Raw genomic sequence first — 57,671 nt, forward strand, 5'->3', positions numbered from 1 at the left:
AATTCCATTGTTCCCTCGCATTCTCAAGGCTCCATTTGGGTCGGTATGGATGAACCCGATAAGAACCGATGGCAAACACGGCTGCAGAGAGCAGGCTTCCCAGAACGATGGCCCAATAACTCTGGTATAGCCAGGCGATGGTGATCACAGCAATAAACGATAGTCCCTTTTGCCAGAGGGTGAGCCTAAATAGAGGGCGGTAATCTATCTCTCTGACGGCTTTCATCATTCCGGGGGTACGAAGAGCCCGGAGGGGGAGGGCAAGGGTGGCTATGGCCAGAGCAAGCGCCAATTCCGGCGTTTCGAAAAAAACAGACAAGAGCGGTGCTGAACAAATTACGGCGAGAGCAACGAAAGACTTGATCAGAATGTCCATTGTCCAGGCAGTATTAAGATCGCTGTCGTGGAGTGTTTCTTTCTGGACAATGTACTGTTGGTTCCCGATCTCCGCCAGCAGCTCAAAAAACTGGAGGACGATGGTGATCAACGCGATAATCCCGAAATCATCAGGCGTCAATAGTCGAGCGAGGATCAGCGTGCTGATGATACCCAGTCCTCGCTGAACGACCTGCATGCCCAGCAGCAAAGCAGCACTTTTGATGACTTTCAGGCTGGCGGACATAAAGGTTATGCAATTTGGTAGAGGGTTTGGCGTTTACTATAGGCAGAAAAAAAGCCAGCGCAAGCTGGCTTTTTTCTACCTGAGAACTAGGAGTAATCAGGCTTTACGGCGGCGGGCAGCGCCCAGACCGGCGAGACCAAGACCCAACAGGGCAAGTGTGCCTGGCTCGGGAACAGCTTCAGTCACTACAGAGAGAACTGACTTGCCTACGTAGAAGTCACCGCTAAGAGACTTAACCGTAACGTCGAGGTAGCCATCAGCATTCAGTGCACCCAAAGCCTCTGCTTCGAGATTGCTGCCGAAATCAGCTGTGCCAAACTGGATGGTCCCGGTGTCGAAATCGAAATCTTCGATCTGGAACAGGATGGTCTCGAACAGGGAGAACCAGCCATCACGATCGTCTGCGACGTCGATTTCCAGGGTGCCACTTATTGCGCTACCCAATACGAATCCATCATCGTTGATGTTGTGGGTGTAGGAGTGGCTGTCCCACATATTCAATTTCACTGCCTGGTTAACCGTGTCAGTGATCATGCCTGCCTGCGCGGTCGCAAAAGTCATGAATACGCCTGCAGCGACTCCTCCAATCAATTTGTTCATAGCATCACCTTCCTGTGTTTAGTGTCGTGTTGCAGTGATTAACTAAGCAATGGCGGGGCCAACATGAGTAAAGCTATATAAAACAGTAAGTAAGGAATTTATGAATGAGGTAGTAGCCGGTCAGGTGTAAAACGGGTCGACAAGCCAGGGCTGGGTTCAGATATCAGTCTCGGCCTCAAAGGCAGCAATGCGGTCCAAAGCCTCCTCACAGGTTGAGGTTTTGCACGCGGCCTGCAGCGAAATCAGTGCGAACCGCGTTCTTCCGCTGTAGATCGCGGGCAGTTGCAATAACTTGGCTTTAACGTAGGTGTCTGTGCGGAAGGCGCCAACAGCGTAAATATGTGAGACAACTACCCTCCGAGGTGTGCTGATGCGCCTCCATATTTCCTTGCCTGGGGCTGGTGTCGCTTCCCTGAACCACATATCGCGATCCACGAGTGGCGGTAGGTAGGGGACGATCTTTTCATCCGCAGAATGACGTTGGATCTGTGCCAGAGCTACGAAAACCTCCGTGCCTTCCTCCATGAAGAATTTTTGTTCAAGTTGATCAGGCACCTGGAGATATAAGGGAAGGGCCGGCGCACTTATTTCGCGGAAGTCAGCGCCTGTGATCGAGAGTGGAGGCTCCTCTATCTCCCTCGCCTGAACCATGAAAACCGCCCCTGTCCCAGCCACCAGTGCGATAAAAATAAAACCAAAGGCGGGGTAGCTGATCACGTGATCATTACCGATCTGTAAAGTTTTTCGGCGCCTCACTGGAGCCAGAGCAAGCGCTGGTAGTATAAAAGCCGCAAACACTATCCACCCGAACAACTCGTGTTCACGAACCAGGGAACTTTCCATATTTGTCCAGTCTGCTATCAGCACCAATGCAATGATGCGGACCCAGTTAATAACCAGGGCCAGGACGACAGAGCAGGACATTATCATTGCCCAGCCTCGCCACCGATAGTCGTTCAGGATTGCCGTGAATGCTCCAAGCACCATTGCTATCGCGAGGAAGCCGATGCCTGAACAACCGTCTGCAATAACGAGTCTGCCGTAGGCGAGCGTAATGTTGCTGCCTTCAATCAGTGCGGTTATTCCCATGGCGCTGACTGCGCTCCCGACGACGACGGTGGCCACGTCCACCAGTATCGGAATGAGGTCAGCCCATATAGGCAGGGATAGGCTGAGCAGGAGAAGGTAGGGAATGAGCTTCAGCGCGCCCCCGAGCCCTAGTAGAGTCCACGTGATTGCGAAAAGGCTGACTGGCAAGGTGAGATAGGCCAGCGTATCGATTCGAACCAATTCAAGTGCTGCCCACGCGAAAGTGATAAGAATGAGCAGTATTCCTCCAACGAGACGACTACAGAACCTTTTTTCAGGCCAGCTGCTATCCAGAGGTGGGTGAACAATAAGGAGGGCCAAATAGGCAATAGCTGTGGGTAGGCCGTGTGACATGGTCTGCTCCCACTTAAGCCAGATTTCACCGAGCCTGGCCCATGAGGGATAGAAAACCACAACGGATGCGAAGGTGGCCAAGAGAAAGGGCCAAGCACGAGAAAGCCGGGGAGCCAAAGTCATCCGTAACCTGAGAATCCTGTTATTGATTTACTGCAAAGAGTATCGCCTTATTCTTCTCTCGTCATCAGATCTGGCCCGGAAAATGCCCCACCGCATGGGCGGTGGGGTTTCTGGATAGTGCTAGCGGGCCTTAGGCTTTGCGGCGCCGAATGACACCGAGGCCGAAAAGGCCCATGCCAAGAAGTGCAAGCGTTCCAGGTTCTGGAACCGCGACGATGTCCTCCACATAGACCAGCATGTCGTTGTAGTCCATATCTGATCCGTCCTCGAAACCGAGGATATAGTCATCGCTCTCCCAGAGTACGCATTTCTCAGGAGTATCTTCACTGCAGCCGTAGGTTATTTCGCTGCCAAGATTGATCTGCTGCCCCTTTCCTTTAATGGCAACAAAACGCTCTACGCCGCCATTACGTTCGGCATCGGAATAGATCACCGGAGCGCCACCGCGACCCAGGTAGAAACCGAATTCCTCACTGGCGAAGCTACCCTTTTTCTGGTTGTTGACGTAAACGCTGTAGCTCCCACCGGAGATGTCGAAACTGACTTGGGCGCGGTTAGCGTTGTCAGTTACGGGCCCGTTGAAGCCGCCACTGGTTGTGAAGCTGCCTTCGTCTGCACCGTTAAACAACTCGACGTAGTCGTCGCCGTTGTAGATGCCGAAAGACTGCTTGGACAGCATAGACGTGATTTCAATCAGAAAGGTTGCTGTGCTGTTGCTTCCGTCTGGGGAAGAGGTAAAAAATGGTTCAGTGCTTACGTCGTTGTTTTTGGTATCGCCGAGCACATTAACGCTGCTTCCCGAGACAATAAGATTGTCGTTGATAATCTCACTGAGATTCGCCTCAGAACCGTTGTTAATGAATGCTGCTTGAGCAGACATGGCGCTCAGACACGCTACAGCTAAAGTCGTTCTGGCCAATTTCATTGTAATGATACTCCGTCAAGGTGTAGTGCGTTCCGTGCAACCCGGCCATCTCAGAGAGATCCGTGGCTTTCCGTCCCACTCTCGCGAGAGGTTTGGCGTCGGGGAAATGTCCCCACTCTTCCTGATAAGCGAAATCCGCGCCACAAAATAAAAACAACCATAAAACAGTTAGATGGAGAGCCCATCAATAGGATTGTGTAAAGCTGCTTTGCATGAGATGTAAAAAAACCAGACACGCTTTCGAGTCTGGTTTTTATCGGTAACACTAGACAGCTAGGGTTACAACGCCCTGCGAACCTCGTCGAGGTGCTTTTTGAATTCTTCGTTATCTGGGGCCATTGCGAGCGCTCGTTGTAATTGATCCATTGCTGCACGGTGTTGACCGTCGAGGTGAAGAATCCAGCCATAGGTATCGAGAATCGCTGGGTTCTCCGGCTCAATCTCGGCAGCACGAGCTGCGAATTCAAGTGCACGGGGGGTGTCTGTATCCCTCAGTGCCCAGGCAAGATTGTTCAGGGCCGTTGTATGTGATGGGTCCTGCTGTAATACCTTTTGGTAGTGATTGGCGGCAGCCATGATGTTTCCTTCGGTCATCAACTGATTTCCGCGGGAAAGGTTCGCTGGAACGCTATCAGGGGCGAGATCGACCCATTCGGCCGTAAGTTCGCTGGCTTTCTCTTTTGCGACCAGATTGGATAGCTGAACGAGGGCCGGGAGTACCGTAGGGTCACTGTTCTCGCCCCAAAATTCATAAAGGGTTTGAAAAGCTTCTTCAGCGCGATTATCCGCCTCCAGGAAAGCAGCCCGTGCAATGGCCACCCCGGCCGTTGTTCCGAAAACTTGCTCGACTTCCAGTACAGCAGCCTGAGCTGCGTCGATATTACCCTGTTGGGTGCGGATTCGTGCTGGTAGCAGAGCAAACGCCTGATTTTCGGGGTTCAGTGCAAAAGCCTGCTGAGCCTTTTTGGCCGCTGCATCCCATTGTTCTGAGAGTGTTAGTTGTTGTGCTTCCGCAGCAAGCAGATTGGCTTCAGCGGTCTTGAGAGACGCTGATTCGATTCCTTTGCCGGCTTCCGCTAGCCGGGAACGGGCTGTCTCCAGTTGCTCTTCGGATACCAGCCAAAGAATCTCCGTAGCGACCAGCGCATTGGCTAATTCGGGCTCAGCCTGACCGACCGACTTGGTCCAATCGGATACGGCGGACTCGCTCTGATTATTGGCGGCGTGGAGCCGGGCTGCCCTGAATAACAGAGGTAGTTTTGGCTCGGTTTGTTTGGCTGCCGCGACAAAGCTACTGACGGCTTTCGCTGGTTGACCCGTCTCCTGATAAAGCTGGGCCAGCGTAATGTTTACTTCAATGCTTTCAGGGTTGGTGGCACGAAGGTCTTCCAGCTTATTGATTGCGTCTTCGGTATTGCCAGTTCCTGCTGATGAGATCGCTGCAAGAAGCTGCGCAGAGGGGGCCTGGGGATAGCCGTTCTCAAGGGATTGTTGCAACTCTCTAAGTTCACCGGTTTGGCCCTGGCGGATTAGTAAACGCACGTAGGCCGCTGTGGTGGGCCAGTCGTCCGGTTTGTTTGCGAAGGCAATCCGGAGTTGTCCAAGAGCTTGCTCGGGCATTCCTTGACGTTCGTAATAATTGGCTAGGGCCAGTCGAAGACGAACGTTCTCGGGATTGAGGCTTAAGGCCCGGCTCAGACTGGCGACACCCTCGGACTGAGTGTCTTCGAGACTCAGCGCCACCATGCCGTGCATGGCCAGCAGTTCCGTGTCGTCGGGGCGGGCCTCGATTGCTCGAGCCAATGTTGTATAGGCTTCCCTGCGCTCACCCTTGTCGATTCGAGCCATTGTTGTAAGCCGAATGAAGCGGGTGGGAGACGTTTCCGGATCAATATTCTGAGAAAGCAGATCCAGGCCCTCTTGAAGCCTGCCTTGTTGCAGATTTAGCGCGCCAAGAGTAAGAGCGATTCTTTCGTTATCCGGGTTTAATTGGAGCAGGTCCTGGAGGGTTTCAGAGGCTTCGTCGAAGCGACCCTCCTTAATCGCAGAAATCGCTGACTTTGCCTGATTCTCAAGATCTGAATCGGTATTCTCTGCAAGAACCCGGTTATATACCTGTGCCTCGGTAATACGGCCCTGTTCCGTGAGCACTCGAGAAAGCAGTGTCAGTGTTTGTCTTCGCACTGGCAGAAAAAAGTCAGAGGTGGGTAGGGCGCCCACAGCTGCCGTTAGAGCCTCCACAGCCGGCTCAAGGCGGTTCAGCGTATACAGTGCGCGCCCCTTTAACATCAGGACCTCGGAGCTTTCAGGGTATTCTGCGAGATAGGAATCGGCCTCGGATACTGCTTTCTGAGGATTGTTCAGATGCAGATAGGTTTTCAGGATGCCGGCGGTGGCCGTTTCCACTTGCCAGCCCTCAGCAACTGCCTTTTCGAATTGCTCAATGGCTGCCTGGTAGTTCCCGGACAGTCTCAGCGCTTCACCTCGCACAATGGCGGCACGCCCTTTTTCTTCAGGAGTATCAACGTCGGCCAGTTGCAATGTCTCACGCGCGGATAAGTGTTTGCCTTGCCCAATGTAAGATTCTGAGAGGGCAAGGGCGACCTCGCCAGGCTGTTCATTCAGCCGTGGAACCAGAAGAGTCTCGACTTCCGGATAGGCACCTACACGCAGATAGAGATCGGAAAGGCGTAGGACGTAATTCAGATTGTCAGGTTCCTGCTGGATGGCATTTTTTATTTCCAGCATGGCGGATCTGTACTGTCCTTGCTCTGCGTAGGTTTCACTTCGATTAATGTGAGTGAGACCTTCGGGCTCTGTTGAGCCCCCGCCGCATCCGGCCAAAACTAGCGCTGCCACCAGGCTGGTGCAGATATACAGACCCTTGAAAAAGGTAATCACGCGTTCATTCTGGCGGTGTCGCTCGAACATGGGGACTCTTGTTACGTTATCCATAGTATTCCTGCCTGGCTCTTTAGCTCTCTGGTGAAGCTTCGGAGGTTTCGATGTTGTATTTATCGGTAAGGCTGTAAATGGTGGGGCGTGTTATGCCAAGTAATCGGGCCGCCCTCGCCATATTGAATCCGCTGACCTGAAGTGCCTGGTTAAGCGCACGCCGCTCTGCGGTTTCACGAATTTGGCGAAGGTTCAGGCATTTCTCATCTTGCGTTGACGTAGCTTGAAGGGACAGGTCTTCGGCCGTGACTCTTTTACCTTCGGCCATTATGATCGCGCGCTTGACCTTGTTGATCATCTCCCGCACATTCCCGGGCCAAGGATAGTTATTGACGGCGCTTATGGCGTCCTCGGCGAAGGACAGGTTGGGGCGGTCGAGCTCTTTCCCGATACTTTTCAGGAGTGATTGGGCGAGAACCAGGGCATCGCCATCACGATCCCTCAGAGCAGGGACGTCAAGCGTGATTTCGCTAATGCGGTAGTACAGATCCTCCCGGAATTCGCCGCCTTCAATAAGCTGGTTCAGATTCCGGTGGGTCGCGCAGATAACCCGTACATCAACTGAAATCGGTTCGATCGCGCCAACGCGATCAATCATCCGTTCCTGAAGAAATCTGAGCAGTTTCGCCTGCAGCGCGAAAGGCATGTCCCCAATCTCGTCCAGGAAAAGCGTGCCACCGTTGGCAGATTCGATTTTGCCCTTTTTGTTCTGTGTTGCGCCGGTAAAAGCGCCTTTTTCGTAGCCGAAGAGCTCGCTTTCTAAAAGGGCTTCTGGGATTGCCGCGCAGTTAATGGCCGCGAAGGGCTTGGAGGCTCTAGGGCTGAGGTCGTGGAGTGCACGCGCAACCAGCTCCTTGCCGGTTCCGGTTTCACCGTTGATCAGCGTGGTCACGTCAGTCGGCGCAATCTTTTCTAGCGTTCGGCAAACCTGAAGCATTTGTGGGCTGGCCGCGACAATGCCTTTAATATTGGTGGCGTTCTGCTGGTTCGCCAGTTCACGATTCTCGCGCTCAAGTTCATACAGCCGAAAAGCTCTATCAACGACAAAGGTCAGGATATCTGCATCCAGAGGCTTTTGGTAAAAGTCCGATGCGCCCATTCCAACGGCTTTGACAGCATTCTCCTTGTCTTCGCGGCCGGTAACGACGATGACTTTGGTTAGTGGTGCGAGCCTGAGAATTTCTTCCAGAAGACTGAAACCCTCAGAGGCTCCCCCTGGGTCGGGGGGGAGGCCTAAATCCAAGGTCACTACTTGGGGCTCTTCTCGTCGCAGGAGTGCCAATGCGGATTCACGATCCGACGCGAGGCTTACTTCCAGATCATCGCTGAAGCACCAGCGCATTTGGCTTTGGAGTCCCGGGTCGTCTTCTACGATCAAGAGTCGTCTAGTCACAACAGCATTAAATCCTTTTTGAGAGTTTCCCTTGCAAAGATTCTTAACCGAACGTTGACACTTTGCAATGCTCGATGGAATTTATTGGAGTGAGCGCCGACTAATTGACGCTCTCTTTTGGGTGGTCCGCGTCATGATCTGGTCGATATGTTAGTGCAGTCAGTGGTGCCGTCTTTTCGAATGCAAGGGGAATCCACACAGAGAAACATGACCCAATCCCGGGCTCGCTTGTAACATCGATACTACCCCCAATTTTCCGTATGTATTCCCGTGCCTGATAAGCACCAATACCCATGCCCGTCAGGCCTTTGGTGCTTTCAAAAGGTTTGAACAATTGGTCGCTGATGAATTCTTCTGTCATTCCTGAGCCCGTGTCTTGAATGAACAGAACTACGGAGCCTTTGGAGGTCTTGATTGTAAGAGTGACTTCCCCTGTGGGCGGTGTCGCGTCCTGTGCGTTCTGAATCAGATGGCCCAATACGCTGCGGAGATGTTCTGTGTCAGCCTTAATGATCGATTCTGGTGGAGAGCCGACTACATGCGGTGTTGGCGTCCGGTGCTGATAATGCGTCACCAACTGCTGAACCAATTGTGTCAGGTTGATCGGCTCAAGATTGACCGTTTCTTCGGTGTGAGGTTTTCGAATGTGATCTACCAGATTCGACATTTTCCTCACAGCGTGTTCAGTCGTATTGATCATGTCGTCAATGAACGCAGGGTTATTGCGATGCTTTGGCGCATTTTTCACCAATAGTGACAACTGGGCAATAACGGTTTTCAGGTCATGAACCATAAAAGAGGACGCCTTGCTCACGGCTTCAAACTGCATCGCACGGGATAATCTGTATTGAGCATCGGCTTGGGCGAGCAGGTTGCAGGTCTGCCGAGCCACGACCTTAATAAGGTCAAAGTTTTCCCAATTGAGTTCCACGCGGGCGTATGGGTTGCCGACAAGAGCCATCCCATAGAGTTCATTACCCAGATAGAGTGGAATGATCAGCCAGCAGTCAGGAGTTTTTGCTATTGCGTCAGGAATTTCCAAAAGGTTGTAGCTGACCGGATCTGCCTTGTATTCATGTAGGTCGACAATCCACTCACGATCCCGAAAAAAGCGAACCAGTTCGGAGTTGCCCTCGATCATGGTGTATTTGGGTGTTGAGAGATTGACCGAAGCTTTGAGAACGTAAGCATCCTGCTCGCCAATGAGCCAAATCGCCCCTGCGTTACTTTCAACCAGTCCCGCGAGAATCCTTATGACGCGCTGGGGTAGAGGAGGGTCGTTACTGAGATCGGCAAGCTCCCGCGTCATTTTCAGCCATTCTTCGCGGTAGTCGTACTTGTAGTCAAAAAAGTTTTGGCTGATCAATACCATCAGTTTGGAACGGATGCGCCTCGAGAGGAGGAGCGTAGTTAGGAAAACAAGCGAAATCGTGAAAAATAGAACCTGAAGCGCGTCGCCCCATTGCCCACCCAGGGTTCGAACATAATAGCCACCGAGAGCAAGAAACAGCAGATAGCCACCGGCAAATATCAGTGTTCCACCATGAAAAACTGCCGATCGGGACAAATGAAAATCAACAGGCTGCCTGCGGGTGTTGATAACATTGACCGCGAATAGCGGTGTCAGGAGAGCATTTACAAAACCGCGGGCGTTCCAGAAGGAGTCTGCAACATGCCCAAAGAGAAGGGCATCGGAGTACATAAAGAAATCGAAGGCGAATATAGTCCCCGCGCCAATGCACATGTATTTTATACTTGACCTTCCGAAACTGGGAGAATTGCGCCAGATTTGCTCGACGAGAGACAGGCCCAGCAGGGAAAGTCCGATTTGGCCGAGAAGTTTGATTTTCCCGCTAGCCAAAGCCAGATCGGTAAAATTCTCGATGAGCCCGATTGCGAGCAGAACCAGAAGTAGAACGCCTGCGCTTGCGCCCAGGATCTGCTTCACTTTTCCGGTAAGCTTGTTTTGCCTTAGTCCGTCTTTCAGCAACGCAAATAGCAGGTAAATCCAGGCGGCATCCCGAAGCAGTTCAATCAGATATCTAAGGTTAAAGCCCGGATAGCCCCAGATGCTCTGACTTACGAGCGAACAGGCCCAAACGGCCGTTACGGTTGAGGCAAGCGCAAGGGCACGGTCGACTCCGCGGCGAAGGTATCGTGCCGCCACCAAAATCGCCAGAAGTCCGAACGTAATCGCAGCAAGTGAATAGCTGAGTACGTCCATGTTGCTGAACATGCCAGAGTGCCCCGCAAAGTAAGTCCTTTAAAAAGAATAGCTCTTTTTAGATGAGAATAACTTATGTAGCCAATGTTTACTAAACCGGCCTCTTATTCTCCCGATAAAACCGGAAAATCTCCTTCAGCGGACGCTTCGGCTCAAACCCGAATTCCTTCACAAAAGCCCGCCCATCAATCACAACAGGATACTTGAAGAACGCCATCAGGTAGGACGGAAAGCTCTTTAGCTTCAACGTTCCGAGTATCAACTTCGGAACCATCGGCGGAATAGAAGGCACCTGGATTCGCTTGCAGCCACATAGTTTGAGCGCGTGCTGATAGGCCACCCAATCCTGAGGGGCGACGTTGTACACGCCACGTGTCGGTTTTTTATACGCCAGTACAATGGCATCGGCCATGTCATCAATATGGATAAATTGCATCATGGGTGAAAACCCCGCTAACACGGGTGCGCGTTCGCTGGCCAACAGGGTGCTGATGGTGTTGCGCACGCCCGGGCCCACGATATTGCAGGGGCGCAGGATGGTGATGTTCAGTTCCGGATAGCGCCACAGGTAGATGTTGGCCAGGTTCTCCAGCTCCACGGAGTCGATGAGGTCGGCACTGAGTCCTGCGCTCTTGAGGGGGGCTGCTTCGTCGATAAGTGCGGGATTGTAGGCCACCGCTCCGTACACGTGGAACGTTGAAAGCACGACCACTCGTCTGATGCCGTACTTGTGGCTCAGGTCCAGAAGCTTCTGGGTGCCGAGCACGTTGGCGTTGTAGCGCCGCATGCGGGTGAGCTGGCTGGACATAATCCGGCCCATGTGGATCACGCCATCAAACTCATAGCGCCGGAACAGATCCTCGAACACCCTCTTGTTGAAATCGATGCAGTAGCTGGGGATGTCGTCGCCCAGGTAGACCTGTTCACGGAAATCCACGGCGACCAGGTCGCAGGTATCCCGAAGCTGTTCGATAACTTTCTGGGCGAGGGCGCCGGCGGCACCGGTGATCAGAATGTGCGGTCTGCGTTGTTCGCTCATCAGAAAAGCCTTTTCCTTTCGCTCAGTCCCTTGTCGATCAGCCGGCTGATTTCCGCCTTGACCTTCTCTACGCGTTCTGTGACCTGTTCTTCGGGAATTTCAAGGTCGTCGAAGTACATCGGGGCTCCGAAGTTCAGGTGAACTTTTGCCGGCAGCACCACGGGCATGGCGACCGGGGCATAGGGAATGCCCAGGGCTTTTGCGAGGGGCTTTATGTTGGCGATAGCCGGGATGGTTTCCTCGCAACCCACCACGCCAACGGGCACGATCGGCGCCTTGTACTTCATGGCCAAGTGCATGAAGCCGTTGCCAAATCGTTTGAGCTGGTAGCGGTCGTGGTAAAGCTTGCCCGAACCTCGAATGCCCTCGGGGAAAACAATCACGGCTTCATCATTGGCGAGCATCTTGGCGCAGTTGACCGGGTCTCCAAGTACAGCGCCAACTTCATTCAGCAAATTGCCCAGCCAGGGCACGGTTGGAAAAAAGCGTTCAATCATGGCCCTTGGAATGCGGGCGTCTTTTTCCCGGGAGGCGAGGGCATAGCCAATCAGCAGGCCGTCGATAGGCAGCTGTCCGCTGTGGTTGGCGATGATCAGTACTGGGCCATCCGCGGGAATGTTTTCCACCCCGTGCGCCTGAACCCTGAAGTACTTTTCGTAAATCTGTTTGGTGAGCGAAAGCCCGTATTTCATAGCTTCGTTGTTGTAGCCCCAGGGGTCGTAGCCCAGGCTCCCGATGGGCTTGCGGATCCGGTTGATATGTTGATCCAGTTCCGCGGGAACCAGTCGGGATTTCAGAAACGATGCCAGGCTCATGATTTCCTTCCAATGAATACGCCTAATGTGTGGCTTTGCCCGCTATTTAGCACCCGATAATCGCTGGCTGCATTGGCGGTTTCGACGCACAGCATGGACTGCCAGGCCGTATCGGGAAAATCCGAGAGCTTGGCCGACTTGGCCGGGCCGGGGTTCCACACCACGGTTGAGTCACTGCCCACGGCTGAGAGCTTGCGGCCAGTTCGGGGTGTTACGATCGTCAGTGGCTCGCCGCTCTCATAGATGCGGTCCGTTTCGCCCTCGAAATACACCGGGCCTTCCTGGTTGCGGTATTCCCAGTTATCCAGGGTGTCGATGTACTGGCTGTTTCCGAGGCCCAGCACTCGAGTCCGGATTATGTCGCTGGTCGGCAAATAAGTATGGAGCGCCTGGGTAAAGGCCAGGGGATCGTTCCCCAGGTTGGTGGTTGTCAAAGCCAGTTGGCAGCCGCGGATGGAAAAGCTGAAGGTGAGCAGGGCGAGCGCATGCCCGATCCAGACATCACTGAAATCTTCATTGGCATCCAGGGACAGGCTGATTTCCACTTCGTGGGCGTTCTCCCGGACATCTTCCAGTTTCCAGAGCGCGGTACGGGCAAATCCGTGGGCTTGGTCGGTCTGGATGCGTTTCCGCACTTCCGGCGCGTTGCGGGCCGGATCGCCAAACCAGGGCCAGCACACGGGGATGCCGCCGCGGATGGCTCGACCGGGTTCGTACCGGGCCGCTGGGCTCATCCAGAGCCAGTCAGATTCGTCCTGAGGTTTGAAGCTTGCCAGATGAGCGCCCTGAATAAACACGGTGGCCTGGAACAAAGGATGGTGGACCTCAAGAGCTTCCAGTTGTCCGATCGTTTTCCAGCGCGTGAAGGACCACTGGCCCGGCGAAAGTGAGAGCGGTGGCCTGTTACTGCTTTCTGACATGGTTAGCTACTGAGTGAAACCGGTTAAGTGTATTTGCCTACACAGAGAGTAAATTAAAACTGCCGCTGCGGCGAGAATTGCGCCTAAAATATGCTCAAATTCAGTACGAGGCCTGCCGATGGAAACGCCGGTAATCATTCCGATCCATGATCCCCTTATCACACCTTTGCACAGCGCCCGGGATGCGGTGGTGGGCAGTGATGTCCAGTCGATGGATCTCACGCCGGAGCAACAGGAGCCGGTGTCTGAGGACTGGCTGGATGAACTGGCTTTGGGGCTGAGCGAGCACGGCTGGATGTCGCTGGATATGAGGGCGCGGCTGGGCGCCAACCTGTTGGCTGCGCTGAAACAGGAAGTGCAGATTCTGGATCGTACCGATGCCATGAAAAAAGCCGGCATCGGGCGCGGCAGTGATCTGGTGCGAGACCGGTCGGTGCGGCGTGACAAGATTGCCTGGCTGCAAGGCATTACAGCACCTCAGGCCGCACTGTTCGAGTTTTTCGAGTCAATTCGCCAGGGTCTGAATCAGAGACTGTTTCTGGGACTGAAGCGATTCGAGACTCATTATGCTACCTACCACGCAGGTGATTTCTACAAACAGCATCTGGACAGTTTTAAGGGCAGGGCATCCCGGGTGGTGAGTTTGGTGCTTTATCTGAACGAAGATTGGCAAGCAGCTGACGGTGGAGAGCTTCAGGTGTTCAATCGCGACAACGACAATGAAGTGTGCGGAACCGTGTTGCCAGAGTCGGGTCGAATTGCTGTGTTCATGAGCGAAGAGGTTCCTCACGAAGTGTTGCCGGCAAACCGCACCCGTTACAGTCTGGCCTGCTGGTTCCGTCTGGATGAGGTGCCGCTGCCTTTGTAAGACGGATGCTGGCGGACGTGCTGATTTGTCATTGTAGTGTGCAAACCCTTTTGCTAATATGCGCGCCGCTTTCAGGGAATTGTCCTGAAACGCCGTTATGGTGGCTCCATTGGTGCCTCCGCAACATGAAACCGTGAACCCGGTCAGGCCCGGAAGGGAGCAGCCGAAGCGGTGGAATTGTGTGCCGGGGTGTCGCTGATGGAGTCACCCCCAGTTTTTCCCTCCGTAATACTATTGCCCTGATTTTTCTCTGATATCTCTGGTGAAGTCTCTCTGCTTTTGCCGCCTTTTCCTTCGGTTTTCGAAACCAACTCTGCTTCTTATAGATCTGTGTCCATGCTAAGGTTAACCCAGTTTTTCACTGCAGTTGGCGGAACATGAGCTACCAGGTACTTGCCCGTAAATGGCGCCCACGCACCTTCGAGGATATGGTGGGCCAGGAACACGTGCTCCAGGCGTTGATTCACGCCCTGGAAAGCCAGCGTCTTCATCACGCTTACCTGTTCACGGGGACCCGTGGGGTAGGCAAGACCACCATTGGCCGTCTGCTTGCCCGCTGCCTGAACTGCGAAACCGGCGTTACTCCGAATCCCTGCGGTGAATGCTCAAGCTGCCTGGAGATTCAGGAAGGCCGGTTTGTGGATCTGATCGAGATTGACGCCGCGTCCCGGACGGGCGTTGATGACATGCGTGAGCTGACCGATAACGTCCAGTATTCGCCCACCCGTGGCCGCTATAAGGTGTACCTCATTGACGAGGTGCACATGCTGACGAACCAGTCGTTCAATGCCTTCCTGAAGACCCTTGAAGAGCCGCCCGAACACGTCAAGTTCCTGCTGGCGACGACTGACCCCCAGAAACTGCCGGTTACGGTGCTTTCCCGGTGTCTGCAGTTCAATCTTAAACGCATGACTCCAGAGCACATCGCCGGCCACCTCCGGCATGTTTTGGGTGCCGAGGAGATTCCGTTCGAGGAGCCGGCCCTGTGGCTCCTGGCCCGGGCTGCTGACGGCAGTATGCGGGATGCCTTGAGCCTGACCGATCAGGCCATCGCCTTTGGCGACCAGAAGCTGTCGGCCAGTGATGTCAGCAATATGCTGGGCACCATTGATCAGCGGGATATCGAGCGCATTGTGAACGCACTCGTTGAAGGCGACGGCCCCGCCTTGCTGGCGGAAATCAGCCGGATTTCCGACTTTGCACCGGATTACAGTGTGATCCTGGCCGATCTGCTATCGCTCTTTCACCGGGTTACCATGGAACAGGTGGTTCCGGGCAGTGCCGATAACGCCCTCGGTGATGCCGAGCAGGTCCAGGCCCTGGCTCGCAAGCTTAGCGCCGAGGATTCCCAGCTTTTCTATCAGTCTGCGCTGATCGGTCGCAAAGATCTCGCCATTACGCCCGATGCCCGAATGGGCTTCGAGATGACGCTGCTAAGGATGCTGGCCTTCCGGCCTGGCGCTGACCGTCGAGAGCCGCCCGCAATAAGCTCCGGTGGTCAGTCTTCCGCCTCCGAGCCACGGGATGAGCCCGACCCGGCGCCGACTCCGCAAATAGAAACGAAACAGCCCGAACCGAAGCCGTCACACTCTGAACCGGCAGCGGAAGTGGCCGCGGAGCCAGCTCACGAGACCAGCGAAGCTCCTGCACGGACAGAGCTTGAACCTGCACCTGAGTCCAAGATCCAGGAGGCACCACCTGTTGCGGAGGAAGATGCATCCTGGCTGGCTAGCCTGGATGCCCAAGCTGAGGCGGCTGGAGATTACGAGGAGAGCTATCCGTTAGCTGATGAAACTCTGGTTGCAGAAGAGCAGACGCCCGAGGTTGCCGCCGAGCCAGTTGTTCAGCCTTTACCGGCTTCGGAACCTGCGTTTGTGGAGCCCGAACCAGCGCCTGAGCCAGCGCCTGAGCCAGCGATAGAAGCTGCAGTTGAACAGGAGCCTGTACCGGAGGGCGAGTTTGTTTGGCACAGGGATTTCCGGAGTCTTGGCATTGTGGGTATGCCCGGTAATCTGGCCAGTCACGGCGCCATGTCGCGGGATGGGGATATCATTACTCTGACCATCGATGAGGGGCACGCACGGTTGTTGAACAGCCGGCACGAAGAAAAGATCCTGGCTGCCTTGAGAAACCGCTTTGGCGACTCCATTCAGCTACGTATAGAGCGGGGTGATACAGGACCGGATACACCGGCGGCCTATGAGGAGCGGCAGCGAAAGGCTCGCCAGAAAGCGGCGGAAGCGTCCATTCGCAAGGATCCGGTCGTACAATCTATCGTTGAACGATTTGAGGCCAGGGTCGTCGAAGAAAGTATCCGGCCGACCGACACCAGGCCAGAGACAAACAGGAGATAAGGTATGATGAATAATATGGGTGATATGATGAAAAAAGCCCAGAAAATGCAGGAAGAGATGCAGAAGGCCCAAGAAGAAATCGCCAAAGCAGAAGTCACTGGCGAAGCCGGTGCCGGTCTGGTCAAGGTCACCATGAATGGTCGCCACGACGTTCGTAAAGTCGACATCGACCCATCCCTGATGACCGAGGAAAAAGATATTCTGGAAGATCTTCTGGCCGCCGCTGTAAACGATGCCGTGCGGCGTGTTGAGGAAAATCAGAAAGACAAAATGTCCGGTATGATGTCGGGCATGGGCCTGCCGCCCGGTTTTAAAATGCCGTTCTGAATTTCATTCTGCAGTCGTTTGAGGACCTTTCATGGCGTTCAGCCCCCTGGTTGATGAGCTTGTAGAATCCCTTCGTTGCCTTCCTGGAGTTGGCCAGAAAACTGCCCAGCGCATGGCTTTCCATTTGCTGGAGCGTGGCCGCTTCGGCGGCACCCGACTTTCCGAGGCACTGAGCCAGGCCATGAGTGGTGTCCGGCGGTGTGAAAGCTGCCAGAACTTTGCCGACACCGAGGTCTGCGGGATCTGTGAAAATCCCCAGCGGCGCACTGGTACCCTCTGTGTGGTGGAAAGCCCTTCAGATCTTCTGGCCATTGAGCAGGCGGGTGACTATCGCGGCGGCTATTTCGTCCTGATGGGGCATCTCTCACCGATCGACGGTGTTGGGCCTGAGGAAATCGGCATCGAGCGTCTGCTGAAGCGGATCCGCGACGAAGGCGTGACTGAACTGATTCTGGCGACCAACCCGACCGTGGAGGGTGAGGCCACGGCTCACTATATTGCCGATCGCCTTGATGGCCAGGGTATCCTGATAACCCGTCTGGCCCATGGCATACCGGTGGGTGGGGAGCTCGGTTACGTCGATGGCTTTACCCTGACTCACGCATTCCGCGGTCGCAAACCACTGTCCGATTGAATCTGACCGAATAAACCTACCAGGCACGTTTATGGATATTTCTGCCAAGGCCGCTGTGGCTATCGAGGTTCCCCCGGCTCCGGCCAATATTGACTGGATCCGGGAACCGCAAGCACTGGACGCATGGCTGGATCGGGCACCGGGCAAGCCTTTGGCGCTGGACACCGAATTTGAGCGCGTAAACACCTTCTACCCGATACCAGGGCTGGTTCAGTTGGGCCTCAATGGTGAGTTTTGCCTGGTGGACCCTTCCGTTGCCGAGCAGTCCCGACGATTCCGGGAAGTCCTGGCGGACCCGGGTACCTCAAAGCTTCTCTACGCAATGAGCGAGGATCTGGAGCTTTTTCGCCAGTGGCTGAATCTCCAACCTGCCGGTGTCATTGATCTTCAAATCGGCGCCGCGATGGCCGGGGCAGGGTTCTCCCTGGGTTACGCGAGACTGGTGGATACCCTGTTCGGTGAGGCTCTGGACAAGTCCGCCACCCGCTCTGACTGGCTGGCGAGACCGCTGAGCGATGCTCAGCAACGCTACGCAATTGACGATATCCGTTTTCTGGAGCCGATGTACCAGTGGGTCAGTGCATTACTTCGCGATCGCGGTCTGGAAGTGGCTCTGGTTGAGGAATCGGCGCGTTTTGCCAATGAACTGGCAGGGCAGGAGGATCCCGACAACCATTACCTGAAACTGCGGGCCGGATGGACCCTCTCGGCTCAGCAACAGGGTGTTCTCAAGGAACTGGTGCGCTGGCGTGAGCGGGAGTGCCAGCGGCGGGACCGGCCAAGAAACCGTGTGCTGGCAGATGCACTGTTGATTGCCATCGCGGAAAGGCTGCCGGCGTCCGTGAAGGAACTTTCCAACATTCAGGGAGTGCCATCCGGCGCAGTCCGTCGTTACGGCGATACCCTGATTGAACTTGTTAGCCGGGGATCGACCGCGGATAATTCGTCCCTTGAGAGGATTGCGCCACCGTTGTCCCGGGATCAGCAGGGATTCTTTAAACAGTTAAAGCGTCTTTTCAGGAGTGCGGCTGAAGATGCTGATATTCCAATGGAATTGTTGGCGCCGAGAAAGCGTTTGGAAAAGGTTGTACAGCAACCGGACCTCGCGCAACACGAATTTTTCCAGGGTTGGCGGGCGCAGATTCTTGCTCCGGTTCGCGCTGATATCGAGGAATTACTGAAGTCATGAAAGAGCGTGAATTTGTCTCTGTTTTCCGGAGCAGCAAGAAGAACGACACCTACCTTTTTGTTCGCCGCGAGCAGAAATGGGAAGAACTCCCCGAGAACCTCCGGGGTATTTTCGGGCAGCCGATTCATTCCATGGATCTGGTGCTGACACCGGATCGCAAGCTGGCAAGAACCACCGGAAAACAGGTGCTGGAAGCCATCGGCGAGAAAGACTTTTTTCTGCAGATGCCGGAAGAGCAGGAAGGTTACGTGGTCGACTTCAAACGCAAGCTGGATCAGCGCAATCCATGATTGCTCAGGTTCCGTTCTGGCAGCGTAAGCGCCTGCATGAGATGACGCCTGAGGAATGGGAGTCTCTTTGCGACGGTTGCGGAAAATGTTGCCTGAACAAACTGGAAGACGAAGACACCGGCGAGGTTTACCACACCGATCTCGTGTGTCGTTACATGAACGAGGATACCTGCCAATGCACCGTTTATGAGGACCGGCTGCAGAAGGTGCCGGGCTGCACGGTGCTGACACCGGGTACCGTCAACGACTACCATTGGTTGCCATACACCTGCGCCTACCGGACCCTGGCTGAGGACCGGCCTCTGGCCGACTGGCATCCGCTGCGAAGCGGGGATCCGGATTCGGTGCATGAGGCCGGCGTTTCGATCCGACACAAGGTGATATCAGAGGACCGTGTGCCGGAAGAAGACTGGGAAGAACACATCATTCACTGGATCCTGTAATGATAGATACCGATGCACAACTGGCCTATGGGATTTTCTGGGCCGCCTATGCCATAGCCTTTGTCGTGTTTTTTTACATGATGAAAAGCCTGACACGTTTCCTCCCGTTTTATGGGGTGCGGACCCTGATCCTGGCTGCTCTGGTGGCTTTGCTGCTTACCCCGGTTGAATCACCCGATCTCGCCGGTTGGTGGATTCCGGCCTGGCTGTTCGGCGGCTACGAAATGATTCTTGGCGACGCGGATGCTTCGGGCCGGGCCCTGTTTAATCTGGGCCTCGCCGGCTTGGTCATGCTGCTGGTCTGGGTGTTGGACCTTGTTCGGTATCGTCTCGTTCGGAAGTAATGTGAAAAACTAAAAGAAGAAAAGGATGGATGCCTTGAGAGAGATTACATCGAGATGGTTCGGCCTGCTTGCAGTTTGCTTCGCGCTCAGTCTGCCTGCCGGGCTTAACGCCCAGGAGAGTGACGACGTCCAATTGCCCGAGCAGTCGGACGTTCGGATCATTGTCGATATCTCGGGTTCCATGAAAGACACCGACCCGGAAAACCTGCGACAGCCCGCCGTGCGTCTGCTCGCCCGGCTTTTGCCAGAGGGGGCCTCAGCGGGTGTCTGGACCTTCGGGCAGTACGTCAACATGCTGGTGCCGCACCGGGAAGTGACCGACGCGTGGCGCGACATGGCCATCCAGCGCTCCGCGCAGATCAATTCGGTCGCCCTCAGGACCAACCTTGGAGCGGCTATTGAGACGGCAAGCGATGACTACTTCACTGACGGCGATCTGAGCCGGACCCACTTCATCCTGTTGACGGATGGCAAGGTGGATATCTCCGACGATCCTGCACGGAATACCGCAGAGGAAACTCGTATTCTGGACACGATTGTTGCGGACCTCATAGAACGGGGCGCCACATTCCATCCGGTAGCCCTTTCAGAGGCTGCCGATACTGACTTTCTGAAAGCGTTGGCGACAGACTCCGGCGGTCGTTTCCAGGTGGCGGATACAGCAGATGCGCTGAACCTGGCATTCCTTCAGGCATTGAATACCGCGGTTCCACAGGAGCAGATTCCCATTGAGGGCGATGGGTTTACCGTAGACGAAGGCGTTCGTGAATTTACCGCCCTGATTTTCTGGGGGAGCTCGGAGACCTCGGCAACACGGGAGCTTGCACTGGTTCGCCCGGACGAACAGACCGTGAATCTCTCCGAATTCCCCGATAATGTCCGGTGGGCAAGGGAATCTGGTTATGACCTGATCACGGTCAATGAGCCGTTGGCCGGGCAGTGGCGTATCAATGGCGAGCTTGGCGAGGGTAGCCGGGTAACAGTGGTGAGCGATCTCAGAATGGTAGTTAATTCATTACCACCGTCGTTTATCGCGGGCGACCCACTCAACATCCGGGTTGGCTTTTTCGAAGAAGGGGAGAAAATCACCAATCCTGATTTTCTGGGCGTGATTGAGGTTAGCCTTAGTATCACTTCGGAAGATGGCAGGAGTGGAACCAAGGTATTGTCTGGAGAGCAGCCGCCGGAAGATGGCACTTACCGGGATGCCGTGAGTCGTTTGCCAGCCGCGGGCCTCTATACCTTTGATGTGGTTGCGGATGGCCAGACCTTCAGTCGCAAGTTCAGCGCCACCGTCGGGTTCACTAAGCCTGAAGGGGCTGAGCCCGTTGATCAGCCAGTTGAATCGCTGAGCCCTGAGGTGACAGGGCCTGCGCCCGCCACCGAGCAGTCTGAACCGGAGCCGCCAGTGTCTGAGCCGGAGCCGGAGCAATCCGGGCGGGAACCGGCGATTGCATCGCCCATTGACGTGAGCCAAGCTGAGGAGCCAGCGGTCCAGGAGCCTGAATCGGCCCCTGAGGATCCCGAAGAAGCGGAAGCTGCCTCTGCAATTCCTTTGTGGATAATCGGCGCAGTGGGCGGTGGTCTTGTGGTGATTGGCGGCCTGGTGTGGTTTGCGCTCCGTCAGCGGAAGCAGCGTCAGCAGGAGCAGGCGCAAGCCGCTGCAGAGCGCGAAACGCTGGACGATCTGCAGGAAAAGCCCGAACCAGAACCTGAGCTGGAAATGGAGCCTGAACCCGAGGCGGAACCTGAGGAAACGGCTGAACCCGAACCGGATGAGGATCTTGAAGGGGAGGATATTCCGGAGGTCACCGAAGAAGCTCCCGAGGACGATATGTCTGAACTGGAGGCTGTGATCGATGAGCACGAAGCCACTCTGAAGGCTGAAGATGAAGTGCTCGAGGAGCCCGAGGCCGAAGAGCCTGAAGAGGACATACCGGTAGCGGATACTCCAGTGGACGAAGAGCCTGTGAATATGGACGAGGATATTCCGGAGCTGGAGGATGTCGCAGACCCCTCCGACGCTGATGCGCCGGGAGACGACGAGGAAGAGTTCGGGCTTGAGGATTTCGATTTGTCCGAGTTCGACGATTTACCCGATTATGACCAGGATGAGTCCGGGTTGCCCGAAGACGATCCGAAGAAGAAACCTGAGCAGAAAGACCAGAAAAAGTAACCAACAGGAACCAGAGCATGAAGTTTACCGGTACCGAGAAGTATGTAGCCACCGATGACCTGCAAATGGCCGTCAACGCAGCGATTGCGCTTCAGCGCCCGCTGTTGATCAAGGGCGAGCCGGGCACCGGGAAAACCCTGCTGGCCGAGGAAATGGCCGCTGCCCTCGGGATGAGGCTTATTCCCTGGCACATCAAGTCCACCACCAAGGCTCAGCAGGGGCTTTACGAGTACGATGCGGTTTCCCGTCTGCGGGACTCCCAGTTGGGCGATGAAAAGGTCAAAGACATAGGCAACTACATCGTAAAGGGCAAGCTCTGGGAGGCTTTTGAGGCCGACGAGCAGGTGGTTCTGCTGATCGATGAGATCGACAAGGCGGACATTGAGTTTCCAAACGACCTCCTGCTGGAACTGGATCGGATGGAGTTCTTTGTCTATGAGACTCAGAAGTTGGTGAAGGCAAAGAAACGTCCGATTGTAGTGATCACCAGTAACAACGAGAAAGAACTTCCGGATGCGTTCCTGCGCCGTTGCTTCTTCCACTACATCAGCTTCCCGGACCATGACACCATGCAGAATATCGTGGACGTGCATTTCCCGGGTTTGCAGCAGGAAATCGTGCGCGATGCCCTGGAAGTCTTCTTTGATGTGCGCAAGGTACCGGGCCTGAAGAAGAAGCCGTCCACCTCGGAGCTGATTGACTGGCTGAAACTACTGATGGCTGATGAGCTGTCGGCGAAAATGTTGCAGGAGAAAGATGCCAGCTCGGCGTTGCCACCTCTTTACGGTGCGTTGGTGAAGAATGAGCAGGATGTGCACCTGTTACAGAAGCTCGCATTCATGGCCCGTCGCCGCAGCTGATTCTCGGCAAGATCATTGGCAAGAGTCACGTTTTATGTTGATTGATTTTTTTCTTGAAGTCCGGCGCGCGAGGGTGCCCGCCAGTCTGAGGGAGTTTCTGGATCTTCTGGAAGCTCTGCAGAAGCGGCTTGCCTTTGCGGATATGGAGGAATTCTATTACCTGTCCCGTCTTTGCCTGGTCAAGGACGAGCGCCACTTCGACAAGTTTGACCGCGCCTTCCAGGCGTACTTCGAGGGCATCGAGAACCTCGACGAGCTGCTGGAGGCCCTGATTCCGGACGACTGGCTGAGAGCCGAGTTCGAGAAGCACCTGTCTGACGAAGAGAAGGCCAAAATCGATTCGCTTGGCGGCCTTGAGGAGCTGATCGAGACCTTCAAGAAGCGAATGGAAGAGCAGGAAGAGCGCCATGCCGGCGGCAATAAATGGATCGGCACTGGTGGCACCTCGCCTTTTGGCGCCAACGGCTACAATCCGGAAGGTTTCCGGATTGGCCAGAAGAAAGGCCGACACGGCCGCGCTGTGAAAGTCTGGGAAAAGCGCGAGTTCAAGGATCTCGACGACAGCGTGACCCTAGGCATCCGCAACATCAAGGTTGCGCTGCGCCGGTTGCGAAAGTTCGCCCGCCAGGGCGCGGCGGACCAGCTGGATATGGACGATACCATCCGTTCCACCGCCCGCAATGCCGGCTACCTGGACCTGAAAATGGTGCCCGAGCGGCACAATGCGGTGAAGGTGCTGATCTTCTTCGACGTGGGCGGCTCCATGGATCCCCACGTTCGTGTGTGTGAGGAGTTGTTCTCGGCCGCACGGCTTGAGTTCAAGCACATGGAATATTTCTACTTCCACAATTTCGTCTATGAAAGTGTCTGGAAGAACAATATTCGCCGGATGAACGAAACCACCAGCACCTGGGACATTCTTCACAAGTACACGCCCGACTACAAAGTGATCTTTGTCGGCGACGCCACCATGGCGCCCTATGAGATTTCCCACCCCGGTGGCTCGATTGAGCACTGGAACGAGGAGGCGGGCGCCACCTGGTTTCAACGTATCAACGAACACTTCCGCAAGGTTGTCTGGATTAACCCGCTCCCGGAGAGTTACTGGGGTAATGGAGGTTCGTTGGGTATGACCAAACAACTCGTTAACGATCACATGTACCCGTTGACCGTCGAGGGCCTCGAGTCGGCCATGAAACAGCTGAGTAAATAAAAAAAGCCGATGCGGTTGAGGGCATCGGCAAAGCTCGGCATATCAAGCGGGGTTGCCCGAAGGCACTCCCGCCGCTTTCCAGTCAGCAAATACAGGGCCAGTTGAATTAAAAGCTGCTAAAACAGTCGTTTAAAACTTAGCTTATCTGCTTAGGCTTTATTTTGCTCCGATAACTCTCCCCACCCTGTCAAATAACTCGACACTCTTCTCAATTTTTAACTGCCTGACTCGCGTTTTTCATTTGGTGATCTGGATACCGTTCTTGGCGGTTACCAAGTGTTACGCTTTCTGCCGATCTGTTACAGAACTTTGCATGCGTTACAGAGGCAACAAGGGCAGGAGGCTTATGGTCGGCATACAACAATCACAACACGGCCGGATTTCACTTCAAAAGGCATTCACCGTTGCGTTACTGGTTCCGGTGTTGCTCGCGGCAAAAATCTCGTTTGCAGCGGGGCTCGACGAGGAACTGGAGGAGCTGAGCGCAAAAGTTGCCAGTCACTCTGAAGACGTATTTGCGCTCGAGCAGAAAGTTCTTCATCCAGCCAATACCCGGCTGGCAGTTTTCCTGACACTTCAAAGCCGGGATGCCCTCGATCTTGATTCCGTCGAGCTCTTCGTGAATGGCCAACCTGTCGCTGCCCACCTGTATTCCGATAGAGAGCGGACATCGCTTGAACGCGGCGGAATCCAGCAGTTGTTCACCGGGAACCTGGAAAACGGCGAGCATGAGTTGAAAACGGTGATTACCGCTCGCTCTGCCGATGATGATTTCGTGCGACGGGAATCCACCCATAGGTTCAGAAAACGCCCCGGCGTACTCCGTTTGCAGATGAGTCTGGAAGCCCGGGCGCCCGATTACGAACCTCGGGTTTCTTTCCTGGAGTGGGAGTAGGGCGCCATGATGCTCCGGGTCCTGCTGTTTGTGTTGCCTCTGACTGTGCCCGGGTTTTCCGGGGCGGCCACGCCGGCAATGCCGGACGGTGTCCTTTCTGGTCTCAAGCAATTCCGGCAGGCGGGAGAAGTCGGCGTGGATCTTGGGGACGGACGACAGCAAGCGCTCTATGAAGATGCTGAGAAGGCACGAGCCGAAGGCCGCACCGATGAGGCCGGGCGCATCCTGGCCGGTATGAAAGAGGGCTACTGGGCGGCTCTGGGTTACCTCAATCTTGCCAGTGATTACGCGAAATCCGATCTTAACCCGGCCAGAGCGCTGGTTGCTCTGCGCGTTGCGTTAGCCATGTCCGAAGGTGACGCCGATTCCGAGCGTAGCCAGCATCTGGAGAATAATCTGTTGGTACGTGCGGGCCACCTTGCTTACCAGCATGGCGAATTCGATAAAGCGATCGGCTTTCTGGAGAAGGTCGATCTCGACAGTTTCAACACGCCGCGGGCCCTTTACCTGCACGGCTTGGCGCTGACAGAAAAAGGCAATCACCGCGCCGCTATGCAGAGCTGGCATCGAGCCAGGAAATATCCTCTGGCCTACCCGGGAGTTGCCGACGCATGGATAGGGATGGGGCGCGGCTACGATCTCTCCGGCTATCTCGGGCAGGCTGGAGAAGCCTACCTTGCGGCTAACGCTGCGTTCGAGAGTGAACGGGTCACGCTTCGTAAACTTGCCGGCAAGATTCGCGAGCAGGGCGCCTACAAAACCCTGGTGGAAGATGCCAGGGAAACCGGGGTTGACTGGTTTCTTGCCGACAGCCGCACTTTGACTCAACCGCGAATGGCCTATCTGTTGGGCTTCATGGAGGGTCCGGAGGCGCAGAGGGCGGCGGGGCGTGTCGTGGCTCTTCGCACCATGGCGGCAAAGCTGGATCGCCACGGTCATGATCTGCAGGTGTTCGGGGGAGCGCTTGAAGACAAACTCGCCGGAGTGCAGAACCCGTTCGCCGGCCAAAGCAAAATGGACCTCTCCGCACGGGGCAAGGATCTGAGTGCCAGCCTACAGAGTTTGGCCAATCAAGCCGATCCCGACCAGCAAGCCCGTATTCGCTCCCTTCAGAAAACGCTGGCCGACACACAGACCAGACTGGAACAGGTCCAGGCCAGGGGATCCCGGCAGCCGGAAACGCTGGATCGATTGCGTCGTGAAGCTCTGACGCTGGAAAGGCGAAACGAGGTGCTGTTATCGGCTGTTCGTCAGTTGCTCGAAAGGTCCGAGTCGGCGCTGGACAAACTGGCACTTGAGTATGTCGAAGCCAGAGATCAGCAGATGGCCTTTGCGCTGGACAAAACCGAACAGCAAATTGCGCATCTTTACGAATATCTCGCCCTTCAGAGCCTGGAGGAGACGCAGCCATGATGAAACCAGTCGCGGGCTTGTGCCTCTGCTTGATGTTGGTGGTGCCGGCTGCAGCCCAGGAAGCCTTTCGTGTAGAGCTTGGGCGGGACGGAGAGACGATCGGGGACATGCGACCGGTGTTTCTTACTTTTGAAAGCAGGCCGATGCCGGCGATCTCGCCTTCGGAAGTGGCCCGGCGCTACCATCGCCTGTTCAGGACATCGGACGAGCCTGAGGTTCGGATCGATGCCCTCAACCGGCTGAGCAACATCAGGGTTCGGTCAGGATCAGACGTTGGCTTGTCGGCGGCTGAAGAAGAACAGGTCTACAGCGAGGCCATCAGCAGCTATGAGTCTATTCTCGAGCGAGGTTCCTATGGCGGGAGGCTTGACGAGCTGCTGTACCAGATGGCCAAGGCCCATGCTCTGACGGGGCAGCAGGATGCTTCAATCCAGAGGTTGAAACAGCTGGTCGGGTTATATCCGAAATCCCCTCTTGTGCCAGAGGCCAGGTTCCGATTGGCTGAATCCGCCTTCGCAGCCGGACGCTACACAGAAGCGGAAACCGGCTATCTGCACCTCGTTAATTCAGACGCTGGTGGAGAGCTGGGCATCAAGGCCAGATACATGCTCGGTTGGAGCCAGTTCAAACAGAGGCCGTCTGCGTGGAGCAGGGCCGCAGCGACCTTTATCAGAGTTCTGGATGAGTTCCTGCCGAGCGCACAGAGCCTGGGGTCAGTCAGCGATTCGAGCGTTGATACCATCGATGACACGTTTCGGGTGCTTGCCCTGATGGCTGCCCGAAACAGCGGTACGGACACCCTTATTGCCTGGCTGGATGGGAGCCGGTCCCACCACTGGGAACATCTCCTGTTCGATCGGCTGGCCGATTACTACGCCGTGAAGGGCGAGACCGTCGCAAGTGTTGCTGCCAATCAGGCCTTTATTGACTATTCGCCCAGTCACCGTGCTGTGCCTGCCTTCCGGTTACAGATAGTGGATGTGTGGCAAGCGGCTGGTGATCCGGAGCAGGTTCGCAATGCCCGTGCGGAGTTCGTCGCCAGCTACAGCCAGGATTCCGCTTACGCCGCTCTGACTGGTGAACAGAAGAATAAATGGCTGAGTTACAGCAAACGGTTGGCGGATTACCACTATGACCTGGCCACACGATTGGTGGAACAGGGCCGGGTGGCGAAGGCTGAATCCACTTTTGCTGAGGCAGCGGTTTATTACGCACACCTGGCTCCGAGGATTGATCAGAGCGGCGAAATGCTTCGCCTTGCTGGTGATGCCTGGCTGCAGGCGAGGGATTTTCCGAAAGCGTTGACGAATTTTCGCAGAGCAGCCTATGAGTCGCCCGGTTACAGCGAGGCTGCTGATGCTGCCTGGGCCGCTGTTGCTCTGTTGAGAAACAGTCTTGACCGGCCGACCACTGTGTCTGCCTTTCAACGCGAACTGAAGGATGTTTCCAATGAGGCCAACCGCTTTAGTGGACGTTTCGAAGGGGATAGCCGGATTCCCGGCCTGATGGCAGATCTCGCCGCCCGGTGGCTGGCCGCCGGCGACCATCAGCTGGCGTTGGATTATGGTTCGCGAGTACTGAATGCGCCCACTGCCTCTCCGGCAGAGCGATACGCGGCATGGCAGGTTGTGGCCCGGATACGCCAGGAAGAGGGCGACTATGGCCTGGCGGAGCGTGCCTGGGGCCAGGCGCTGAATCTTGCCGAAAGTGAACGGCTCGCAAACGTGACCGAAGAGCAGGTCTCAGCCATTCGGAAGCAACTGGCGACGTCCGTCTATCGCCAGGCAGAGCTCGCGGTATCCAGTGGCAGGCTCGGAGAGGCCGTTGGGCACTTCCGACGGGTTGATTCGGTGCTACCAGGTTCGGACGTTGCGATCCGTGCGCGCTACGACGCGGCCAACACCTTGCTCAAAGCATCGGACTGGGGCGCTGCCGTCGGCGACCTGCAGAGTTTTCGCGCCGATTTTCCCCAGCACGAGCTTACTGCCGGCATCAGCGAAAAGCTGGTACATGCCTGGATTCAGTCTGATGAACCCACCCGCGCGGCGTCAGAATTATTGCTGGCCGCCGACAATCACGCTAACCCATGGCACCTGAAGTTGCGGGCTGCGGAATTGTTGAATCAAGCCGGGAATGTAGCGGAACGAAATGCCCTTTACAGGGATTACCTTGCAACGGCTCCGAAGGCAGAGAGCGGGGCCGAACATGAACAGCTCCAGACATTCCGGCATCGCCTGGTAGAAACCGGCGACAATCCCGATGCCTGGAGGGAAGTACTGGTCCAGTCAGAGCTGGACAGCACCTGGCACACCGCCGACACCCTTGAGTGGGCCTCCCGGGCGTCACTGGTGCTCGGTGCCCGTGCGGCTGCAGTGTTTACCAGCATCAGACTGAGCCAGCCGCTGGAACAATCTCTGGCGCGCAAGCAAAAGGCGCTGGAATCGGCTCGACAGAGATTCCTGGATGCCGAAGCCCTGGGCGGCGAGCGAGTTCTGTCTGAATCGCTGTTCCGACGGGCCGAACTCTATCGTGGTCTGGCCAAAGACCTGATGGCATCCACGGTTCCGGCGGATTTGAATGAACTGGAGGCGATGCAGTATCAGATGTTACTGGAGGAAGAAGCTTTCCCATTCGAAGACAAAGCCATTCAACTGCATACGGAGAACCATCGCCGGATTACGGCCGAGGGGTATGACCCCTGGATAGGACGCAGTCTTGGCGTTCTTGCGGAGCTGCACCCTGGACGTTACGAGCGGAGTGTTAAGTGGCTCGGCTGGAATATGGAGATCAGGGATGGCGTGTAATTCAACGGGGAAAGCGGGCCTGCCACTGGCGGCGCTTCTGGTGTTGCTCGTCGGGTGCGCCGGGCAGGAAGTCCGGCAGCCAGAGAAGCCGATCGGAAAGGATCTTGAACTGGCAGCAAATTATGAACAGGAGGGGCGGGTAGCCTTCGAAGAAGGACGGAAAGGCGCGGCAGTGGATGCATGGCAAAAAGCCGTAGAGCTGGATCCGACCAGGGCGGTGACAGTCAACAACCTGGCGCTCGTTCTAAAGGACCAGTACCGATTCGCCGAAGCGGCAAGGCTATTGGAATTGGGCATTAGTCATTCGCCGGATGTCGCCGAGCTGCATTTTAACCTGGCGGTTATTGCGGAGCTTTATCTGCTGGACCTGCGAACCGCCCTTGAGCATTACAATCGCTACCGGGAGCTGACGGAAAAAAACGACCAGCAGGTTGCTGGCTGGATAGCGGATCTGGAACGGAGGCTGCAGTAAATGGCTGATATCCGCATAACCGCCAAAGTCACTTTACGGGTGCTGACGCTGGCTGGCCTGCAGTTATTGCTCGTTACAACGGCGCAGGCGGATCAGGAAGAAACGACCCGGCTAGCTGTTGAAGGTATCTCTGCAAGCCTGGGCGAAGACGAGCCGCGGGTACTCTACATACTGCCCTGGCAAGCGCCAAGCCTGCCAAAACGACCAAGGGCAGACCTGAATGACGAGGCGCCGGAACTGGTCCGGCCGGTGGATCCAGTCGTCCTGGAGCGTCACCGTCTGTTTCGTGAAAACCTTAATCCTCTGATCCTGAGCCCTGCTGGGGGCTCAGGCCGGGCCGAGCAATAACGGGAGAGCAATCATGCTGGACACCATCGTACGTTTTTTCCAGGAAGGCGGGCCCTTCATGTACCCCATCGCTATTGTATTGGCATTGGGGTTGGCGATTACTCTGGAGCGGTTCTTCTATCTCTCTGCGGTACGGCGGCGAAACCGGATTGCCTTTGAGCGGGGCATCCTGCCGCTGCTGAGGAAACGGGACTATCAGCGGGCCATGAAAGCTGCCACAAACTCAGACAGTGCGATTGCCTCAATCATGGGGGCAGGCATCAGCCGTTTGTTGAGCAACAGCCGTAGGGAGGATATTGAGTACGCCATGGAAGAAGGTTTGATGGAAGTGCTGCCGCGCCTGGAAAAGCGTACCCAATATCTGGCAACCCTGGCCAACATCGCCACATTGCTCGGCCTGCTGGGAACCATTATTGGTTTGATTGCTGCGTTTACTGCCGTGGCGGCGGCAGATCCTTCCCAGAAGGCCAGTCTGTTGTCCGAAAGTATTTCCGTGGCCATGAATACAACGGCTTTCGGCCTGATGTCGGCCATTCCGTTGCTCATGTTTCATGCGGTACTACAGACCCGAACCAATGAGATTGTCGACAGCTTTGAAATGGCCGGCGTCAAGTTGCTGAACATTGTGTCTGAAGCATGAGACGACGTCACCGCAGGTTAAGTGTATCGCCTGAGCTGGATATTACCGCCTTTCTCAATCTGATGATTGTGCTGGTACCTGTCCTGTTGCTCGGCATGGTATTCAGTCAGGTTCGAATGATCGAGCTGAATTTTCCCGGTATGGATGCCGGGGAAGCGCCGGCGCCCGAAGAGTTCCGTCTCGTCGTTACTTTGATTCCTGAGGGTATTGAAATCGCCGACAGTGATCGCGGCTTGATCAGTGTGTTGCCGACAGAGGAGGCAGTTCAAGACTTCGAAGGCCTGCGTCAGGTACTTCGACAGATAAAAAACCGGGTTCCGGAGAAGGCCGATGTGGTTCTGGAAGTCGGGCCAGACATCGATTACCAGACACTGATCACGGCCATGGATACTGTCCGTTCTTATCCGGCGGTAGTTGCGGCCAGCGTGGTTGAGGGAGAGCTGTTTCCTGATGTCTCACTGATGGATGCGCCGGCAGACCGAAAGCTTGCGGCGAATGCCAGGCTTGAATCTGGGGAGGGCGTATGAAGACCTCGCGTAAGGCCAAAAGAATTCGTCGACATTACGGCCGTATGAAGAAGCCTGGGGGCCTGAACCTGGTGTCCCTGATGGACATCTTCACGATCCTGGTTTTCTTCCTGATGGTGAATTCGTCGGATGTGAAAGTGATGCAGAACACCGCGGACGTGCCACTGCCAAAGTCCACGGCGCAACAGGAGGCCGTTGAGAGCCTGACAGTGCAGATAACGGGCAACGCCATTCTCGTCCAGGGCAGCGAAGTGGCAAGACTGGAGGGCATCGAGATTGGCGATACCTATATCGCTGGTCTCTCGGAGGAGCTTTCTTGGCGTCGCAGTCGCTGGTCTGAAATCCCTGAGGAGGGGCTTGATGTAACCATCATGGCGGGTCGCGACACCGACTACCAATTGCTTCGCAAGGTCATGCAGACCTGTGTTGATGAGCAATACCGGCAGGTGCGGCTTGCTGTGGAACGGGAGGTCCGAAATGGCTGACAGCGGATGGTCACGAATTGGCGATTCAGGGCTGCCATGGAGTCGTGATCAGAGCGAGAGTCGACGATTTAAGTGCATCGTCTTGTTGGTGACGGCGCTGTTTTTGCCGCCCGCGTTGCTAATTCCCATTCAGGATGTGCCGGAGATCGAGCGCAGCGAAGCCGAGACGATTCCCCCAAGGCTGGCTCGCCTGGTGGAGAAGCCGCAACCGGTGGTGACACCGGAGCCGGTGAAGCCCGAGGCGGAACCCGAGCCCGAGCTGAAACCAGAAGTGCAGCCTGAAAAGCCGGAGCCGGAAGTTGCCGAGGTTGAACCGGCTCCTGAACCAGAGGTAAAACCTCAGATAGCAGCTCCGGAGCCGCAGCCAACGCAGACCGTCGAGCAGGCGAGGGAGAAAGCGTCCCGATCGGGGCTGCTGTCAATGAGGGACAAGCTGGCATCTCTCAGGTCCCCGGAACCGGAACCGGCCCGAAAATTTGCGGTCAACACGGAGGCCAGCGCCCCGGATCGAACCCGAGTGAGTGAGGAATCTACGGAAGTCCTCGCTGGCAGTGGCGGCGTTGAAGATACTGTTGCTCCTGAAACAACCGTCGCTGTCGCTGAGCACGAGGTCAAAACAGTTGAGGCCCCTGTTGAAGAAACCCGGAAAGTGGCTGCCCAACCTGCAGAGACAGCCCCGTCCGCTGGTGAACGGGCAATGAGCAATATCCGGAAAGTCTTCGAGGCCCAGAAAACCGCACTCTATTCCATGTATCGGCGGGAACTCCGCCAGGACCCGACCCTGGAGGGCAAGGTTCTGCTGGAGTTGGTCATAGAGCCGGATGGCTCGGTTTCCGCCTGCGAGGTGGTTAGCTCAGAGCTTGGACATGCCACCCTGGAGCAACGGATTGCCATGCGGGTGCGGCTCTTCAATTTCGGGGCCGACAATGTTGAGGCCCGCAAGGTCAGGTTCCCGATTGATTTCCTGCCCGGCTGAAGCGAGCAATCGGGCGGCCATAACGATGGCTGCCCGATTCGGGTTCTCAGTGTTCGATGGCGATTTTCGGCAGTCGGGGTTTGTGCAGAGACACTTTTTCCGTCGGGGCGATTACCTTCGCTTCCCCGATGACCACCTTCTGTCCGTTCTGATTGCGCACGTCGCACTCCACCACAACCCGGCCTTTCGGCTCCTTGCGAAGGACTTTGAGATGAACGGTCAGGGTGTCGTCCAATTTTACCGGCCGCTTGAACGAAAGACTCTGCTCAAGGTAAATGGTCCCAGGGCCTGGCATCACTGTTGCCAGAGCCGCCGAAATCAACGAGCCGCTCCACATGCCGTGGGCGATGCGTTCCTTGAACATGGAGCCTGCGGCAAATTCAGAGTCCAGGTGTACCGGGTTTACATCGCCGGAGACCGCTGCAAACAGCACCAGTTCGTCCTCGGTAAGGGTGCGTGTGAAGGTCGCGGTATCGCCTTCGTTCAGCTCGTCGTAGGTGATATTTTCCAGGGTATCAAGGGTATCGCTCATCGCGTGCTCCGCACTGTTGTCATTTGAGTACAGGTGTTCTGGTTGGTGTTCGGGTAAGAGTTTCGAAAACTACCTCATCGGTTACAAAACTGCTATTCTCTCCCCACTTTTTTGAGGCTGATACTTTTGTAGGGTTGATTTTTTGAGCAACCTGACATCGGTAAATCATTACAATCAAAAGCGCCAAACAGGAGATGGTGATGGATTTTGAGCAGTTCTATCAGGATAAATACCCCGCCGGCGTGCCCCGCGAGGTGGACCTGAACAAGTACAAGAGCATGGTGGATGTGTTCGAACAGTCGGTCAAAAAATTTGCCGACCGTCCAGCTTTCAGTGCTGTTGGCGCAACTCTCACTTACCGTGACCTCGACACCCAGAGCCGTAACTTTGCAGCCTGGCTGCAAAACAAGACAGACCTGAAACCTGGCGATCGCATTGCGGTGCAGATGCCTAACGTCAGTCAGTACCCGGTTGTTGTGTTTGGCGCTATGCGGGCGGGCATGATTGTGGTGAATACCAACCCGCTGTACACCACGCGGGAGATGGAGCACCAGTTCAACGATTCCGGTGCCAAAGCCCTGGTGGTTCTGGCGAATATGGCCGAGAACGCCGAGAAGGTGTTGCCGCACACTGGCATTGAGCACGTGATTGTGACCGAAATCGCTGACATGCACTCGCCGATCAAGCGCACGCTGATGAATGCCGTGGTCAAGCACGTCAAAAAGATGGTGCCGCCGTTCAATATTCCCCAGGCGCACAAACTACCGGCAGTCCTGAGTGCAGGCGCCCGTGAAAAATTCACTCCGGTTGAATGCAAGCAAGACGATATTGCCGTGCTTCAGTACACCGGTGGCACGACCGGCGTGGCGAAAGGCGCGATGCTGACCCACGGCAACCTGGTGGCCAACCTGCTGCAGACCCGCCCGATGATGGAAGACATGGTGGTTGAAGGTCAGGAAGTGGTAATTGCGCCCCTGCCGCTCTACCACATTTATTCCTTTACTCTGAACTGCGGCATCATGCTCGAGGCCGGCGCGCACAACGTGCTGATTCCGAACCCGCGTGACATCCCGGGTTTTGTGAAAGAGCTGAAGAACCATAAGTTCACCGCATTCCTGGGCCTGAACACGCTCTTTGTCGCGCTCTGCAACAACGAAGACTTCCAGGATCTGGACTTCAGCAGCCTGAAGCTGACTTCCTCGGGCGGCATGGCGCTGACAAGCGACACCGCCAAGATGTGGGAGCGGGTCACCGGATGTGAGATCTGCGAGGGCTTCGGCATGACTGAAACCTCACCGGTTGTGACCTTCAACCCCCACAGCGCCATTCAGATCGGCACCATCGGCCTGCCGATTCCTTCCACCCTGGTGCAAACGCTTGACGAAGAAGGCAACGAAACACCGCTAGGCGAGCCCGGCGAACTGTGTGTGAAAGGCCCCCAGGTTATGCGCGGCTACTGGCAGCGCCCTGAAGACACCCAGAAATCCTTTACTGAGGATGGCTACCTGCGCACCGGCGACATCGCCCTGATTCAGGAAGACGGGTATATCCGTATCGTCGATCGCAAGAAAGACATGATCATTGTTTCGGGCTTCAACGTGTTCCCGAACGAGATCGAGGATGTGGTCAGCAGCCATCCGAAAGTGGTCGAGTGTGCTGCGGTTGGCGTCCCCGATGCCAAGAGCGGTGAGGCGGTCAAGGTTTATCTGGTGCCGACGGCTGAAGGCGTGACGGAGAACGAGCTCAAGGAGTTTTGTCGCGAGCGGCTCACTGCCTACAAGGTTCCCAAGAAGTTCGAATTCCGGGACGAGCTGCCCAAGACCAATGTGGGCAAGATCCTGCGCCGTGAACTCCGGGACGAGGCGAACAACAAGTAAGCCTTTCTGGCAGTTGATCACGGAAAACCCTGCTTCGGCGGGGTTTTTCCGTTTTTAAGAAACCGACTTTCCCGATAGACTGTCGCCCAATCGAATCCGAGTGAGCGCTATTCCGGCAATTCAATGACAGAAACCCGTTCTGATACTCCGAGCACACCGAAACCCAGGCCCGATGGCGAAGCCGCCGTTAAAGCGATGATGGAACAGCTGGACGCCTGCAATCAGCAGGAGGCGGCCCGAATCGTTAAAACGGTTGCCCGAACCAAGGGAAAGCCCGGCCAGAAAGACCTGGAGAAAATGGCCAAGTGGCTGGATCGTGGGCTCGAAAAGGTCCAGCAGCGCCATGCCCTGCACAAGCCGGCCAGCTTCCCCGAGGGCTTGCCGGTTTCCGAGCGTGTGGATGATATCCGTGAGGCCATCGAAAACCATCAGGTGGTAATCATTGCGGGTGAAACCGGTTCTGGCAAAACTACCCAGATACCCAAAATCTGCATGAACAGTGGCCGCGGCATTCGTGGCCTGATCGGTCATACCCAGCCCCGTCGGATTGCCGCCCGCAGTGTGGCTGCCCGCATTGCTGAGGAGATCGGAGAGCAGACCGGTCAGCAGATCGGGTATCAGGTTCGTTTTACTGACAACACCTCCGAGCAGTCCCGCGTAAAGGTGATGACCGACGGTATCCTGCTGGCAGAAGTTCAGCACGACCGGTTTCTGGATCGCTACGATACGATCATCATCGACGAAGCCCACGAGCGCAGTCTCAATATCGATTTCCTGCTGGGCTATCTCAGACAGCTCCTGCCCAAGCGCCCGGATCTGAAGGTCATCATTACGTCGGCCACGATTGAGGTTGAACGGTTCAGCGAGTTCTTCGACAAGGCGCCGGTGATTGAGGTGAGTGGCCGCACCTATCCGGTGGACGTGCGTTACCGGCCGCTGACCGGCGAAGAAGACGATCGGGATCAGGGCTGGACCGATGGCGTGCTGGGCGCCCTCGATGAAATCGAACAACATGAGCGCAGCCAGAAGCAGCCACCCGGGGACATCCTCGTGTTCCTGCCCGGAGAGCGGGAGATCCGCAATCTCAGCAAGGTTCTTCGCCATGTTGACCTGCGGCACACCGAAGTACTGCCACTGTATTCCCGGTTGAGCAATGCCGAGCAGAACCGGGTGTTCCAGTCCCACAAGGGTCGACGGATTGTGCTCTCGACTAACGTGGCAGAGACCTCCCTGACGGTACCGGGTATTCGATACGTGATCGATACCGGGGTTGCCCGGATCAGTCGTTACAGCGTGCGCTCGAAGATTCAGCGATTGCCGGTTGAACCTATCTCCCAGGCCAGTGCCAACCAGAGGGCAGGTCGTTGCGGCCGTGTGGCCCCGGGTATCTGTTTCCGCCTGTACGATGAGACGGACTTTATCAACCGCCCGGAATACACCGATCCGGAAATCCTGCGAACCAACCTGGCCTCGGTGATTCTGCAAATGGCGACCTCGGGGCTTGGCGAAATCCGCCAGTTCCCGTTTCTCGAGGCACCGGACAAACGCCAGGTCAACGATGGCTATAAACTTCTGGAAGAATTAGGTGCGGTGGATGACAAACGTCGCGTCACCCGCCTTGGTCGAACCATGGCGCGGCTGCCTCTGGATCCGCGCCTGGCCAGGATGCTGGTCACCGCCGCCGAGCTAGGCAGTCTTTCAGAAACGCTGGTGATCATTGCCGGGCTGAGTATTCAGGATCCCCGGGAGCGACCTCAGGACAAACAGCAGGCCGCGGATCAGGCCCACGCGCCTTTCAATGACAAAGAATCCGATTTTCTGACACTACTGAATGTCTGGAACTTCTACGAAGAACAGCGTCAGGAACTTTCTCAGAATCAGCTCAAGAAGGTCTGTCAGAAGAGTTTCCTGAGCTGGATGCGGATGCGGGAATGGCGGGACATCCATCGCCAGCTAACGCTGATTTGCCGCGAACAAAAACTGGCGATCAACAAGGATGCCGCCAATTACGAATCCCTCCACAAGGCGATTTTGGCCGGTCTCCTGGGCCAGGTGGCGGTGAAAGTGGAGAAAAAGGAATACCTGGCAACACGAAACCGGAAAGTCCTGATCTTTCCCGGCTCAAAGGTAGCCAAGACTGGCCCGAAGTGGATCGTAGCCACCGAGATTGTGGAAACCAGTCGGGTGTTTGCCCGGGTGGTGGCCGCCATTCAACCGGAATGGATTGAGCCCCTGGCCGGACATATCGTCAAGCACCACTACTTTGAGCCCCATTGGGAGCAGAAGCGGGCCCAGGTGATGGGTTATGAGAAGGTTACCCTGTACGGCCTCGATATCGTGGCCAAGCGCCGTATTCCTTACGCCAAAGTGGATCCGGCGGAATGCCGAAATCTGTTTATCCGGCGAGCCCTTGTAGAGGGGGATTACCGATCAAAGGCGCCTTTTATAGCCCGTAATCGGGATATGCTCGACACGGTTGAGAATCTGGAGAAGAAAACCCGGCGGCGTGATCTGCTCGTTGACGATGAAGTGCTGGTGGCCTTATATGATGAACGCCTACCTGCAGACATCGTCAGTGGCCGGCATTTCGAGACCTGGTGGAAAGGGCTCCCGGCGGAGCAGTTGAAAGAACTCGAGCTGACTGAATCCGACATTCTTCAGCGTCCGGTTGATGCCCAGGCAGCTGGCCTTTACCCGGACTATCTTGAGTGGGAGGGCGTTCGTTACCCGCTGAGCTATGAGTTCGAACCCACCAGTGAAAAGGATGGCGTCACGCTTCAGGTGCCTTTGATGGCGCTCAAGCAGATACCGTCCCGTCGCCTGGAATGGCTGGTGCCGGGACTGTTGAGGGAGAAGTGCATTGCCCTGGTGAAATCCTTGCCCAAGGCCTTGCGCCGGAATTTCGTGCCGGTGCCGGATTTCGTGGATGCCGCTCTCGAAAATCTTCAGCCTTCCAATGAACCGCTTACGCTTCAGCTTGGCGAGCAGTTACGGCGCATGACCGGTGTGCAGATTGATCCTGAGGCCTGGTCCGACAGCGAATTGCCGAAGCACCTGCGGATGAACCTTCGCGTTATGGGTGACGGCGGTCGCACCATTGCCGAAAGCCGTGAAACGACCGATCTGCAGCACCAACTTGAAGGCCAGGCCGAGCAGGCACTTGAGTCGGCCACAAAGGATGATTCGGCGACAGAGCCAAGCGGTGAGTACACCGACTGGCAGTTCGGAACATTGCCCGAACAGGTTCAGACGGAAAAGGGTGGCATGCAGGTGACCGTCTATCCGGCGCTTGAGGATCTGGGCAAGCAGGTGCGCCAGATACGCTGTCTGGACCGGTTGACCGCTGGAGACACGACCCGAAAGGCAATCGCCCGACTGATTCTCAACCGCTTCGGCAGGACGCTCGATGATCTGGAGCGCAAGCTTCCCCGTTTCAAACAGTCTGCGCTGATGTTTGCTCCGGTGGGGCAGTCGAAAGTATTGCTGGACGATTTGCTGTTGGCGACAGCCATGCAGCACTTTCTCCGTGACGGGGTTCCGCGGACCGCAGAGGACTTCGACCGCGTGTTTGATGCTCACCGGGGTGATTTCATTCCGGCCCTGGAGCAGGCAGACGAGCGGTTGTATCAGGCCATGACCGGTTACCAGAAAGTGGCGAAACAGTTGAAAGGCAAAATCAACCTGGCGCTCGCCAACAGCATGGCCGATCTCAAGTTTCAGCTACAGAACCTGGTGTATCCTGGATTCCTGGTGGAAACGCCGCCCGAGTGGTTGTCGGAGTTCGGGCGTTACTTTGAGGCCGCCCTGGTTCGGCTGGAGAAGATGTCACGGGAAATGGGCCGTGAGCGGGAGTTTCTTCACACTATTGAGCCACTCTGGTCCCGATACGCTGTCAAGCGGGACGAACAAAAGCGGCAGGGCGTTCGAGACCCCGAACTGGTGGTTTACCGCTGGATGCTGGAAGAGTTCCGGGTGTCGTTTTTTGCCCAGCAACTGGGCACGGTGATGACCGTGTCGGTAAAACGCTTGGACCGGCAATGGGAGAAAACCCGAGTCTGACGAAAGCATGGCGCACCAATCCGGTGCCGCTGACTGATACCCGACGGGCAAAACCCCGATACTGTGTTAGTATTTCTGGCAGTAGGTCAACGAATTAACCAGACGGGACGCCAGGCATCCCGTTTTCACAATCATGACGTGGGGTTAGCGTGATTAAAGCCGTTATTAGCGGGACCGGTCTCTACACACCGCCAGCAACCATTGATAATGACGAACTGGTCGAAGCCTTCAACCAGTACGTTGAACTGTTCAACGCCGAGAACGCAGACGCCATCGCCAGCGGCGATGTAATGCCACTGCAGCCTTCTTCATCTTCGTTCATCGAAAAAGCGTCGGGCATCAAACGTCGCCATGTCATCGACAAGGATGGCATTCTCGATCCCAAACGCATGAAACCCTACATCCCCGATCGAAGTAACGAAGAGCCTTCGGTGCAATGCGACATGGCGATTACCGCCTGCCGTGAGGCGCTTGAGCAAGCGGGCAAGTCGGCACAGGATGTCGATGCCGTGATTGTTGCCTGTTCCAACCTGCAGCGGGCCTATCCGGCTGTTTCTATCGAAGTTCAGGAAGCGCTTGGTATCGACGGGTTTGCCTATGATATGAACGTAGCCTGCAGCTCAGCCACGTTCGGCCTCCAGGCGGCAGTCAATTCCGTCGAAAACGGCAGCGCCCGTGCCGTTCTGGTTGTTAGTCCGGAAATCTGTTCCGGCCACCTGAACTTCCGGGATCGGGACAGTCACTTTATTTTCGGTGACGCCTGTACGGCTATTCTGGTTGAGCGAGAGGAAGATACTCGTGAAGGTCAGGGCTTCGAGATCCTCGGTACCAGTCTGAAAACGAAATTCTCGAATAACATCCGGAACAATTTCGGGTTTCTGAACCGCGCCGATGATGCCGGTGTTGGTAAGCCGGACAAACTCTTCGTGCAGCAGGGCCGCAAGGTATTCAAGGAGGTTTCGCCTCTGGTTGCCGAGACTATTCAGAAACAGCTGCAAAGCCTGTCTCTGGCACCAGATGATCTTCGCCGCATGTGGCTGCACCAGGCCAACTTGAATATGAACCAGCTGATTGCCCGCAAGGTGCTGGGCCGGGATGCGACCGAGGAAGAGGCACCGGTGATTCTGGATGAGTACGCCAACACGAGCTCTGCCGGTTCGATCATTGCCTTCCACAAACACAAGGATGATCTTGTCAGTGGTGATCTCGGGGTAATCTGTTCGTTCGGGGCAGGTTATTCCATCGGCAGCGTAGTGGTACGCCGCCGGTAAGGATGCTCTGGTTCAAGACGTTGCCAGTGCCCTGAGGGTATCTGGCAGTGGAGCCGATGAGCGCGTCTTTCGGTCGAACCAGACGATTTTTGCATAGCCTTCCGCATATACGGCGCCGGTATAGACATCTGTCAGCAAATGGTAGGTGTCGAGACTGGTGTTACCTGCTTTGTCAGCGTATGTTTTCACCTCAACCGTTGCCGGGTGGTTCAATTCCTTTAGAAAGGTTGCACTGGTCTTTATAATGACAGGGCCGGTCGGCTCGTCAGGCCCGCCCAGCTCCAGTGAAGCCAGCCACACAATGCGCGCTTCCTCAAAGAATCGGAAGTAGACTGTATTATTGGCGTGGCCGTATGCATCCATGTCTCCCCAGCGGAGAGGCATGGTGATTGTGTTTACAAGATTTCCCGGTACTGACATCGGTTTCTCCGGAACAAAGGTTTAATAATAAAAAGTAGCGCCGGTATTTTCGACGAATTGAAACGAATTAAACAACCCAAGAGCAGATGATGAAATACTTTTTTATCCGGCGCCGGCTTTTTACCCTGGCCATGTTGTTGTCCCTGGCCGCATTTCTGCCAGCGGGCCAGGTTATCGCCCAGAACATGCAGGAACCCGCTCCAGAAGGGTCTGTCCCGGTTGATCCCAAAGACCCCTGGGAGAACTGGAACCGCAAGGTGTACACCTTCAACGAGAGAATCGACCGCTGGTTCCTGAAACCGGTAGCGCAGGCCTATCGGACCTTTACTCCGCAGATTGTCGACCGCGGCATTACCAATTTTTTCAACAACCTGACAGAACTGAGGAACTTCACCAACAGTGTGTTGCAGCTGAAAGGGGAGTCGGCGGTGGTGGCTGTCGGCCGCTTTACCTACAACACCACCTTCGGGCTGGGCGGCCTGTTTGATGTGGCAACCGCCTTTGATCTGCCGGAACGGCCCGAGGATTTTGGCCAGACTCTGGGATACTGGGGCACGGGTTCCGGGCCTTATCTGATGCTGCCTTTTCTTGGGCCTTCCACACCCCGGCACTTTACCGGGTTCGTGACCGACGGCTTTGCGTTGCCGTCAGCCTGGGATGAAGTGGACAGGCCGGAAGTCTACTATGCCCGAGGGCTGCAAATTGTCGACCGCCGGGCAGACCTGATTCCCGCTGAAAGCTTTATCTCCGGCGATAGCTATGTGTTTGTCCGAAACGCCTTCCTGCAGCGTCGGGAATTCCTGATTAATGACGGGAAGGTGGTCAACGATCCGTTTGCCAGCGGTGATGATGAGGATCTGATGCTCGATGATTTCTGAGCGTCATCCGGATTGATAGGAGGTCAGCGGTGCTCAAGGATCCAAGAATAGCCAAGTTCCGGAAAATGCTGGCCGAGGCGCCGAACTACGAGGTATGGAAAGCGGCAGCCCTGGAACTGGACTTTCTGGAAGGCAACGCCGAGTGGAAAGAGGATTTCGCCTCCGATCTCTATCATTACGAAGTCATCTACGACCGGCTGAGCAACCTCAAGCAGTATCGCCAGCAGAATGATGTAGAACGGCTCAAGCGCGCTCTGCGCGAAGGGTTGCATCACGATCTGGGCAACATGGGCAATCCGGCGCTTTATACGCGATCGCGCGTTGGCACCAAGCATCTGATCGAGGAATACATTACGCAGGTTTGTGAATCGCTGGATTATCTTTGTGATCAACCGGTGCCCGGCTTTCCCGTTGTCGACAAACTCCAGTTCTTCCGGGACACCCTCACAAGCTATGGCCGCCCAGCACTATTGCTCAGTGGCGGCGCGACTCTGGGCGTGTTCCACTTCGGCGTGATCAAGGCTCTCTGGGAAAAGGGGCTTTTGCCCCAGGTGATAGCCGGCTCCAGTATCGGTGCCATCATCGCGGGTATTCTTGGTGTGCACACGGATGCCGAAATCCCGGAAATGCTGGTACCGGAGAACCATAACCTGAAAGCCTGGAAGTGGCGGGGTCTGCTCAGCGCGGTGCGTGGAGACGGGCTCATGGATCAGGAAGAGCTTCGCAACTGCCTGCGTGGCAATATCGGTGAATACACCTTTGAAGAGGCCTACCAGCGTACCGGGCGCTCCATTAATGTGAGTGTCTCACCGGTACAGGCGCACCAGAAGGCCCGCTTGCTCTGCGGATACACCTCGCCTTATCTGATGGTCTGGAGTGCAGTGTTGGCCAGTGCCGCAGTGCCGGGTATATTCCCGCCGGTTACCCTGATGAAAAAAGACATTCAGGGCAATGCGTTACCGTATATGCCGCGTCTCAAGTTCGTGGATGGCTCGGTTGTAAGCGATCTGCCCATTGAGCGTCTGGTGCACCTGTATGATGTGAATTACACCATCGTCAGCCAGACCAATCCCCATGTGGTGCCGTTCCTGAGCCAGCGTGGGCGGGATGAAAAACTGTCCCTCGGAAATCTGCCCATGCATCTGTTGAAATCCGAGATCCAGTTTCATGGCCAGGGCGTGTTCGATTACCTGCGAAAACGGGTCAGGCCGGAACTTCTGCGCCAGATGTCCGGTCAGCTGTACACCATTATGGCTCAGCGGTACTCCGGAGACGTCACGATTGCCCCTTCGTATTCGTTCAAAGACTACAGCGGGATGCTGGCGAATCCCGATCCGGCCTACGTGCGGCAGATGATTCTGGCCGGCGAACGGGCCACATGGCCGAAAATCTCCATGATCCGCTCCCACGCCCGCATCTCGAAAACCCTTGAGCGTTGTGTGCGACGGCTCAAGCAACAGAACCGGCGCACTGCCGAGCTCAGACTGATCAGCAACGCGGATTCCGGTACGTCCTGATATGTATTACGACTTTTTCGGCTTTCGCGAACCGCCATTTTCCATTGCTCCGGATCCTCGTTATCTGTACCTCAGCGACCGCCACAAGGAAGCGCTGGCGCACCTGATGTATGGGGTCCAGGGGCAGGGCGGTTTCATCGTGATCACCGGTGAAGTTGGAACCGGGAAAACAACGGTTTCCCGCTGCTTTATCGAAAATGTTCCCGATAATGTCGATATCGCGCTGATCCTGAACCCGAGGCTCTCTGCGCGGGAATTGTTGTCGTCCATCTGCGATGAGCTGGAAATCCCCCACGAGATTAGTGCAACCATCAAGGAACTGGTGGACCTGATTAACCAGGACTTGCTCAAGGCCCATGCGGCAGGGCGCCACAAGGTTCTGATGATCGATGAGGCCCAGAACCTTTCGGCCGAGGTACTGGAACAGCTCCGCCTTCTGACCAATCTTGAGACGGCAGAAAAGAAGCTGCTTCAGATTGTCTTGCTCGGCCAGCCCGAATTGCAGGAGATGCTGGCCCTTCCGGAGTTGAGGCAGCTTAACCAGCGGGTTACCGCTCGCTACCACCTGGATGCTATTAGTCGCGCAGAGCTGCCGGCTTATCTTCGTTACCGACTCAGCGTGGCCGGCATGCGGGGCGACATTTTCTCTGAGCGTGCAGTAAATCGCCTCTATCGGGAAAGTCAGGGCATCCCCCGACTGATCAACCTGATCAGCGACCGGGCATTACTGGGCGCTTATGCCGAGGGAGAGCATGAGATCACGCCCGATCATATCCGCCATGCAGCAAAGGAAGTACGCGGACAGTCCATCGGCCCCTTGCCCTCACGCCAGTCGCCGGACAGATCTCAGTACCTGATCGTTGCAGCTTCGATTCTGGTGGCCATAATTGGCACTGCCTGGCTGTTCGAGCGGTGGTCCACCGACGGTGCGGTTTCTAACGGCCAGTCATCGGCAGAACCCCTGAAGGGTGCGGTTGAACGGGTGGATGAGCCGAAACCCGAGCAAGTGGCGGACGCGCCAGAAACCTTGCCGGAAGAGCCGTCAGGGCCCGGTGAACTGGCGGTACCGGATCAGCTTCTGGATTCCGTCTCGGCCTTCCAGTTGCTTTTCGGGATCTGGGGGCGCAACTATCAACCTGCGGATGCTCCCGTGGCCTGTGACTGGGCCAGAGAGAATGGGCTGGGGTGCCTGAATCGCCAGGGCAGCCGCCGAAGCCTGGAGTTTCTTGATCGTCCTGCGATGCTTCAGCTCCAGGATGAGGCCGGTAACACTGGGTTTGTCGTCCTCCGCCATCTGAACGGCGATACGGCAGAGGTTGCCACACCGTCTGGCAATCAGACCGTGTCTTTTGCCAGTATCGAGCGGCACTGGTTCGGTGAATATCGCGTACTCTGGCGCTTGCCGGAATACCTGACAGGGGACGGCTTCTACAGCAATGGTGGCGGCGAACAACTCTGGATTGGCGCACGAATGATGGACCTGGCGGATCGGCACAGTAAATCCCGTGCCGAGAGTGACCGCGTTAAACGTATGAACGAAGAAGAGCAGGTTCGCTGGTATCAGGCATTGCGGGGCCTCACTGTCGATGGCATTGCCGGTGCCATGACTATCATTCAGATCAACAATGATCTGGAAGCCTCCATCCCTCGTCTCAAGCCCCTGCAGTCGGAAGGTCGAGAGTAATCATGTCTTACATTCTTGACGCATTGCGAAAATCCGAAACCGAGCGGCGGCAGGGTCGCGTTCCGGACCTCGGCCAGCAGGTGCAGCTTATTCATCGGCCAAACAAGAAGCGGGTGTCACCGGCTCTCTGGGTGTCGCTGGCGCTGATGCTGAACGCCGGAGTCCTGGCCTTTGTTTTCTGGCCGGGAACGCCGCTGCCCTGGGTTTCCGAATTCCAATCCGAGCCGCCAGCGGCATCTGACAGAGCTCCGGTTCCTGAACCTGCGCCGGTAACGCCTGCAACCGAATCAGAACCGGTATTGGAAGATCCCGTCGCGGAGACGGGGGCCATCCCGGAGCCAGATCCTGCTGAGGCAACTCCGCCGCCGACAGCGACGGAACCCCCTGTCGCAGAGAGCAGGGAGCGGGCGACCGTCATCGTTCCCTCATCAGCAATATCCGAAACCGCGGCACCGATGGTGGAGCCCGAGCAGGCAGGCAGAGTGCCTCATCTGGTAGAGTTGCCGCTTTCATTCCAGAAGAGCGTTCCCGATTTGACCTTTAACAGCCATATCTACTCCTCATCCCCTGCATCGCGCAGGGTCATGATCAACGACACCTATCTGCGAGTGGGTGATGTGTTCGAAGGTCTGCGGGTAGACGACATAACCGAAGAGGGCGTGGTGCTGAGTCGTGACGGCCGACGTTTCCGGGTTGGTGTTGTTCGGGACTGGGTGAGCCCCCGCTGATGGCACTGACCGACGAGATCAAGCAATCGATCCAGCAAGGGTATCGGGATGTGCTGGCCGGCAAGGACATCCGGGCACGCTATGGGCAACGCCTGATGATTGCCGAAATTGCCAGGTACATGGGCGACATTACAGAGAATGATGGTCAGAGAACCTCCCCGGCCTCGGCCTGTGTTGTGGAGGCCGGCACCGGTACGGGCAAGACCCTGGCCTACCTGATCGCCGCCATTCCGGTGGCAAAAGCCCTGGGCAAAACCCTGGTGATATCCACCGCGACCGTAGCCCTTCAGGACCAGATTGTGCTCAAGGACCTTCCGGACCTGAAGAAGCATAGCAAGATGGACTTCAACTGGACGCTCGCCAAAGGCCGCGGCCGGTACCTGTGCATGTCGCGACTTGAAGCCCGCCTGCACGATGAGGGTAATACCGACAGCGACACCATGCCCCTATTCCTGTTGGATGGCCCGAAGAATGAAGAACCCGGCACCCGGGCATTCTTTGAAGAGATGCTGGCCAGCTACGGCTCAAGGGAATGGGACGGTGATCGTGACCATTGGCCGGAGCAGATCCCTGACGATGTCTGGCGACAGGTAACTACTGATCATCGCCAATGCACCAACCGCCACTGCAGCTATTTCGACAGTTGTGCATTTTTCGATGCCCGTAAAGACCTCGATGATGCCGATATTGTGGTTGCCAACCACGATCTGGTGCTGGCCGACCTTGCCCTGGGCGGCGGTGCCATCCTGCCGGAGCCGGAGAACGCCCTCTATATTTTCGACGAGGCTCATCACCTTCCGGACAAGGCCCTGAATCACTTTGCCGCGTCGCTGCCACTCAATGCTACCCGGCAATGGCTGAAGCAGCTCTCCCAGGCGCTTGTTAAAATGCAGCCTTATCTGGCAGCCGGCACCCAGGCCGCCAAGTCCCTGGATCGCATCAGTTCTGCGTCGAGAGAGGTAGACCTGGTCCTCAACCGGGTTTACGAAGAAGCCGAGCAGAATACCGGCTGGGAGTTCAACGAAGAGCGCCGGACGGCGCAGTGGCGTTATCCGGAAGGTGAGTTGCCGGAGGCCGTGGCTGAGCTTGCAGCCGAAAGCCGGATTGCTACCGCTAACGTGGTCCGGCAACTGGGCGTTCTGGCGGACGAGTTGCAGGGCGCCTTTGATGAGCGCAAGGAGCATGAGATCGACCGGGAAACCGCCGAAGCCTGGTATCCGGTGATTGGTTCGTTTCACGCCCGTGCAGAAGACCAGTTGAGGCTGTGGACAGCCTGGTGCGACCAGGGCAATGCGAAGCCCGTCGGTGAGGCAGAAGCTGACACCGAAGCCACTGAGGAGTCTGATGCCAGGCCAAAGACACAGAAAAGCCCGCCACCAGCCCGCTGGGCAGTACGGCAGCGCTGGGATCACGCCGAAGACATCACCCTGTACAGTTCACCGGTATTGGCAGACAACCTGTTGTACTCCAGGCTCTGGTCCCGAGCCTACGGCGCAGTTCTTACCAGTGCCACCCTGACTGCACTTGGTCGATTCGATCGCCTTAACGCGCGGGCTGGATTGCCCCAGGGCAGCCGCTTCCTCGTGGTTCCCAGTTCTTTCCGTTACGGCGAAATGGCGACGGTGGAGGTGCCTGCGATGTCCACCATGCCAACCGATGACGGGTTCGCTGATGAGCTGGTTAAACGACTGCCTGACCTGTGGGCTGGCGAGAAAGCAACCTTGGTATTGTTCACGTCCCGTCGTCAGATGCAGCAGGTACGGGACGCACTGGCACCGGAATATCCGGATCTGATTATCACCCAGGACGATATGGCCAAGGGCGAAGTGCTGAGGCAGCATTGCAGCAGGGTGGATGAAGGCCGGCCGAGTGTTCTTTTCGGCGTTGCCAGCTTTGCCGAGGGCATCGACCTTCCAGGCAAGTACCTGCATCACGTTGTGATTACCCGTCTGCCGTTTTCAGTGCCGGACGATCCCATTGAGGCGAGCCTGGCCGAGTGGGTGACCCAGCGAGGCGGCAATCCGTTTATGGAAATCACCGTTCCGGACGCATCCATCAAACTCGTCCAGGCGGTCGGTCGGCTGCTGCGGACCGAGCAGGACACCGGAAGAGTGACCATCCTGGATCGCCGTATCATTGCTCGCAGGTATGGTCAGTTGTTGCTGGATGCGTTGCCGCCGTTCCGCCGGATTATCGAACACTGAATCCCACCAGAACCGTTCAGCCATAAAAAAAGAGCCAGCCCTTTGGGGGTTGGCTCTCATCAAGGGGTTCTTTCGAACCCGGGCGTCGAAACAACGCGGAACAAGAAATCTGAAGGCCTGAAGTTTCAGAATTCCTGGTGAGGTTTCCCTCACCGTTGAAAATATAATAGGGGATTAGAGGGCGTAGCCGGATCGTCCAAAGGGCGTAGCGGGCTCAAGTTGTTGGTGCAAAGCGTGATGTGTGTCACGTTTCCGGGCTCGAAATCAGCTTTGCAGCAACCCCAGTTCCCGGGCCCTGGCCAGAGCCTCGGTTCTGCGGCCCACGCCGAGTTTTCCATAAAGGTTGCGAATGTGGGCCTTCACCGTAGCCGGGGCGACGTCCATCTTTGCGGCAATTTCCTTGTTGGCATGGCCCGCATGGATCAGCGCAAGCACTTCAAGTTCTCGCTGGCTGAGAGGTTCAGGCAGTGTTTCGGCGTTGAGTGTCGTACGACCACGCTCACCAGAAATGGCACTGGCTTTTGTTTCAGAATGGCCTTCGACAGACAGACGTTGATCGAGAAGCATTTTCCTGACGCTGGCGTTCCAGCTTCCAGGTTCATCCAGTGCTGGCAAACCAAGGAGCAGGGCACGCAGATCCGGGCTTTCCTCCGCAAAGAGCCTCAAGAATCCGGCCTCGCTGGCCAGTTCTATCGCGCGGGTCAGCATTTGCTCCGATTCATCGGTCCGTTCCTGCTTCGCCAGGGCCTCGCCATAGACCAACAGAATTTCCACCAGGTGTCTGTTGTGGGCGTTGCGTTCAGCCGGTTGCAAAAGAGCGCTGAGTATTTCCTGGGCCCGCTCGGGCTGATCCAGTGCCACCAGCACTCGCGCCTCGCTAATACGGCTTTGTTCAAGATGAAGCGGATTGGTGAACTCGGTGTCGGCTCGGGAATCCAGGCAGGCCCGGGCTTTTTCCGGATGGCCTGAAGCCAGGTAGCAGCGTGCCAGAAGGGCAGTGCTTGCGGGTGGCTCGAACACGATTTGCTCTCGCCGCTTGCGGGCGGTCTGGGATGCGTCTTCGAGCGCGTCAATCGCGTCCTGCAGCCTACCCTCGCTGTAAGCCAGGTGACCACGCACGTACTGAATGATCACGTGCTGGCCCGGTTCGGTGCCCCGTTCAACATGTTCGAGCAACGGTTTCAGGTGCGTGGCTGCCAGCTGGGGGTGATTTCGTTCGCGATGAATCTCACAGAGTGTACTGTTCTGCCAGCATGAGATGAGTCTTGGCTGGGTTGGGTCCGCATAGTGTTTGTCCACCCATTGCCTTATCTCGGTGCAGGTTTCCAAAGCCAGATCGATATCGCCGCGATTGTACTGAATCCACGCCAGCAGGCCGCCACTCGAAAGAACCGTGCTGGGTTTATGTTCGACCTGTCCGTAACGGACTGCCGACTGGAGCGCGTCTTCGGCTTCGGTGAGTTCACCCTTGCCGTAGTAATCCAGGCCCAGACCGTAATAGGTCACCGACTTTAACGGGATGCGAGTGTGATCAATCTCCCTGAGCACCTGTCTTGTGAGATCTGCGGCGCTCTTGTCGTCACTCCGGGTGCGAGCCAGATAAGAGCGCATCAGCGAGATCTCACTTTGCAGGCCGAGGGCCCCTTCTGCATCCGGATGGGAGTCCGCCACCTGTCGGTCCAGAAGATCCTCCAGGCCGGACAGCAGCGGCTCCAGACTATCCATGCGGTTGGCAAAGAACAGCCCCCAGATCCGGAGCATCTGGAGTTGCGGATTGTCGATGACAAGATCCTGTGGCAGGGCATCAATCCAGTCCAGCACGGGAAGGTGATAACCGCCATGGATCAGGTTGTTGCCGTGTTCGGCGAGCACCTGGGCAAGCCGGGACCAGTCCTCCTGTCGGACGATCTGGGCAATGGCTTCCTGCACGTGGCCATGAGCCAATAACCAGTCCACCGTGCGGTGCCAGAGTCGCGAGGCCGAGTCGGGATCTGAGTGCCTTATTCTGAGTTGCAACGCATCCCGAAACAGGTCGTGATAGCGGAACCACTCGTTCCGGGTATCCAGGGGTATCAGGAACAGGTTCTGGCTGAGAAGTTTTTCTAGCAGCTCCTGGCTGTTATCGGACCCACGGATCGAATCACAGAGGGACGCAGACAGTCGGGGACAACAGGCCGTTTCAAGCAGAAAGTCCGAAAGCTCCCGGGGTTGCTGCTCAAGTACTTCGCTCAGCACATAATCGCTGATGTGGCGCTCATCCAGATTTATCTGGTTTCCACTACTGCTTGCGTCCTTTCCGGATAATGCGGACAGCTGCATGGCAGCGACCCAGCCTTCGGTTTTGCGGTAAATCGCGTGAACATCCTCGTCGGCGATATCAAGGCCCATGGTGTCGTGAAAGAACTGACGGCATTCGTCTTCAGAAAAGGCCAGCAGGCCAGGGTGGATATCCTGAATCCACCGACGGACGCGCCAGCGGGCCAGGGGCAGTGGCGGTTCGGTTCTGGACGCCAGGGTTACCAGAACGCTCGGCGGCAGATAGTCAATGAAATAGGCGAATTGCTTGTGGATGGCCGGGTTGCCAATAAAATGGAAATCGTCCAGCGCCAGCAACCACGGGCTGCCATCATGAGCCAGCGTGTTGATCAGGCCGGTAATGGCTTCGGTAAACGTGTCATCTGATTGGTGAGTCAGTTGTTTGCGTAAATCGGACGCGCCGGTCAGGCCGGCTTGTTCAAAAGCACCTATCAGGTACTGCCAGAATCGCCGAGGCTCATCATCGTGTTCATCCAGAGAGAGCCAGGCGGTGGGGGAGGAAACCCTTGAACACCATTGCGCTACCAGAGTGGTCTTGCCAAACCCGGCCGGCGCAATCACCAGATTCAGTCTTTTCGGAGCCCGGGACTCAAGCAAGGCACTCAGCCGCTCACGTTTAACCGCGCGCGAGTCTGACGTTGGCCGAAGAAACTTTGTGGTGAGCAGCATGGGTTCCCTGAGAGCTGGAGTGTTGATGTGCCCAGACAGGGCATTACGGATTGTGTCCTTTGTATTGGCCAAGTCAAGGGTTGGAGGGGCTTTTCATAGCCTCAGGGTTTTATCAGGGGCTGCGCAAATGCGATTTTGGTCTAAACTGTGTAAAAGCAGTTGCCTATATTAAAAAAGAATGAAAATCTGTATTTTTATGCGTATTCTTCAACAAGGTCCTTCGATCTCCAGGGAGCAGCAGATTCAATGAAACTACAACAGTTGCGCTATATCTGGGAAGTTGCGCATCACGACCTGAATGTCTCAGCAACCGCCCAGAGTCTGTTCACGTCCCAGCCCGGTATCTCCAAGCAGATCCGCCTGCTGGAGGATGAGCTGGGGCTTGAAGTGTTTGCCCGCAGCGGCAAGCATCTCACCAGAATCACACCGGGCGGCGAGATCATTATTCGCGAGGCCGGCGAAATCCTGCGGCGGGTTGAGGGCATCAAGAAGATTGCCCAGGAATTCAGTAACCAGCGAAAAGGTGATCTCAGCATCGCCACAACGCATACCCAGGCCCGTTATGCACTGCCCCCGATTATCAGTGGCTTTATTGAGGAGTACCCGGACGTTTCCCTGCATATGCATCAGGGCACGCCAATGCAGATCTCCGAAATGGCAGCCAGTGGGGCGGTAGATTTCGCCATTGCTACCGAGGGCATGGAGCTGTTTAACGACCTGATCATGATGCCATGCTACAAATGGAACCGGAGCGTCATCGTGCCGAAGGATCATCCACTGGCGAAACTGCCGGAACTGACGCTACCTGAGCTGGCGGAATACCCGCTCGTGACTTATGTGTTCGGCTTTACGGGGCGCTCGAAACTGGATGAGGCGTTCCAGTCCCAGGGACTGACACCGAAAGTGGTATTTACTGCAGCGGATGCAGACGTAATCAAAACATACGTAAGGTTGGGGCTTGGTGTCGGAATTGTCGCGAGCATGGCTTTCGATCCCAAAATGGACACCGACCTGGTTGCGCTCGACGCTCGCAAACTTTTCCGTCCCAGCGTCACACGACTCGGGTTCCGAAAGGGGACCTTCCTGCGGGGCTATATGTATGACTTCATTCACCGTTTCGCTCCCCATCTCACCAAAGAAAAGGTGGACGAGGCTGTGTCCCACCAGGGCAGCCGTTCTGAAATCGAAGAACTGTTCAAGGATGTCGAGCTGCCCACTCACTAAAAGTTGAATGGGCAAGAGGCGCCCGGGTTATTCCCGGGCGATCAGGTTGCCGGCATGGAGGCCGCATTCTTTCTGGGTGGCTTCTTCCCACCACCAGCGGCCTTCACGCTCATGTTGACCGGGCAGGACAGGACGGGTGCAGGGCTGGCAGCCGATGCTGACAAAGCCTTTCTCATGCAGTTCGTTGTAGGGCGCCTCGGACATACGGATGTAATCCCACACCTCTTTTGAAGTCCAGTTTGCAAGCGGGTTGAACTTTACCAGTGTTTTTTCATTGGTCGAGAAGGCGGTGTCCTCCTGGATAACCGGGACGTCATTGCGAGTTCCGGGGCTCTGGTCTTTCCGCTGCCCGGTAATCCACGCGTCCACGGTCGCCAGCTTGCGGCGCAGGGGATTGACCTTGCGAATGCCGCAACACTCACCGTGCCCATCTTCATAGAAGCTGAACAGGCCCTTTTTGTTCACCAGATCCTGAACTTCGTGAGCATCCGGAAACAGAACTTCGATCTCGATGCCGTAATGCTTGCGAGCCCGCTCTACAAAATCGTAGGTTTCTGGATGCAGACGGCCTGTATCCAGAGTGAAGACCTTCAGGTTGTCGGTCAGCTTGTACGCCATTTCAATCAACACGACATCTTCGGCGCCACTGAAGGAGATGGCGATGTTATCGTATTGCTGCAGCGCGGCTTTGAGAATCGAACGGGGGCTCTGGCCTTCGAGCTCTTCCCGCAGGGTTTGAATATCGTTCATGGCCCGGCATTGCCTTCTATGGATGTGCAAGGGTGTCTAACTGACCGAAAAGGCTACCATTAAATGCCTCATACCCTGAAGGAATGACGATCTATATGGTTATTCCGCGTTTAAAAGCGCGGGTTTACACTTCCACGATGCAATCCTGGCCGGTTTTTCTTATCATACGCTCCGAATATAGGCAGGCGGATTGACCGTCCTGGCCATTTACCAATCAAAGCAGGAGATCGTTGTGGAACTGGCATGCCTTGACCTTGAAGGAGTATTGATCCCGGAAATCTGGATCGCGTTCGCCGAAAAGACCGGCATTGAAGAGCTCAAGGCGACCACCCGCGATATTCCGGATTATGACGTCCTGATGAAGCAGCGCCTCAAGCTGTTGGACCAGCACGGCTATGGCCTTCCGCAAATCCAGGAAGTGATCGGCGAGCTGGACCCGCTGCCCGGTGCCCGGGAGTTTCTGGATTGGCTGCGTGAGCGTTTTCAGGTCGTGATTCTGTCCGACACCTTCTACGAATTCGCCATGCCCCTGATGAAGAAGCTGGGTTATCCGGCACTGCTTTGTCACAAGCTGGAAGTGGCAGACGACGGCCAGATCACCAACTACCTGCTGCGCCAGCGCGATCCCAAGCGCCAGTCGGTGAGGGCATTCCAGTTGCTGAATTACCGCGTGATTGCTGCCGGTGATTCATACAACGACACCACTATGCTGGGGCAGGCCGAAGCCGGTATTCTTTTCCACGCCCCGCAGAATGTAATCGACGAGTTCCCGCAGTTCCCTGCGGTGCATAACTTCGATGACCTGAGGCAAGAGTTCCTCAAGGCGAGTGCTATTCACAACGCCTGAGGCAAAAGCTGAAAATGGGGTCAGAAGAAAGCTTTCTTCTGACCCCTTGTCTACGCTTTCTCAATAACCAACTCTTCCAGAAACCCCATTAAAGACCCGACTTTTGCGAGCGTCTCCTGATACTCGGCTTCGGGATCTGAATCCGCAACAATACCGCCACCACCCCAGCACCGAATGGTGCCCTCGCCATCACACAGCATCGTTCGAATCGCAATATTGCTGTCCAGTGTGCCATCCAGTCCACGATAGAAAATCGAGCCGCAGTAGGGGCCACGCCAGTGGGGCTCAAGCTCCCGGATGATTTCCATTGCTCGGATCTTGGGCGCACCCGTAATGGAACCACCCGGGAATGCGTCAAACAGGGCCTTCATCGGCGTAACACCGTCGGCAAGTTCCGCGCGAATGTGGCTGACGAGGTGATGAACGTTCTTGTAGGACTCAAGAGCAAAGAGTTTGTCGACTTTCACGCTACCGGGTTTCGCGTTCAGGCCCAGATCATTGCGGAGAAGATCGACGATCATAAGGTTCTCGGCAAGGTCCTTTTCGGAGCCTTCCAGTTCAGAGGCATAGGCCAGATCGGTTTCCGGTGTTCTGCCTCTCGGCCTCGTGCCCTTGATGGGGCTGGTGGTTACGGTCCGATCGTGTATCTCGAGAAAACGTTCGGGGGAGACCGAGATAATCGATGCTTCGCCTGATCGGATAAAACCGCTGTAGGGAGTGGGGTTAGCGTCCGAAAGCGCCTGGAATGCTCGCCAGGGATCCCCTACGAAACGGCCTGCGAATTCCTGGGACAGATTCGTCTGATAGCAATCACCGGCTTCGATGTATTGGCGGACCCTTTCGACGCTAGTCCTGAAAGCAACCGGTGTTTGCCTGGACTGAAATCCGCAAACCATAGACCATCCAGTGGTGGCGGGTTCGTCCGTGGCCAGCCACTGGTCCAGTAAATCACGCGTCCCATCAGGGCAATCCGGATGAATCCAAAGCCAATATTGATCTGTTTTGCGATTGTGACTGGCAGTCCAAAGATAGAATCCTGCAGACATTAGGGGAACATCCAGAGATGGGCAGAGCTCTCTGAGACGGTTTTCCCTGACATACCCGAGCTCATAGCCCAGGAATCCAATCCACCCTCCGGACAGGCATTCCGGATTGGGTTCCTGTTTGATCTGGAACTGTCGGACGAGGCTTTCCATGCTCTGCGCAAGCTGATCGGAGCAGAAATCTGCAAGAACAGGGTGTTGGAGTACTTCGGTGGCAAGAGCTCGGGCAGAAAATCCGCTGAAAACTCCCCGGGCCGGGCCGTTTCCGACACTTCCGATATAGGCGAAATCCGCTTCCCGGCAGGCATGGCTTAGCAGGCGATGGTAGCGCTCCTGATTGAGTTCAAGCTTGGTTGCCGGGTTCAAGGTCTCTCCGGATTCTTCGAGAAATGATAAACAGCACACAAAACGGGCGTTGTCGCGTTTGCTGAGCCGCTGCTCTAATGAGGGGCTGTTTCAGTTGGGCGCCAATTTGGGGCGCTGGTCAATATTCTAACTGAGTTTGGCGACCATTCTTAATACAAAAAAATCAGAAGTTTGCTGTTATGAGTTGATGGCGAACGTTGAATGAGACGGGAGAAAGCTAATGAAAAATACTTCGAAGGCAGTGCAGGCCACAATGTTTCTGATCTTTCTGATTCTGCCTTTGGGAGAGTTGTATGCGCAGAGCGGAGGTGCCACTGAGGATGAGGTCAAGCAGATGGTGCAGACACAGTTCGAGCGAATGTATCAAAAAGGTGTCGAGAACCTCTCAGACCGAATCGTAGTGTCCGGTGGCGTAAAGCCGTTCGCTGTGGTTACAGATACCGGCGACAAGACCAAGGCGATCCGTATCAAGCAAGCCGAAGAGATGCCTGCCGATGTTGCTCTTGAAGTGCTGCGTCGTTCTCTAATCGCCCTGGTGAAAAAAGGAAAGATTGGTGCAACAGCCATTTTCTACACGGCTGACAATCCGAATAAAGAGGCTAACGCCGAGAAGGTTCTTGTCGTTGAAATGGAACATATTTTTGGGCCGACGCTGGCGCAGCTCGTGCCGTTCACAATCAAGGACGGTAAAGCACGTTTTGGTGACCAAGTTGTCGTTGACATGGAGAAGCAGATTTTCAATATCAAGGTTGATGAAGAGGCAGCGGAATAACGATTGGGTGTCGGACAATCTAATTATTGGTTACTGTGAAGGTGTTCACGGAACATTTTGTTACCTCTGACGTACTCTGTAGCCGTGCAGATACAAAAGTAAACCAAACAGTCTGCATACATGGAAATAAAAACAATTTGTTCCGTAAAGGAGAACGTTATGAAAGGCCTGAAGAAACTCGCACTGGCAACTGCCGTTGCTGCAGCTCCGTTTGCAGCTAACGCTGACCTTAAGGCACTGGATGACAGTGCAATGGGCAACGTGACCGGTCAGTCCGGTGTATCCATCGAACTGGAAACAGAAGTCAGCATAGGCGAGTTCCGCTATACCGACGAAGGTTACCTCTCAGTCAATGACATCTACATTGGCGGTGGTTCTGTTGAGCGAGATGGTAGCGGGGCTGTAACCGGTGTCGATGGCATGTTGGACGATCTGTTGATCGACATTGATGTGGAAGCAGATGGTGATGCGGTCATCGACGTTCACAGTGTCAGCGCAAACCCGATTACAGGTGAGCCCAACAAGAACCCGATCGACTTCGCCGTGGCTGTTGGCTCTGCGAGCCTGAATGCGACTGACAACAGTGGCGATTCTACTCTGTTGGCCAGCAACATCGGCATCGAGGGTAACCTTGGTAAGCTGAACATTCGTGTAGACACCGCCACTGACAACCTGATCATGAACGTTGGCTTCAACGTGACTGATATGGATATGGACATCGATTTCCTCGGTGTGAATGTTCGTGATCTCACAGTATTCGGTGCGACTGCGTTTGAGTCGATGGAGGCCGGTTTCGATCCGAACGATCCTACCACCTGGACCAATGCAGTTGGTGGTGATGCCGCGGCAGCTTTGTTTGCCGGAGCGCAAATCACTGTTGGAAAGGGTGTTTCCGGCAACACTGGCGGCGATGCTTTGGAAATCACTATTCCTCAGTTCGTAGCTGATATCGGTGTTGGCGCTGTTGAGATCGGCGGCGAGTCCATCGGTTCCTTCCGCATGGATAACCTGGCTGTAACCAACACCAGTATGAAGGTATATGGTCACCAGTAAGTTGGCCTGAAACCTTGTGTTAGGTGTTATAACGCCCCGCTATGCGGGGCGTTTTTTTCGCCAGAAGAAAACTCAAGCCAACCAAAAAACGGCAACCATTCCAGGCTGCCGTTTCCAAATCGAATCAACTAGTTCCGCCTTACTGATCCGGCACCGCAATAGAAAGATCAAACCCACCACCAGGCCTCGGCGTCAAAGTAATCGGTCCTTCATTAATTGCCTGTGGGATCTGTATCTGATCAATCCCCGGCGGATTGCCGATGCTGAAATTCAGGTTCTGCCCGTCAAACCCTATACCCAGTTGATCATTAAGAAAGGTTTGCGTAAAAGGCTCTTCCGGAATCTGTGCCTGCTGCCCGAAGATGATTGGTGGAATCGTTGGGGTAAACTCTGCTGGCGGCTGCGCCCGGGCGATTTCTTCCTGGGGCAGCAGCAGGGCGCGCCGGAGGAATTCATCTTCTGCGTTTTCCAGAGCATCGGTCTTGCCCTCATCAACGTATCGTTGCAACGCTTCCCGGTAAGCTTCCTCTTCAGCTTCGGTCAGTACCGGTTCGCCGGGCGATATGGTGAGGGAGCGCAGGATACGTTGGCGGTCGGCTTCGGACTTCTTCCGTTCTTTGGGTACAACGATTACGGCGGAATCTTTCACGTAGGTTTCCACCATCTCGTCCGAGGTCATGGTTTGAACGCCACCGAAGGCAGGTAGAGCAACAACCAGGCCGCTGATGGCGGTGGTGAGCAGGTGTCGGCGTTTCATAATCTGGCCTCTTTTGTTTAAAAAATACGCTCCCTTGGACGAGTATTCGGTTTGTCAGACAGGAATTCAAGCCAGATGATCCGGGATTGTGATCAGAATCTTTGATTTTTCGGTACTGTTACTAATCAACGCAAAATCGTGGTCGAATACCATGAACTTTTTGGGCATCGCAGGGCCTCAGTTTTACTATGAAAAATCCGTTCAGAAATCGCTTTCGTCGCTGGATTAACCGACGGATTCCTCGGTCCGATGTCCAGAGCTTCAGTCAGAAGAACATATTCATCCTGCCTACCGGTGCGGGGCTCGTGTTCGGGATGTTGCTCGTCATCATGCTTCTCACCGGCATCAATTATCAGAACAGCCTGATTTATCTGAGTACCTTTCTGC

General features: G+C 55.8%; 48 protein-coding genes, 1 other RNA gene, 1 pseudogene and 1 riboswitch (2 of these 51 running past the window's edge). Of the genes and pseudogenes, 34 read left to right on the top strand and 16 right to left on the bottom strand.

Going from position 1 to position 57,671, the window contains the following annotated elements; genetic code table 11:
- The 10 genes and pseudogenes from J3362_RS05615 to J3362_RS05660 form a co-directional block, all read right to left on the bottom strand.
- Positions 1 to 622, bottom strand: partial view of a lipopolysaccharide biosynthesis protein gene (locus J3362_RS05615; RefSeq protein ID WP_349518516.1) — the 5' portion only. 824 nt of this gene lie to the left of the window's left edge; the window shows 622 of its 1,446 coding nt (coding positions 1-622); its start codon is at positions 620 to 622; its stop codon lies off the left edge, out of view.
- 96 nt (positions 623 to 718) lie between these two features.
- Positions 719 to 799: pseudogene (locus J3362_RS19805) on the bottom strand (PEP-CTERM sorting domain-containing protein); the annotation flags it as partial.
- Between the two features lie 579 nt (positions 800 to 1,378).
- The gene (locus tag J3362_RS05625) at positions 1,379 to 2,665 is read right to left on the bottom strand and encodes an archaeosortase/exosortase family protein (RefSeq protein ID WP_502882407.1); all 1,287 of its coding nucleotides are present in this window, start codon (positions 2,663 to 2,665) and stop codon (positions 1,379 to 1,381) included.
- 253 nt (positions 2,666 to 2,918) lie between these two features.
- Positions 2,919 to 3,668, bottom strand: a complete 750-nt coding sequence (locus J3362_RS05630) for a PEP-CTERM sorting domain-containing protein (protein ID WP_349518519.1) — start codon at positions 3,666 to 3,668, stop codon at positions 2,919 to 2,921.
- Positions 3,669 to 3,745: 77 nt separating this feature from the next.
- A riboswitch (cyclic di-GMP riboswitch) is annotated at positions 3,746 to 3,820 on the bottom strand.
- Positions 3,821 to 3,992: 172 nt separating this feature from the next.
- A complete protein-coding gene (locus J3362_RS05635) occupies positions 3,993 to 6,644 on the bottom strand; it encodes a tetratricopeptide repeat protein (RefSeq protein WP_349518520.1) in 2,652 nt (883 codons plus the stop codon).
- Positions 6,645 to 6,687: 43 nt separating this feature from the next.
- Positions 6,688 to 8,046 (bottom strand): PEP-CTERM-box response regulator transcription factor, encoded by a 1,359-nt coding sequence (prsR, locus tag J3362_RS05640; RefSeq protein WP_349518521.1) that lies wholly within the window; start codon positions 8,044 to 8,046, stop codon positions 6,688 to 6,690.
- A gap of 115 nt (positions 8,047 to 8,161) precedes the next feature.
- On the bottom strand, positions 8,162 to 10,297 hold the full coding sequence (prsK, locus tag J3362_RS05645; RefSeq protein ID WP_349518523.1) for an XrtA/PEP-CTERM system histidine kinase PrsK: 2,136 nt from the start codon (positions 10,295 to 10,297) through the stop codon (positions 8,162 to 8,164).
- 79 nt (positions 10,298 to 10,376) lie between these two features.
- Positions 10,377 to 11,324, bottom strand: a complete 948-nt coding sequence (locus tag J3362_RS05650; protein WP_349518524.1) for an SDR family oxidoreductase — start codon at positions 11,322 to 11,324, stop codon at positions 10,377 to 10,379.
- On the bottom strand, positions 11,324 to 12,139 hold the full coding sequence (locus tag J3362_RS05655) for a lysophospholipid acyltransferase family protein (RefSeq protein WP_349518525.1): 816 nt from the start codon (positions 12,137 to 12,139) through the stop codon (positions 11,324 to 11,326). The genes J3362_RS05650 and J3362_RS05655 overlap by 1 nt, the downstream gene beginning before the upstream one ends.
- The gene (locus J3362_RS05660; RefSeq protein WP_349518526.1) at positions 12,136 to 13,059 is read right to left on the bottom strand and encodes a D-hexose-6-phosphate mutarotase; all 924 of its coding nucleotides are present in this window, start codon (positions 13,057 to 13,059) and stop codon (positions 12,136 to 12,138) included. Before J3362_RS05660 ends, J3362_RS05655 begins: the two co-directional genes overlap by 4 nt.
- 118 nt (positions 13,060 to 13,177) lie before the next feature.
- Between J3362_RS05660 and J3362_RS05665 the strand changes: the two genes are divergently transcribed.
- The 21 genes from J3362_RS05665 to J3362_RS05765 all read left to right on the top strand — a co-directional run bounded on the left by J3362_RS05665 (position 13,178) and on the right by J3362_RS05765 (position 32,317).
- Positions 13,178 to 13,927, top strand: coding sequence for a 2OG-Fe(II) oxygenase (locus tag J3362_RS05665; RefSeq protein ID WP_349518528.1), 750 nt, complete (start codon positions 13,178 to 13,180; stop codon positions 13,925 to 13,927).
- 107 nt (positions 13,928 to 14,034) lie between these two features.
- An RNA gene (gene ffs / locus J3362_RS05670) (signal recognition particle sRNA small type) lies at positions 14,035 to 14,131 on the top strand.
- A 173-nt stretch (positions 14,132 to 14,304) separates the two neighbouring features.
- Positions 14,305 to 16,281 (top strand): DNA polymerase III subunit gamma/tau, encoded by a 1,977-nt coding sequence (dnaX, locus tag J3362_RS05675; protein WP_349518529.1) that lies wholly within the window; start codon positions 14,305 to 14,307, stop codon positions 16,279 to 16,281.
- A gap of 3 nt (positions 16,282 to 16,284) precedes the next feature.
- A complete protein-coding gene (locus tag J3362_RS05680; protein ID WP_349518530.1) occupies positions 16,285 to 16,608 on the top strand; it encodes a YbaB/EbfC family nucleoid-associated protein in 324 nt (107 codons plus the stop codon).
- A 31-nt stretch (positions 16,609 to 16,639) separates the two neighbouring features.
- Positions 16,640 to 17,242, top strand: coding sequence for a recombination mediator RecR (gene recR / locus J3362_RS05685; protein WP_349518531.1), 603 nt, complete (start codon positions 16,640 to 16,642; stop codon positions 17,240 to 17,242).
- Between the two features lie 31 nt (positions 17,243 to 17,273).
- A complete protein-coding gene (locus tag J3362_RS05690; RefSeq protein ID WP_349518532.1) occupies positions 17,274 to 18,431 on the top strand; it encodes a ribonuclease D in 1,158 nt (385 codons plus the stop codon).
- Positions 18,428 to 18,721, top strand: coding sequence for a YcgL domain-containing protein (locus tag J3362_RS05695; RefSeq protein WP_349518533.1), 294 nt, complete (start codon positions 18,428 to 18,430; stop codon positions 18,719 to 18,721). Before J3362_RS05690 ends, J3362_RS05695 begins: the two co-directional genes overlap by 4 nt.
- Positions 18,718 to 19,164, top strand: a complete 447-nt coding sequence (locus J3362_RS05700; protein WP_349518534.1) for a YcgN family cysteine cluster protein — start codon at positions 18,718 to 18,720, stop codon at positions 19,162 to 19,164. Before J3362_RS05695 ends, J3362_RS05700 begins: the two co-directional genes overlap by 4 nt.
- Complete coding sequence (locus J3362_RS05705) at positions 19,164 to 19,508, top strand: hypothetical protein (RefSeq protein WP_349518535.1); 345 nt, start codon at positions 19,164 to 19,166, stop codon at positions 19,506 to 19,508. Before J3362_RS05700 ends, J3362_RS05705 begins: the two co-directional genes overlap by 1 nt.
- A 25-nt stretch (positions 19,509 to 19,533) precedes the next feature.
- The gene (locus tag J3362_RS05710; protein WP_349518536.1) at positions 19,534 to 21,684 is read left to right on the top strand and encodes a VWA domain-containing protein; all 2,151 of its coding nucleotides are present in this window, start codon (positions 19,534 to 19,536) and stop codon (positions 21,682 to 21,684) included.
- A 17-nt stretch (positions 21,685 to 21,701) separates the two neighbouring features.
- Positions 21,702 to 22,544, top strand: a complete 843-nt coding sequence (locus J3362_RS05715) for an AAA family ATPase (RefSeq protein WP_349518537.1) — start codon at positions 21,702 to 21,704, stop codon at positions 22,542 to 22,544.
- A gap of 34 nt (positions 22,545 to 22,578) precedes the next feature.
- Complete coding sequence (locus J3362_RS05720) at positions 22,579 to 23,757, top strand: vWA domain-containing protein (protein ID WP_349518538.1); 1,179 nt, start codon at positions 22,579 to 22,581, stop codon at positions 23,755 to 23,757.
- 346 nt (positions 23,758 to 24,103) lie between these two features.
- Positions 24,104 to 24,652 (top strand): AraC family transcriptional regulator, encoded by a 549-nt coding sequence (locus tag J3362_RS05725; protein ID WP_349518539.1) that lies wholly within the window; start codon positions 24,104 to 24,106, stop codon positions 24,650 to 24,652.
- 6 nt (positions 24,653 to 24,658) lie between these two features.
- Positions 24,659 to 26,065 (top strand): tetratricopeptide repeat protein, encoded by a 1,407-nt coding sequence (locus J3362_RS05730; protein WP_349518540.1) that lies wholly within the window; start codon positions 24,659 to 24,661, stop codon positions 26,063 to 26,065.
- Entirely contained in the window at positions 26,062 to 28,869 is a 2,808-nt protein-coding gene (locus J3362_RS05735; RefSeq protein ID WP_349518541.1) for a tetratricopeptide repeat protein, read from the top strand. The genes J3362_RS05730 and J3362_RS05735 overlap by 4 nt, the downstream gene beginning before the upstream one ends.
- Positions 28,859 to 29,341, top strand: a complete 483-nt coding sequence (locus J3362_RS05740) for a hypothetical protein (RefSeq protein ID WP_349518543.1) — start codon at positions 28,859 to 28,861, stop codon at positions 29,339 to 29,341. The genes J3362_RS05735 and J3362_RS05740 overlap by 11 nt, the downstream gene beginning before the upstream one ends.
- Positions 29,342 to 29,689, top strand: coding sequence for a hypothetical protein (locus tag J3362_RS05745; RefSeq protein WP_349518544.1), 348 nt, complete (start codon positions 29,342 to 29,344; stop codon positions 29,687 to 29,689).
- Between the two features lie 13 nt (positions 29,690 to 29,702).
- Complete coding sequence (locus J3362_RS05750) at positions 29,703 to 30,329, top strand: MotA/TolQ/ExbB proton channel family protein (RefSeq protein ID WP_349518545.1); 627 nt, start codon at positions 29,703 to 29,705, stop codon at positions 30,327 to 30,329.
- The gene (locus J3362_RS05755; protein ID WP_349518546.1) at positions 30,326 to 30,856 is read left to right on the top strand and encodes an ExbD/TolR family protein; all 531 of its coding nucleotides are present in this window, start codon (positions 30,326 to 30,328) and stop codon (positions 30,854 to 30,856) included. Before J3362_RS05750 ends, J3362_RS05755 begins: the two co-directional genes overlap by 4 nt.
- On the top strand, positions 30,853 to 31,341 hold the full coding sequence (locus J3362_RS05760; protein ID WP_349518547.1) for an ExbD/TolR family protein: 489 nt from the start codon (positions 30,853 to 30,855) through the stop codon (positions 31,339 to 31,341). Before J3362_RS05755 ends, J3362_RS05760 begins: the two co-directional genes overlap by 4 nt.
- A complete protein-coding gene (locus tag J3362_RS05765) occupies positions 31,334 to 32,317 on the top strand; it encodes an AgmX/PglI C-terminal domain-containing protein (RefSeq protein WP_349518548.1) in 984 nt (327 codons plus the stop codon). The genes J3362_RS05760 and J3362_RS05765 overlap by 8 nt, the downstream gene beginning before the upstream one ends.
- 46 nt (positions 32,318 to 32,363) lie before the next feature.
- On the opposite strand, the gene J3362_RS05770 is transcribed toward J3362_RS05765, so the two are convergent.
- Positions 32,364 to 32,849 (bottom strand): MaoC/PaaZ C-terminal domain-containing protein, encoded by a 486-nt coding sequence (locus tag J3362_RS05770; RefSeq protein ID WP_349518549.1) that lies wholly within the window; start codon positions 32,847 to 32,849, stop codon positions 32,364 to 32,366.
- Between the two features lie 200 nt (positions 32,850 to 33,049).
- Between J3362_RS05770 and J3362_RS05775 the strand changes: the two genes are divergently transcribed.
- The 3 genes from J3362_RS05775 to J3362_RS05785 all read left to right on the top strand — a co-directional run bounded on the left by J3362_RS05775 (position 33,050) and on the right by J3362_RS05785 (position 40,056).
- Positions 33,050 to 34,726, top strand: coding sequence for a long-chain fatty acid--CoA ligase (locus J3362_RS05775; protein WP_349518551.1), 1,677 nt, complete (start codon positions 33,050 to 33,052; stop codon positions 34,724 to 34,726).
- Positions 34,727 to 34,849: 123 nt separating this feature from the next.
- Entirely contained in the window at positions 34,850 to 38,785 is a 3,936-nt protein-coding gene (gene hrpA / locus J3362_RS05780) for an ATP-dependent RNA helicase HrpA (RefSeq protein WP_349518552.1), read from the top strand.
- A gap of 149 nt (positions 38,786 to 38,934) precedes the next feature.
- A complete protein-coding gene (locus J3362_RS05785; protein WP_349518553.1) occupies positions 38,935 to 40,056 on the top strand; it encodes a beta-ketoacyl-ACP synthase III in 1,122 nt (373 codons plus the stop codon).
- 12 nt (positions 40,057 to 40,068) lie between these two features.
- Here J3362_RS05785 and J3362_RS05790 read toward each other — a convergent pair whose 3' ends face one another.
- Positions 40,069 to 40,476: an acyl-CoA thioesterase gene (locus tag J3362_RS05790; protein ID WP_349518554.1), complete on the bottom strand. Its 408-nt coding sequence runs from the start codon at positions 40,474 to 40,476 to the stop codon at positions 40,069 to 40,071.
- An 89-nt stretch (positions 40,477 to 40,565) separates the two neighbouring features.
- On the opposite strand from J3362_RS05790, the gene J3362_RS05795 reads away from it, so the two are divergent.
- From J3362_RS05795 to dinG, 5 genes are read left to right on the top strand one after another with little or no spacing between them, the layout of a single operon-like run.
- On the top strand, positions 40,566 to 41,354 hold the full coding sequence (locus J3362_RS05795; protein WP_349519254.1) for an MlaA family lipoprotein: 789 nt from the start codon (positions 40,566 to 40,568) through the stop codon (positions 41,352 to 41,354).
- A 29-nt stretch (positions 41,355 to 41,383) separates the two neighbouring features.
- Entirely contained in the window at positions 41,384 to 42,871 is a 1,488-nt protein-coding gene (locus J3362_RS05800) for a DUF3336 domain-containing protein (RefSeq protein WP_349518555.1), read from the top strand.
- A 1-nt stretch (position 42,872) separates the two neighbouring features.
- A complete protein-coding gene (locus tag J3362_RS05805; RefSeq protein WP_349518557.1) occupies positions 42,873 to 44,555 on the top strand; it encodes an ExeA family protein in 1,683 nt (560 codons plus the stop codon).
- Between the two features lie 2 nt (positions 44,556 to 44,557).
- Positions 44,558 to 45,283 (top strand): general secretion pathway protein GspB, encoded by a 726-nt coding sequence (locus J3362_RS05810; RefSeq protein ID WP_349518558.1) that lies wholly within the window; start codon positions 44,558 to 44,560, stop codon positions 45,281 to 45,283.
- Positions 45,283 to 47,487 (top strand): ATP-dependent DNA helicase DinG, encoded by a 2,205-nt coding sequence (gene dinG, locus J3362_RS05815; RefSeq protein ID WP_349518559.1) that lies wholly within the window; start codon positions 45,283 to 45,285, stop codon positions 47,485 to 47,487. The genes J3362_RS05810 and dinG overlap by 1 nt, the downstream gene beginning before the upstream one ends.
- Positions 47,488 to 47,751: 264 nt before the next feature.
- On the opposite strand, the gene J3362_RS05820 is transcribed toward dinG, so the two are convergent.
- A complete protein-coding gene (locus tag J3362_RS05820; RefSeq protein ID WP_349518560.1) occupies positions 47,752 to 50,472 on the bottom strand; it encodes a winged helix-turn-helix domain-containing protein in 2,721 nt (906 codons plus the stop codon).
- A 246-nt stretch (positions 50,473 to 50,718) separates the two neighbouring features.
- On the opposite strand from J3362_RS05820, the gene cysB reads away from it, so the two are divergent.
- The gene (gene cysB, locus J3362_RS05825) at positions 50,719 to 51,696 is read left to right on the top strand and encodes an HTH-type transcriptional regulator CysB (protein ID WP_349518562.1); all 978 of its coding nucleotides are present in this window, start codon (positions 50,719 to 50,721) and stop codon (positions 51,694 to 51,696) included.
- Between the two features lie 27 nt (positions 51,697 to 51,723).
- On the opposite strand, the gene J3362_RS05830 is transcribed toward cysB, so the two are convergent.
- A complete protein-coding gene (locus J3362_RS05830) occupies positions 51,724 to 52,446 on the bottom strand; it encodes a phosphoadenylyl-sulfate reductase (RefSeq protein ID WP_349518563.1) in 723 nt (240 codons plus the stop codon).
- Positions 52,447 to 52,678: 232 nt separating this feature from the next.
- On the opposite strand from J3362_RS05830, the gene thrH reads away from it, so the two are divergent.
- Positions 52,679 to 53,293, top strand: coding sequence for a bifunctional phosphoserine phosphatase/homoserine phosphotransferase ThrH (gene thrH / locus J3362_RS05835; RefSeq protein ID WP_088828271.1), 615 nt, complete (start codon positions 52,679 to 52,681; stop codon positions 53,291 to 53,293).
- Positions 53,294 to 53,343: 50 nt separating this feature from the next.
- Here the strand turns inward: thrH and pabB are convergent, their stop codons facing one another.
- Positions 53,344 to 54,702, bottom strand: coding sequence for an aminodeoxychorismate synthase component I (pabB, locus tag J3362_RS05840; RefSeq protein ID WP_349518564.1), 1,359 nt, complete (start codon positions 54,700 to 54,702; stop codon positions 53,344 to 53,346).
- Positions 54,703 to 54,922: 220 nt separating this feature from the next.
- Here pabB and J3362_RS05845 point away from each other — a divergent pair, with 220 nt between their 5' ends.
- On the top strand, positions 54,923 to 55,474 hold the full coding sequence (locus J3362_RS05845; protein ID WP_349518565.1) for a hypothetical protein: 552 nt from the start codon (positions 54,923 to 54,925) through the stop codon (positions 55,472 to 55,474).
- A gap of 159 nt (positions 55,475 to 55,633) precedes the next feature.
- Positions 55,634 to 56,527: a DUF6160 family protein gene (locus J3362_RS05850; protein ID WP_349518566.1), complete on the top strand. Its 894-nt coding sequence runs from the start codon at positions 55,634 to 55,636 to the stop codon at positions 56,525 to 56,527.
- A 139-nt stretch (positions 56,528 to 56,666) separates the two neighbouring features.
- Here J3362_RS05850 and J3362_RS05855 read toward each other — a convergent pair whose 3' ends face one another.
- Complete coding sequence (locus J3362_RS05855; protein WP_349518567.1) at positions 56,667 to 57,284, bottom strand: hypothetical protein; 618 nt, start codon at positions 57,282 to 57,284, stop codon at positions 56,667 to 56,669.
- Between the two features lie 188 nt (positions 57,285 to 57,472).
- Here J3362_RS05855 and J3362_RS05860 point away from each other — a divergent pair, with 188 nt between their 5' ends.
- Positions 57,473 to 57,671, top strand: partial view of a DUF58 domain-containing protein gene (locus J3362_RS05860; RefSeq protein ID WP_349518568.1) — the 5' end (the start) only. 836 nt of this gene lie beyond the right edge of the window; only the first 199 of its 1,035 coding nucleotides appear in the window; its start codon is at positions 57,473 to 57,475; its stop codon lies beyond the right edge, outside the window.

The sequence above is a fragment of the Marinobacter sp. NFXS11 genome, from assembly GCF_040148675.1.
Classification (GTDB): Bacteria; Pseudomonadota; Gammaproteobacteria; order Pseudomonadales; family Oleiphilaceae; genus Marinobacter.

Bases quoted from the DNA above. Each gene is read 5' to 3' on its own strand.
- J3362_RS05740 (WP_349518543.1), top strand. From the start codon at position 28,859: ATGGCGTGTAATTCAACGGGGAAAGCGGGCCTGCCACTGGCGGCGCTT.
- J3362_RS05790 (WP_349518554.1), bottom strand. From the start codon at position 40,476: ATGTCAGTACCGGGAAATCTTGTAAACACAATCACCATGCCTCTCCGC.
- J3362_RS05650 (WP_349518524.1), bottom strand. From the start codon at position 11,324: ATGAGCGAACAACGCAGACCGCACATTCTGATCACCGGTGCCGCCGGC.
- J3362_RS05805 (WP_349518557.1), top strand. From the start codon at position 42,873: ATGTATTACGACTTTTTCGGCTTTCGCGAACCGCCATTTTCCATTGCT.
- J3362_RS05845 (WP_349518565.1), top strand. From the start codon at position 54,923: ATGAAAAATACTTCGAAGGCAGTGCAGGCCACAATGTTTCTGATCTTT.
- J3362_RS05680 (WP_349518530.1), top strand. From the start codon at position 16,285: ATGATGAATAATATGGGTGATATGATGAAAAAAGCCCAGAAAATGCAG.
- J3362_RS05770 (WP_349518549.1), bottom strand. From the start codon at position 32,849: ATGAGCGATACCCTTGATACCCTGGAAAATATCACCTACGACGAGCTG.
- J3362_RS05735 (WP_349518541.1), top strand. From the start codon at position 26,062: ATGATGAAACCAGTCGCGGGCTTGTGCCTCTGCTTGATGTTGGTGGTG.
- dinG (WP_349518559.1), top strand. From the start codon at position 45,283: ATGGCACTGACCGACGAGATCAAGCAATCGATCCAGCAAGGGTATCGG.
- J3362_RS05695 (WP_349518533.1), top strand. From the start codon at position 18,428: ATGAAAGAGCGTGAATTTGTCTCTGTTTTCCGGAGCAGCAAGAAGAAC.
- J3362_RS05665 (WP_349518528.1), top strand. From the start codon at position 13,178: ATGGAAACGCCGGTAATCATTCCGATCCATGATCCCCTTATCACACCT.
- J3362_RS05630 (WP_349518519.1), bottom strand. From the start codon at position 3,668: ATGTCTGCTCAAGCAGCATTCATTAACAACGGTTCTGAGGCGAATCTC.
- J3362_RS05750 (WP_349518545.1), top strand. From the start codon at position 29,703: ATGCTGGACACCATCGTACGTTTTTTCCAGGAAGGCGGGCCCTTCATG.
- J3362_RS05625 (WP_502882407.1), bottom strand. From the start codon at position 2,665: ATGTCACACGGCCTACCCACAGCTATTGCCTATTTGGCCCTCCTTATT.
- recR (WP_349518531.1), top strand. From the start codon at position 16,640: ATGGCGTTCAGCCCCCTGGTTGATGAGCTTGTAGAATCCCTTCGTTGC.
- J3362_RS05700 (WP_349518534.1), top strand. From the start codon at position 18,718: ATGATTGCTCAGGTTCCGTTCTGGCAGCGTAAGCGCCTGCATGAGATG.
- J3362_RS05660 (WP_349518526.1), bottom strand. From the start codon at position 13,059: ATGTCAGAAAGCAGTAACAGGCCACCGCTCTCACTTTCGCCGGGCCAG.
- prsK (WP_349518523.1), bottom strand. From the start codon at position 10,297: ATGTTCAGCAACATGGACGTACTCAGCTATTCACTTGCTGCGATTACG.
- hrpA (WP_349518552.1), top strand. From the start codon at position 34,850: ATGACAGAAACCCGTTCTGATACTCCGAGCACACCGAAACCCAGGCCC.
- J3362_RS05830 (WP_349518563.1), bottom strand. From the start codon at position 52,446: ATGAACGATATTCAAACCCTGCGGGAAGAGCTCGAAGGCCAGAGCCCC.
- J3362_RS05720 (WP_349518538.1), top strand. From the start codon at position 22,579: ATGTTGATTGATTTTTTTCTTGAAGTCCGGCGCGCGAGGGTGCCCGCC.
- J3362_RS05820 (WP_349518560.1), bottom strand. From the start codon at position 50,472: ATGCTGCTCACCACAAAGTTTCTTCGGCCAACGTCAGACTCGCGCGCG.
- J3362_RS05850 (WP_349518566.1), top strand. From the start codon at position 55,634: ATGAAAGGCCTGAAGAAACTCGCACTGGCAACTGCCGTTGCTGCAGCT.
- J3362_RS05705 (WP_349518535.1), top strand. From the start codon at position 19,164: ATGATAGATACCGATGCACAACTGGCCTATGGGATTTTCTGGGCCGCC.
- J3362_RS05810 (WP_349518558.1), top strand. From the start codon at position 44,558: ATGTCTTACATTCTTGACGCATTGCGAAAATCCGAAACCGAGCGGCGG.
- J3362_RS05635 (WP_349518520.1), bottom strand. From the start codon at position 6,644: ATGTTCGAGCGACACCGCCAGAATGAACGCGTGATTACCTTTTTCAAG.
- J3362_RS05710 (WP_349518536.1), top strand. From the start codon at position 19,534: ATGGATGCCTTGAGAGAGATTACATCGAGATGGTTCGGCCTGCTTGCA.
- J3362_RS05715 (WP_349518537.1), top strand. From the start codon at position 21,702: ATGAAGTTTACCGGTACCGAGAAGTATGTAGCCACCGATGACCTGCAA.
- J3362_RS05690 (WP_349518532.1), top strand. From the start codon at position 17,274: ATGGATATTTCTGCCAAGGCCGCTGTGGCTATCGAGGTTCCCCCGGCT.
- J3362_RS05795 (WP_349519254.1), top strand. From the start codon at position 40,566: ATGAAATACTTTTTTATCCGGCGCCGGCTTTTTACCCTGGCCATGTTG.
- J3362_RS05655 (WP_349518525.1), bottom strand. From the start codon at position 12,139: ATGAGCCTGGCATCGTTTCTGAAATCCCGACTGGTTCCCGCGGAACTG.
- J3362_RS05725 (WP_349518539.1), top strand. From the start codon at position 24,104: ATGGTCGGCATACAACAATCACAACACGGCCGGATTTCACTTCAAAAG.
- J3362_RS05855 (WP_349518567.1), bottom strand. From the start codon at position 57,284: ATGAAACGCCGACACCTGCTCACCACCGCCATCAGCGGCCTGGTTGTT.
- cysB (WP_349518562.1), top strand. From the start codon at position 50,719: ATGAAACTACAACAGTTGCGCTATATCTGGGAAGTTGCGCATCACGAC.
- dnaX (WP_349518529.1), top strand. From the start codon at position 14,305: ATGAGCTACCAGGTACTTGCCCGTAAATGGCGCCCACGCACCTTCGAG.
- J3362_RS05755 (WP_349518546.1), top strand. From the start codon at position 30,326: ATGAGACGACGTCACCGCAGGTTAAGTGTATCGCCTGAGCTGGATATT.
- J3362_RS05745 (WP_349518544.1), top strand. From the start codon at position 29,342: ATGGCTGATATCCGCATAACCGCCAAAGTCACTTTACGGGTGCTGACG.
- J3362_RS05765 (WP_349518548.1), top strand. From the start codon at position 31,334: ATGGCTGACAGCGGATGGTCACGAATTGGCGATTCAGGGCTGCCATGG.
- J3362_RS05775 (WP_349518551.1), top strand. From the start codon at position 33,050: ATGGATTTTGAGCAGTTCTATCAGGATAAATACCCCGCCGGCGTGCCC.
- J3362_RS05760 (WP_349518547.1), top strand. From the start codon at position 30,853: ATGAAGACCTCGCGTAAGGCCAAAAGAATTCGTCGACATTACGGCCGT.
- J3362_RS05730 (WP_349518540.1), top strand. From the start codon at position 24,659: ATGATGCTCCGGGTCCTGCTGTTTGTGTTGCCTCTGACTGTGCCCGGG.